We start from the raw sequence: 57,671 nt of genomic DNA, 5'->3' as shown, positions 1-57,671 counted from the left end.
TGAATCAGAAGTAGCTTTTTTCAATCTGCTTTTATGCCTCCCACTCCGGCAAATTTTAACTTATGACTTCAAAATATATTCTTAAAAGTGTAAAATTTTTGCTAAATTGACAGATGGAATGTATATATAATACTTGTAAGTTTTTGATTACGCACTATTACACACTTTATGATAAAAATCTTTCTCTCAAAACTTGTTATACTTCTATGTTTAAATTGCTCCATTAATGTTTATGCACAGCATATACTATCTGGTGTTCGATATCAATTAGGCACAAGTGCCTATCTCTCTGAAAAAATACCGTTCTGGATGAGAGCTGGCCAATATGGGCTTGTGCCGCTTAAAGGCTCTTTTGTATCCATACTGGTTAATGCATCTAAAGAATATGATTCTACAAAAGTAGAATTTCAAAAAATAAGGAAATTTGGATTTGGATATGGAACCCAGGTTGGAATAAATGCTGGTAAGCATAGCCAGATATTATTACCCGAAGCTTATGTAAAACTTCGCTATGGAGTATTCGAATTTTATGCAGGCAGAAGAAAAGAAATAGTTGGTCTTGTAGACACTACATTGAGTGCCGGATCTTACATATGGTCAGGTAATGCATTGCCCCTACCTAAAATCCAAATATCAATCCCTAATTATGCTTCTATAATCGGGAATGGGTTAATTTCAATTAAAGGTATGTTTGCTCATGGTTGGTTTGGTAAGCAAGCTTACACAGAAGGATATTACCTGCATCAAAAGTGGTTGTATAGTAGAATAGGTCGTGAATCATGGAAAGTTAATTTATTTGCGGGTATTAATCATCAGGTCCAATGGGGTGGGTATTCTGAAGTTTTAAAAAATAATAATATCAGTACAAATGATGGTTATTTTTCGGCTGATCCTTTTGTTTATCTGAATGTAATTTTGCCAATACCATGGAAGATACCTAAAGATGTTACTTATACAGCCTATGAAACATTAAATCGCTTTGGAAACCATCTTGGCAGTATTGATTTGGGAATAAGTTTCAAAACACCAGTAACTGATATTTATTTTTATCGTCAAACCCCGTATGAAGATGGTCAAATGCCCGAAGTTATTTTGTCGATGGATGGGAACTATTCAATAATTTTCGATTTAAAGGATAAAAGACAATTCAGCAAAATTAGTTTTGGATATTTAGATACAAGAAGACAAGGGGGACAAATAACAAACTTTGCTAAATGGCTAGGAAAAAAAGAGACCCATTATGGAGAGGTGCAGAATTACTTTAATCATGGACAATACTTAGAGGGTTGGAGCTACAGAGATAATGGGATTGGTACACCTTTGATTATTTCTAGTAATAATTTATTAATTACATCGCCTTATGAATTATATTCTATTGATAACCGTATTCAGTCTTATTTCTTTGCCGCTACCGGAAAAATAATGAAATATGAATACATTCTTAAATCATCTTTTATCAAAAGTTTAGGCATATTTGGTTTAAAAAGAGAGAAAAGCCTAAACCAGTTTTCAAGTTCAATTTCTGTTAGTAGACCTCTATCAAAACTTAATCTTGATTCAAGGTTCAACATAGGCTTTGATTCTGGCAAATTATACGGTAATAATATAGGTATTAATTTTTCTATTCTTAAAAAATGGTAGTAATTTGCAAAAAAAGCCTAGCTATGCCTTTGATGAGTAAAGTTATTCTATTATTTCTAATAACGTCTTCTTGCGTCTTAGGACAAAGTTTTTTAAAAAACACATATTATCAGACTGAGATTGGCGCATATCTTTCTACGTCAGGCAAAACGCCGTTTCTGGCACGTACTAATCAATATGGAATAGTTCCTTTAGAATCTTCAGTTTTAACTGTTCGTGGTGGAATTTATAAAGAATATGATTCTACGTTTAATTCGCGCAATCAATTGAATAGATTCAATATCGGTTTTGGGATAAATGCAGTTGCTAACGTTGGAAAAGTGAATCAAATTTTACTACCAGAAGCCTTTGTGAAGGTTCGTTCAGGTGCCTTTGAGCTTTATATAGGGCGCATGAGAGAAATAGTAGGCCTAGTAGATACAGCCCTTACATCAGGCTCATATATTTGGTCAGGAAACGCAATGCCTTTGCCTAAAATACAAATTTGTATTCCAAACTATATCTCTATACTTGGGCAAAACTTATTATCTATCAAAGGAGCATATAGCCACGGCTGGTTTGATAATGGCTTAGTTCAGAATTTTTATCTTCATCAGAAATATCTTTATACCCGAATTGGAAAGCCTAACTGGAAAGTCAAACTATATTCCGGTTTTAACCATCAGGTGCAGTGGGGAGGAAAACCAGCTGTTCCTTATATAGATAAAACTACTGGTATTTTAATTGAAAAGTTCCCTTCAGGTCTAAGCACTTATTTCAAGGTGGTGTCAGGAGTAAGTATTAATGAAGGAGATAATAGTTTAAGCACTCAAATTCCCCTTAATGAAGCATGGAATAGGGCTGGTAATCATTTAGGAAGTTTAGATATTGCAACAGAAGTCAATTTTAAAACTTTTGATTTATTTTTATATAGACAAAATATCTTTGAAGATGGATCTCTGTTTTATCTAAATAATATAAATGATGGATTAATTGGTATTTCAATTAATAGAAAACATATAAAAATTGGTATTAATAAAATTACCTTAGAGTATTTGGATTCAAGGAATCAAGGTGGAGGTACAGGAGCTGACAATACAATACCACAATTACGAGGTCGTGACAATTATTTTAATAATAGCGTTTATTCTGATAGTTGGACTTATGGAGGTAAGACGATTGGTTCCCCCCTATTAACCCCTATTAATTCTGTTGATAGTAAACTGTTAGCAAATAAGCAACTTGAGGGTTATTCTTCAAACTATATTTTTAACAGAATCAGTGCTTTTTCTCTGTCATTAAGAGGGGGAGGTAAAAAAATTGAGTATTACGCAAAATTGCTGATTAGTCATAATTTAGGCAGTTATAGTATGCCTATCAACGCAAAGCAGTTTTCTTTCTTATATAAGTTCAGGTATAATTTACCAAAATTCGCATTAATTTCTAACATAGTTTTTGATGAAGGAAATTTATTTCCTTCATCATTAGGAGGCTATATAGGGATTCAGAGAACCTTCTTCTAATTCATCTAAATTCTGGTAAATAGAGTTATTACTTATATACTCTGGAATCAGTTTCTTTAATTCCGATACAATCTTATAATTATCCATTTTAGTTAGTGCAGAGTGCATGTTTTTTATGGTTATATTCAATACATCATAGTCTTCTGCTACTACTTTGGCAATCATGATTTTATTATGATAAGTAGGTTGTGTATTTTCATTACTATTTAATAACTCTTCGTATAGTTTTTCGCCGGGTCTTAAACCTGTAAATTCAATCTTTATATCTTTTTCTAGTTCCAGTCCAGATAGTTGTATCATCTTCTTAGCCAGATCTATAATTTTTACAGGTTTACCCATATCAAAAACGTAGATTTCACCACCTTTCCCCATAGTTCCTGCCTCCAAAACTAACTGGCAAGCTTCTGGGATCGTCATAAAATATCTTATAATATCTTTATGAGTTACAGTAATAGGGCCACCATTTTCAATTTGTTTTTTAAACAATGGAATCACTGAGCCATTAGATCCGAGCACATTTCCAAAACGGGTTATGATAAACCTTGTATTATTGTTATGATGACCATCTAAACTCTGTACATACATTTCGGCCAGACGCTTTGATGCGCCCATTACATTTGTTGGATTCACAGCTTTATCAGTTGAAATCATAACGAATTTCTCTGTGCCATATTTAGAAGCGAGATCTGCAACAATTTTTGTTCCCATCACATTGACCCTAACAGCCTGATAGGGGTTTTTTTCCATTAATGGAACATGCTTATATGCTGCTGCATGGAAGATTATCTGAGGAAGTTCTTCATTAAATAAACTATCCATTAATTTTTCATTCGTAACATCATAAACCTCCACTCTAATATTGGGACGTTCTTTGTTTTCTGCAGAAGAAGTACGTAAAAGGTCACTTTCCAAATCATATAAAGCAGATTCTGCCTGATCTATTAATATAATTTTTTTAGGCGAAAATTTCAATAATTGTCTAACTAATTCACTGCCAATAGAGCCAGCTGCACCAGTTACCATGATTTTCTTATTAGTAAGAAATCTTTCTACAAATTTATTATTAATAGCTATTGGGTCTCTTTCAAGTAAATCGTCAATTTCTATTCTTTGTATTTGCTTAGTAGTTAATTCTCCTTTTATCCATTTATTAATAGGAGGGATAGATTTTAAAATTATGCCCCTGGTAAGAAAATCCTCTGCAATTTTTGCCTTAGCAAGGGGGCTGATATTTTGTATTGCAAAAATTACTTCAATAGCTTCTTCTTTAGTATTAGGATTTTTGATATATTTTTCAATAGCCCTTTCTTTAGAAAGAACTCTAATTCCTTCAACAGTTTTATTGATTTTTTGAGGATTATCGTCTATAAAACACAGAACCTTATAGCTTTTTACTTTATCATTCAGCAGGCTGTTTTTGGTAATTAAGCCCATATAACCAGTACCATAAATAATAACCGAACTTGTTAATTTAATTTTCCTAAAGAAAGAATCGTACAGTCCTTTTACTAAAAAGCGACTAAAAATAAGAGCAAAGAGAGTAATAAAATAACTGATAATAGTTATTCTTGGAGGAATACATAAATATAGGATATTATGATAACACCCAAAATTAGATAGTAGAAAAATGAAGATGCTACTTATAGTCACTACTTTAAGCAATAAAGTTGCATCTTCCATGCTGGTATGTCTGATTATACCTTCATAGGATTTAAAAAAAACAAAAAAAACAGCCCTGATAGCTAAAACAAAAAATAAATGGTACTTATAGATATATGGCTCTACATAGGTTAGTTCAAAGTTAAAATGAACAAATACAGCAATTGTAAATGTCACAAAACAAATGAATAAATCAACTAAAAGAATTAACCACTTGGAAGCAAACTTTTCAGGGTATTTAAGTAAAAAGTTGTTCATTATAAAGACTTTTATTTGAGAGAGTGGAATTTTAAAACTATGACAAATATACAAGTTAATACTATAGAAGCAATTAAAGAGTGGTAAACTAAGAAGAAAATTTATTAATTGGTTCGTATCTACGATTTCTTCATAATTAAATCGAACGTAACGAAGATTATTAATAAATTAACCTAAGTTCGGGATTATCTTTTTACAAAAACAGTTGATTTTCAACAATAAAGGCATTAAGAAGCAAATGCTCGAAAATATTTACTATTTCATTAATTAGATTACGATGACGAGTATGCTCAAAATCAAAGACGGTTATAGAATATCATTAACTGAATCGATCATCCCTCCTTTCCTTAGGTTGATTTTATCATTAGTTTCAATAAGCAGTCCGCCGCCGCGGTTAATTTTTCGTGTTTTTCTCTGATTTTAGTAACTAAATGCAAGTCTTGCTGATAGAAAAAAGCAAAGACTTTAGATAGATAAGCCCACCTTGTAGATTCACTTATTCAAGATTTTATATCAGCAAGGAACTCAGATTTCCGAGTGTTTGCTATTACAAAATCTTAATTTAGGAATTTCCAAGGAAAGCCTAATTACTTCTGATGACTTATACGTTTGTGAACTAATCTTTCACTTCTAGTTGTTCCTTTAACACTTTCCCGGCATAATCTAATTCAATCCAATATAAACCTTTCGGTAATTTACTGGTAGGTAATAATTTAATTTGTGTACCCAGATTTTCAAAGTAGCTATCAATAATAGTCACTATTGTATTTTCGCTCTTATCTTTCAGTGTGAGTTTTACATAACCCGGTTTATTAATCCTAAAAACAATCTGCTTCAGTTTATTAGTTTCAGTACTATCTGTTGAAAACTCAGTCACCGAATTATCATCAGTAGCATTAGTTAATTTCTCATTTTTGGCAAAAGCCTGTTGTACGCAATTGGTAATATCCGCTTTAAATACTGCATTGTTCTTTACCTCAAAACCAGGAAGTAAAACAATACTATTACCTGCAGTAAATGATATATCCTTAGTAGTTGGTACAAGGCTTTGCGCAGCAATAGCTTTAATTGCTTTATAATCGCCATCGCTCAAAGGCGAACGATCTAATTTAATAGTATCGCTGGCACAATTAATATTAACACCTCTACAGTTACAACTATTATCAAATTTATCATTGATGGTAAGTGGGTCTCCGTCATCACAAGTTGTGCCTTCAGTATCGCAGAGTGAAGCATTGAACGTTATTTTACTAAACCCTGAACAAGTAGCGTCTCCCCAGTTATTAATGGCAGAAATAAGAATATGTTTAGCTCGGACATCATTAAAATTTGGCCCGATAAAACCAGCATACTCTGCATTACCGGGTGCTTGAGGCCAGATATAAGTTCCTCCTAACTGCTGCCAGGTTGTTCCATCTATTGAATAATCTACATAAACACTTTTAAATCCTTTATTTGTTCCTCCTGTAATATTATAATTCCATACCCTGGTATCCTGAAATTTATAAGTATTATTAAAATCATACCTGATCCAGTTTTTGTTGGCAGACCTTGCCGGATTAGGATTTGGCTTAAGTGTACCACAAGAAACCCAGGCAACCTCTGATAAAGTAGTCAGGTTGTCCGTCGGACTACAAGAATCATAAACCTTATATCTCGCTGATTCATCATCACAATCAGGCCCGGAACAAGGTGTACCAACACACTCACAATTAACTATTTTATCATCATTAGTAAAAGGATTCCCATCATTACAAGCTGTCCCTGCGGGAATACACTGCACGTCACACTTATAATCATATAAATAAAACGCCGGCACTCTTTTCCAAGTCTTATCTTCATAAAAAGGTGTTTTCCAATATAAATTAAAGTGGTCTCTCCAGGTACTTTCTTTATGTCTGATCTCGAAATAATAGTATTTATTTTTCTCCAGAGTAAAAGGTGCTATTGTTTGCGATGCAGCATTAGTATGGTCTGTTTCATCTACATTATACGCACTTGCTGTATGCGCCTGTTTATTTGCAATATTATCATCGCTGCTTAAGTAAAATAGCGCATTTGCATCACCAGTTATATTAAACTCATAAGTCCCGGAGATTGGAACTGTTAAATATCCTTGTACGAGAGTTCCATAGTTTTCATTAGCATAAAGTGGCGTAGCCGGTAAAGGACCATAAGCTCCCAGAAGTTTTTCTTTTCTATCAGGAGATAATGGAAATTTTGGCGCATTATTCAAATCATTTACCACATAAGTACCAATAAGATTATCATAGTAATACGCTTCAGTAAGTCCCTTTTCACCTATACAGTTATTAGCTGTGGCAGGAACGCCCAAGCAATTACAAAAACCGTCTTGCTGGTCGTTGGTAGTTGTTGAAACACCGTCATTACAAGGTGTTCCTCTTTCAGGGCATATTTGACCGCAAGAATATTCATAAATATAATTATAATCTACAATTACCCAGGGTGCTGCGGGAGTAGAGGCTTTTTTCCATGACAAAGTCATGTGGTCCTCACGTACCAATTCAAAATTATACATTTCAAAGTAATAGTACTGGCCACCCACCAGTTGTATACTTACTGAAGTTTGTGCGGGGTCTTTATTATATTCATTCAAGCCGGTGGGTGTTACTACTTCAGCTCTCTTTACTTTATTGGCAGGTAACTGATTAGTGCTCAGATAAAAAATTGCTGCCTCGTCGCCTGTAAGGTTAAATATGTAGTTGTCAGTCTGAGATACTTTAATAAAACCACGTATAAAACCCGCAAAATATTCTGTATAGTTGACAGGTGATCTTAAAGACCCAAGAATTTGAGAGCCATCGGGTTTGTTCGGGAAATTTTCCAATACTGATAAGTCGGTTATATCTGGCGCATAGCGCTTAAAACCTCCCCAGTATTGCCACTTTACCTGTCCCGCCGGACCAATGCAGTTCTGCGCTTTTAAGGAGGCTGCAGAGGCAAACCAAATAAAAAATAGTATTTTAAAAATTTTTCTCATCTGATATAAATACTCAATATATTAAGCATGATTGAGGTCTGTCGACATTAGAAATAGTTGTTCCATTAAAATTCATGAAACCCACAGGATAATTACCCGGAGTATAACTGTAAAAATTACCTATATTCGGCAACACATAACATAAATCAGAAGGGCTTACGCCATACCACAATGCTATTTCTGCGTATAATTCATCCGTCGAGACAGCCGGAATGAAATTCCCTCTGACAGACACGTTTTGGGTATTAGAATTCAGATTCATTTTTGGATAAGCACCATAAATTTTGCCGCCCTTCACACTTCCTCCTATTACCATTGAATTACCTCCCCAGGCATGGTCTGAACCCAAACCATTGGAAGTAATAGTACGGCCAAAATCAGAAATTGTGAAAGTTGTTACCTTATCTGCAATGCCCAACTCTACGGTTGAGTCGTAAAAGGCTTTTATTGCACTATCAACCACTGGTAATTTCTGATTCATACCTCCGGCAAGGTTGTCATGCATGTCCCATCCGCCATAGGTTACAAAAAATATCTGTCTTTTAGCCCCCAGATTACTCCTTACACTAATTACTTTAGCAATAGCTGCCAGGTCATTTCCTAAACTCGTAGTTGGGAAAACCGTAGCAATGTTTGGTACTTTTTTAAGCGCTTCTTTAAAGATATCAAAAGTTGCAATAGCTCCTTTAGCAGTACCTGCATAGGTTTGTTGAAGTAAATTAGCATAAGTTTGCCCAACCAGACTATCAATTGCTGAATTCCTGAGTTCAGTCATTAAGCCCGAACTAAACCACCCGCTGGGTAACATATCAAAACCGATATTACCGGGACTTACGTTATTACTGATAGAGTATTCCGCAATACTTTCGCCGGTCTGAAAAACATTCTTTCCACTTAAAGATATATTCATTGAAACTTGCTGATTCAGATTACCGGGATTCAGAAGATCGGCTAATCTTCCTCCTACGCCTAGTGCAGTTCGGCTTTGCGGAACAGAAGTCTGCCATTGCATAATCTGGTCAGAGTGAGAGTAGACACCTTCAGGAATCTTTTTTGCTTTAGTCCTGTATTCAGATTCATTCAGAATCGGCTCAATTAAAGTACCGACATTTGCCATGAAAGCCAATTTGCCGCTATTAAATAAATCCCTCATACCCGGTAAAGAAGGATGAAGCCCGTAAGCCCCATAATTGCATGGAAAGCTCCTGAATCCTGTACACTGAGGGTTGTTCAATGCCAGAAGCGATGCATTAGCTATAGAAAGGTCGGCCCTTGTTGCTGCATACTCATTATAACCATTATCTCCACCTCCATTTGTTCCGGTAGGTATTAATACATTATAGGAGTCAACACCACCTGCCAGCAATATGCATACAAGTGCTTTATAATCTTCAGCAACAGCACCGTTTACAGGAAACTTTTTATGCCCCATAGCTCCATTTACTGCACCAAGACTGGTCAGCGTACTAAGTAAAGTAGTAGCTCCCATAGCTGCACAGCCTGAATGTTTTAAGAAATCACGTCTATTCATTTCTTTGTTACTTGTTAATAATATAATCGGGTGACGACATAATTAAATAAATGGCTATCCGTACTATTCTATTAGCCTCGCTATCATTAACAACTCCATTTGTAACCGTAAGCGGCATACCAGATAGAGCATTTCTGATAGTATTAAGGCTTTGCTGAGAAATTCTGCCATGTGCAAGAATCAGATTATATTTATCTAACAATTGTGTTAATCTGTCATTTCGGGTTAGTTGATAATCAGCCGAAAGGTCAAACTTAGCATCCTGATTCGGTTTAAAAGTCTCTCCGGGGAAGTAAGTAAGATACTCTACAGGGTCGTCATTAATAAGCCAGGAATTAAGGGCGTTCATGTAGCCTGACAATGACTGTGAGTTTAATGTCTGAAATTCAGGCCCGAATTTACCGGTACCTTTCAATGCCCCATCAGGCAAATAATCAGGTGAGAAGAAATTGAATACACTAGGCGAATACATTGGCAATTGCCCCATCTTATCATAGACTCTCTGCATTGTGTTTCGGAATACACCACCCGTGGCTGTAAGATTCAGACCTTTTACCAGATTTGTATATCTTATAAACGGTTCCTTTAAGGCTCCTGCAAACTCTGTATTGCCATTGTTGCAGCAATCTCTGGCTTCCTGATCCAACAATATTGCCCTTATTACAGCCTTCATATCTCCTCTTACATTATTCCCATTATTGTTAAAAACAGTCGCAATACGCTGAATATATGCTGGACTTGGATTTGAAGTAACCAAACGCTGAATCAACCTTCTTGAAATAAAAGGGCCTACATTCGGATGATTGAATATAATATCGAGGGCGTCTTTAATATCCAGCTCACCCTGTTCAACAGAGCGGGCAGGAATGGTGCTTCCTAAAAAAGTTTTGGCTCCGACCTCATGCCCGTTAGTAATTCTTTTGTTTGAAGCATTAGGTCTTAAATAATAGTCACTTGAGTCTATGGCATAGAATTTGAGTTTTTTTGTATAGCTCCAATTATCTTTGAGTTTATCGCCCAGATACCTGCTGTCACCCCATGACAAACCTGTAAAAACTTTTGCCAGACCACCAATATCATTATTATTATAAGTAGGAATAGATTTACCGTTAGCATCTTTTTTTTCTGTACCATCTAAATTCAACTGAAATAAACCTATTGAAAACAACTGCATCAGTTCTCTTGCATAGTTTTCATCAGGGAAAGTCTGCTTGCCATTGTAGGAATCAGTTGCGTGGTTATTCATAAACGTCAAATAAACTGCCATTGACGGATGGTAGGTAACTTTTTCAATAATATTGCGATAATTAGTGAAACTATTCTCCAGCAGCATATCATAATAGCTCGAAGAAGCATAAGGATAACCCTCATTAGCCGAAATACGTGAAGTAACAAAAATCTCACTTAAACCCAGCGCTACTCTCCACCTTAATAAGTCAGTAGCAGTCATGTATCCCTGAAACCACGAAATATCAAAATACCTGTCCGCCAAAAAAGTGTTACCTATATTCTTTGTTGGGTCAGTTCGTTTCATTGAGTCAGCAAGCCCCTGATGAAGATTTTGCATATACGGTGTAATAACGAAAGAATTTGGCATTGCCAATTGTTGATCAACCCATTTTTCAATGCCATTTGTGGCTACGTTTTCAATATCTGCGTAGGTTGTGCCTAAAGTAGCTTGGGAGAGTAATCTGGCAGCTGCATTCTTATTAGGTAAATAACCTGAACTCATAAGCGTTTGAATGCCTGTCTGATTACTGGCATTGGAAGACGAAGAAACTGTAACATTGGTAATTTTCCCCTTACCAAATGCCACATTTTGCTGTGCATTGGTAAGCATACTCAAGCCACAGAGACCTATCAATAAAATAGAAGGTATTCTCTGACGAATTCTAAAAAGCCCCTGAAACACAAACAAAGGAAAGCTCATTTTAATTAGTTATAGAAATTAAGTTAATAATTAAATTATAATAAAAAACGATTTAGCATGTAGTAGTTTATGCCAACATACAAAAAATCAAATGACTATAAGAATGATATAAAAAGGCCATAAATATCCCGATTATATTATTCTTTGCAATTTTGGTGATTTTTAAATTAGAGATTGTATTTATTATAAAAATTAGTAGTGCTTTTCGATTTTATAAATTTAATATTTAATCTGTAAATAATTAAACAGACTTGGGACGATTTGCAAGTATCAATAGGTAGTAGTATTTGTTATAAACACAAATATATTTAAAATGTTATGTTTTATTAGATAATTTTTTTTTGAATTTTATTGAATGAAAATATTGCTCTCATTTTGTAGCAAAACTTAAGGACGAAACTCTTCTGCATTGAAACACATTCGTTTAAAAGTAATGACTCCTTTAAGAATATAATAATACATTTGTCTCAGTTTTTACATATTATAGAGAAGAATAAATACCTGCTTATTAAATCTATTAGTAGATTGCTAAACTATCATTCAAAGATTTTGAAAATTTACTTGCTCCGACTCCGTTAAAATGATCTTCGTCTTTCCAGTTTTCAGGACCACTTAAACCTTTAAGATTCTTTATATTACTCATGTCTATTACTCTTACAGAATTTGATTCTTTATAAATAAAAACCTTAAGCTTATTATTATAAAAATCTTTATCATTAATGGATTCTATAAATTCCGGAGGAAAAACTATATATAGTTTTATATTATTTTCTTTACAGGTATTGATAACATTCTTCAAAGCCTTTAATTTAAGATCGTAAAAATCTTCAGGATTTATTTGGTTATTAACAGGTTTTACAAGTTTTAAAGTGTCCAGATTTCCTTCTAATGGTATAAATCCGTTATTATCTTTAATGCGATTACGTTTGAAATAATTGACTATCGAAATATAAGCTTTACTATTATATCTATAAATATCCGAGTTGCTTAAAACTTTCTCTCTCCAACCACTATGCTCTACGTATTGTCTTAAAAATAAGCTCTGTGAAAGAAATGGGTAAAGCGCATTAATTTCCTTCATTGGTTTATTTTCATTTGATTTCAGAAAGTGTTTTGAATCAAGTTGAAGTATCAGAACTTTTGGTTTACTACCAGCTTTCAATACAATTTCCATCATTACACTGGCATATATAACTCCACCTACGCCATTTATACCGGCATTATATCCTTGACCATTAAGATTAGAGATAAGCTCCGGGTCTATTTGATGTTTTGCTCGAGAAGAACCAAAGATGATAAAATCTACATTTTTTTTCTTTTCTATAAGATAATGCAAACTGCCCCCACTAAGCTCACCGGATAAAGTCTTTTTAAAAACATAATTGTAGAAAAAAAAGCCAAAAAGCTTATCAATTAAAAGTAAGATTAATATAATTGACGCTATTTTTATTAATATTAATCTCATGATTTAAAATTGAAAATAAATAAATTGTGCTCCATTAAAATTGCCATTTAAAAGAACATATATAATAAAAAATATTGTAAGGATATTTAGATATTTCTTACCGTGTTTCATTAAGTATATTTTATCAAAACTATGTTTTCGGAATAAGAAAAATTCAAATAATAATAACAACAATAAGCTAATTGTTATTGATAAAAGAATTGAGGTACTCAAAGAATTAAATTTTGCAGGGCTTAAGTCAGTAATAATCTTGTAGGCAATGTATTTGGCCTGAGACAATGTTGACGCCCGAAAAAATATCCAGGTAAAAGATATTGCCACAAATACATAACCTATTCTCAATAGTTTGACAATAATGTTTTTAGGGTTATCCATTGATATGTTCAATAGCTTTTCAAAGGATAAATAGATACCATTTAGGCCTCCCCAAATAACAAAATTCCAAGAAGCTCCATGCCACAATCCCCCGATTAACATGGTAAGCAAAAGATTTCTATAGGTTATAAGCGTTCCTTTTCTATTTCCTCCAAACGAAATATAAATATAGTCTTTTAGCCAGCTGGATAATGATATATGCCATCTTCGCCAAAATTCGGTTACGCTTTTAGAGAAATAAGGAATGGAAAAATTCTCTTTAAATTTAAACCCTAGCATTCTTGCTACTCCTATAGCCATATCGGAATAACCTGAAAAATCACAATATATCTGAATAGCGAATAAGAAAGTAGCTAATAAAAGAGTACTACCTGAATGATGAAGATAATTATTATAAACAGCGTCAACATATTGGCTGACGACATCGGCCACTGCAACTTTCTTAAATAGTCCCCAAAAAAAACGGCCGAATCCTATTGAAAAATCCGTATATGATACCTTGTTTTGATTATCTCTTAGCTGGGGCAACATATTATCTGCTCTCTCAATTGGACCAGCTACCAATTGCGGAAACATCATTACAAAGTTAGAATAGATGAGGAGGTTTCGTTCTGCTCTTATATTCCCTCTATAGACTTCAATTACATAACTTAAACTCTGGAAGACGTGAAAAGAGAGTCCTATCGGCAATATTATATCCCAATGTTTAATACTTGTAAAGCCGAGATAATTTAGGTTATCGACAAAAAAATTATAATATTTGAAGAAGAACAAAACTATACAAGTATTTACTATCCCTATGATAAGGTGTTTCTTTTTCCCTATTTTGCTCTCGCTTTCTTCAATATGAATTGCTGCATAATAATCTATAAAAATTGTTATAAACAGTATAATTACATAAGAAGGTATAAACCACATATAAAAGATGCAACTGGATATAAATAGGATTAGACCTCTGGTAATACCAAATGAAAAGTAAAAAAACAGGAATATAATAATAAAAAAAACTAAAAAATCAAGAGAGTTAAAAATCATAAAATAATTACATTTTAAGATGGTGCTTGGGCTTAGGATAATAATTAAAAAAACTTAATTATCAATTCATTGGTGCATATTTCAGCTATAATGCTTAATCATTTAGAAAATTGCAATTTTAATGATAGTGGATTTAAACAATATGTACTGCCTAATATAATTTTTATCACAAATAAAAATAAAAAAAATAGTCTTTCAAATTCTCAAAAGATTTTCTTCATGCTTAGAAACTATTTGAGTTAATTGTATAAAAAAGGTAGAGCGAAAGAAGTTGTAAATTTGATTTGTGAAGAAAAAATATACAACCGCGATTTCTATGATTCAAACAAGGGAAAAGTTATAATTTTCGTTATATTTTTGGGTTATGTTTTCAAAAGTATGATGCTTTATGATTTCTATAATGCATTGTTAATTTTATTGCTTGCCAATGATTAAAGACTTTCTTTGAGAAACTTCGGGGCCGCCCGTGCGGTAGTTCTTCGGTTTAATCTTTTACAACTGTTTCGTAATGAAGTATTTACACCCTCAATTGTTTTAGTGAATTGTTTTCCAATTAAATGTCTTTCATAAGGTAGCACCTCTTTGAATGCTTTCCAATTATCAGTACAAAACCAATCTATAGTGAGATCATTAAGACGTTTAAAAAGGTCTTTTACCTGCTTTTTACTGCGCTTACCTGCAGTAACTGCTATTATTTCATCGGTTTCAGCATCATAAGCATAAATTATCGCGCGGCGAACCGTCCATACCTTTTTTTCTTTCTTACCAACAAAGCTATGTAATTCATCTATTTGTACTTTATGATAATATTTCTTACTTGATTTAAGGTTTACTTGTGTACCAGTTTTTACGAGAGTTCTTATTACACAACCTTTGCTAACACTTAAAACTTTAGCAATGTCTGTGACTCCACTACCGTGTACTAGCATCTTGATAATCTGCCGTTTAATATTAATATCAGCACCCCAGTATAAGTATTCATGCTGGAATTGCTTTTTACAATCTGTACACTTGTAATTCTGAGCCTTGTTCTTTTTTATCCCATTCTTTTCCCACAATGGAATTGTACTTTTGCAGAGAAACAATGGGGGCAATCTAACTTTACTATTATTTGAGACATAATCGCAAAGTTCGCTCCCTTGTTTTATTTCTTCAACTCATCATACATTTGAATCTACAACCTATTTTTGATTTTTGTTTACGCAAGCAAAAACTCTTAAGATTAGCTTGTTTCTAACATTATTAATAACGAGCATTTTGTTCTTACCCTCATTGACTTTACGGTCATAGTATTCTTTAAGTTCTTTACAATATTTAATAGCCGACATGGCAGCCATGTGTAATAAAGATTCAAGCTTTTTGTTGGCAAAAGGACTGACTCTAGGCCTTCCTTTTCTTTTGCCAGAGGAACGCTCAAATGGGACGCAACCAGCATAAGAACCAAACTTTTTAGGGTCATCAATGTCTTTGAACTCATTGGTAGTGATAATGATTTCAGTAGCTGTTACTTTACTAATACCTTTTATAGAAGTAATGATTTCAAAGAGGTGTTTTAATTCAGGGTCACTTTTAATGAGCTCTTCTATTTGCATTTCAATACCCTTGATGTCTTTTTTGAGTGCATTAATAGAATCCTGAAAATCATTTCTGGTGTTTTTATGTGCCTTTTTGCCAATCAAATTCTTGGAATCTTTTAAAGGAGTCTCCAATATCTTTACAGCATTCTTGAGCCTTGAGCGAACGGCGGTCAATCGGTCAAGTTTTTGGATAATCTCTCGTTTAGGTTGCCATAGACAAGGATTTTCACGGTTCTTATAAGCATATTGAGCTATCAAAATGGAATCCAACTTATCAGTTTTACCTCTGATAGTTCCCATACTATCTTTTATCTGACGGGCATTCTCTACGGCAGCGGCCGACCGTCCATATAGAGGCTTTATGAGCTGTCAGATAATTCAACAGAATGTTGTTATAGATGCCTGTAAACCCCATACAAAACAAACAGTTCTTAAAATTACAGTCAGTTTGCTTTTTGAGTGCTTTGATAAAACTATCTATACCTGTTTTATCATTAGTAACTTCCTGATGAAAAAGAACTTTATTAGAAGTTACAATAGCAAAGTCTAATTCATTTTTTGAAACGTCAAGGCCGATGAAATAAGTTTTGGCAATGATATACTTCGCTGTACCAGCTACCGTTTAACTTTGGTAACCTTGTCAACTACGTTTTTAAGTACGGCATCGAAATCTATTTTACTTTGACCGTACTTTTTTATTAATTCTTCGTCTGACAATCCTTTCTTTTGTTTTACTGTTTTCATATCCATAGTAAATAATACTACGAAATTAACGATAATTTTTGTACGTTAGTTTGAATACGGTTATATTAGTCGTGATTTTTCACATTTTAAACAACGGATATATAAGGACGGAATAAATATTTACTATTAATATCTTCTTGTTAGGCGGATTCTTGTAACAGAAAACTTCGGAAATTTTCAATCAACACAGGAATAGCAGTAACGTAGCCCATACGGGTATGCGTAGCTATTTTGTGTTGTGGGTATCCGAAGTACCTCTGTTACGGATAGTTATGCTACCCGTTTTTTTACGTCCATAAACATTTACGTTTATGTTCTTTTATGTAATTGGTGTTATTGTAGTCGTAATATTTATCTTGCCAAATCTCATTAGTTTTTGTTTAGCTTTCGGTATGTATTTCTCATCTTTAGAGACCAAGAAAAAATGGAGAGTAATAATAATTGGTTTGATATTGTTTGGTCCTATTTGCGCTATTGTAGATCCCTGTACTTATACTCCGGAATTCCCTTACAAGTAAATATTTTAGTAATATTAAACTATTTTTACATTAAAATTTTATTTTACGTTATGACTAATTACGGATTAATAAAGCAAGCTATTCAACAAAAAAGAAGTATTGACTTTGTCTATCACGGACAAAGTAGAAAGATGAGTCCTCATGTTTTAGGAATTGGACATGATGGCCACTATTATGCTTTACTCTATTAATATTATGGCAGAATTTCACGAGATAAAACAAAAAACTGGAGATGTATTCCTATTAGTGGAATTACTAATTTGATATTAAATGATGATGGCTTTCGTGGTATGTATGACCATTCAATACCTCAAAGTTGTATCGTTTCCTCTGATGTTGTTGTTTGGTATTGACGAGCATTGTTGTAGTGTTGAAGTTGTTGTAAGACTATTTTTGATTCTAAGGTGTCTCCCCATGACATTACTATTGCCATAAGTCCAATATCAGCGCCTAATTTTGAAAATGCCGTACCTAATTCATCTACTATTTGATGATGTATTTCTGAAAATTTCTCTTCCATTGCTTTACAAATAAAAAGCCACTAATCAAGCGGCTCTGGTGAAACATTTTTCTTTATTAAGTCTTTATACATTAACCGTTTATTTTCGGTATTCTTTAACGAGAAGTCAAACCGTTCATTGCTGTCAATCTTACGTGAATTAAACCTGTATGCGAATTCATCGCAATAACGGTGCAAATGCTTAGGGCTTACCTGATGGTAAATTCCATAAATACCACGTTTTAATAACCCCCAGAAGTTTTCTATACTATTGGTATGGAAGTTATCCTTTACGTATTCACTTCTGCCATGATTGACAACGATATGCGCATACTCACTAGCTAACCCTTTATACGCAGTCCATTCATCGGTAACCAATATCGAACCACTTTTAACTAAGTCGGTAATTATCGGTTTAATGGTGCGTGCTTTAGTATCTAGAATTACCTGCGTTTTAACTTTCCCGCTTGTTTCCATAATACCCAAAATAGGAACTTTATCTTTCGTACTTCTGCCTTGTGAATCTAATACTTTCTTATTAGCGTGTCTATTCTTATTCTCGCCGCCAATGTACGTTTCATCTGCCTGTACAACGCCCTCAAATTGTACACCCGAATAAATGCCGAAAACGTATCGCATACGACTTAACATGAACCATGCGGACTTTTGCGTAATACCTAAGTCGTTAGCAAGTTGATGGGAAGATATGCCTTTCTTATGTGATGAAAAGATGTACAAGGCGATGAACCATTTACGTAATGGAATATGTGAACCTTCAAACATGGTGCCGATTGTTACCATAAATCTTTCACGGCATGAACGGCATTTATACAAACCTTTAAACTCACCCTTAACTTTTAATTGGTATGAGTTTTCGTCAATAACGGCGCAATGAGGACAAGTTGGCTTACTATTCCATCGTATTAATTCAAGGTATTTACGGCATGATTCATCGTCAGGTAATTGCGTCAACATTTCCGCAAATGACGTAAAGGAAGCGGGTATATCGTTATTGTTCATTGTCGTATTAAGTTTACTTTCAATATATAACGAATAATAATTACATATACAAGGGGATTTTACGTATTTTTGGTACAGCGAAGTATATCATTGCCTAAATTTATACAGTTTACATAATAGCAAAAATATAAAGTCACCTAAAAGGTGACTCATATTCAATTACTAACTACTTAGTTGATTTAACCAAGTTCGCTGTAAATATAGAAATAAATGCTAAAATTAAAATGTGAGATAACAGTTGTAAATTAACCGGTTGTTTTCACAGAGATTTATTCATAATAATACTTGCCACGCTTCAACGTAGCATAGGACACACGGGAAGGTTTTCCCTTTTATTAAAATTCCTGAATTTAACATTTAATCAATTAGGATAGAATTTACTATTATTTAATTAGAATTGTAAATGATTTAGGATTTTGACAGTATTACTCTCATACCACCTCTTAAGAGATTTTGGTTTTCTTCAAAATATAAAATATCCTTGGCATCCTGGCTTAAGTTTTCAGATATTCAACCTTCATGTTTTGAACATATACAAGATTTTCATTACGGACTATCTCCCCGATAATAATTATTTCAATATTTTCTTACTGGCTGATGCAGGTTAGGAATCCAGCTAGATTACTTATGTGACTGTTTATAAGTAAATTGGCTTCTCTATTAAATGTTATTATATCATTGCTTCCCGTTAAAAGTAGGGGTTTGACATTGTTTATCAGGGTTATCACCTCATTTTCGTTTATGATTAAATAATGCTTAATTTATTTTTATTCGGCAAAAATAGAAAAAGCCACTCAAAGAATGGCTCTTTACTTAAATCATTGTCTTTTTGCAAAATCGAATATAGGGAATCTGGAAGTACTTGTCAAGTAATTTTATTTGGTGGTTATAAAATAACGTGAGGTCGGGAAAATATTAAAAAGTCAAAAGGGCGAAAAAATGAGATATTTGTGGTATTCGACTCCATAAATCTCAATTTCAAGCCCCATGACAGAGCTAAACTACAAAAAAAGTTAATTGAAATATTTATTTCATGCGATGATTTTGATAAAATGCATGAAAAATGGTCTTAAAGTCATAGAATTGTTAACCAAACCTTAACTAGGAAACCAGAACTAAGTGATAGTGAAATCCTGACAATCTTGATTCTCTATCATTGGTCAGGGTTAAAAAAGTTTCACCGCGGCGGCAAACCGCTATCATAATCAGTACCTAGTACAAAAGGAATTTATAATCTATTTTCCAAAATTACCTAATTATCATTAGTTTGTAGAACTCATAGGACGTCAAACTATATATGTTTGTCAAAGTTCTGACTTTACTAAGTAAACAAACAGGTAGTTACTTTATTGATTGCAAAAAACTGCCCGTTTGCGATAATCGGAGGATTCATTCTAATAAAGTATTTACTGGGTTTGCCAGAAAAGGAAAATCCTCAACAGGATGGTTTTATGGGTTGAAAATCCATCGCTCCGGTGATCAGGCTAGTTATCAATGAATTAGGCAAACTTATGAACTTTATGCTACCTCCGGCCAATGTGATGGATAACAGTGAAGAGGTTCTTAAAAAGATGCTTCAGGGGTTAAAAGGCAAATGTTATAGTGATAAAGCCTATCTTTCTAAACTCTTTTCCTATTTCTATCAACAAGGATTACATCTGGTTAATAAAATTAGAGAAAATATGAAAAATCAACTTAATCCGCTTAAGGATAAGATTATTTAAAAAAGAGAGCATTGATTGAATCCGTTAATGATATTCTTATGACAGTACTTGACATTGACCATACCAGACATCGTAGTCCAATCAATGCTATTACTCATATTTTGGAGCTTTAGCTGCTTATTGCTTTTATTAAAAGATAATCCCGAACTCACGTTAACCTATGCCCCTATTGGCGTAAAAAATGAGGATAAGTTGGCATTAACAACCCTGACTAAAACTTGGCATACCTCCTAATTTTTTAGCAATAAATTCTACTGCTTGAAAATATTTCAGTTTGTAATCTTCTGTTTCGTTGTGGTTAATTTTTGTTTCAGCTATTAGCTGCCATAAAGGTATATTTATAAAATCGGCTATCTGGTCTAAAGTATCTAAACTTACAGACTTTTGTTTCCACATTTTTGAATATCCTTGCCTTGTCATTCCAATCTCTTGAGCAAGCTTACTTTCTGTTATGTCCATTATTGCCAAATGAGATTTAATTTTTGCTCTTAGTTTTTCGTAATTCATGTAAAATTTTGTTAAAAAATAAACAAAAGTTTGTTTTTTGTAAACTTATGTTTACCTTTGTTAAGAAGTTTATCTTTAGGTAAAGTGAAATAACATAAAAAGTTTATTAACTCAATCAAAATGATACTTTTTTTCACTATTAATACTGTCTAACAAATCTATGGAATATGTTGCACCAATTCTTAAAAACCCAATTGATCTAGAGAATGAAGTTTCTTCCGGTTATCAGACTGTTGACATGAAAAGTCTAAGTATTACTTTTAGACTTCCAGTTAAGCAAATGCATAATGACGAAGAAATACTTAACAAAGTTTTTATACCTGCAATTAATGCTATTCTGTTAATTCATAGTGTTAGTATTACTTCCTTCAAATATACAATTCATCAAGAAAAGGAAAACTTAATTTGCAAAGCGATTTTTTTTGGTGCAGTAGATATAGCAGCAGTTGAAAAAGAATGGAATAATAAATTATATATGCATGGATACACAAAGGCTGCAATTGAACTTGACTTTTACTTATCAAGAATTGGTTTATCAAGATTGTCTTTTTATCCTGCTTCTACTTTCATCGCTGAATATTAACTATATCACTTACGATAAATGATATATTTTAAAATTAACAAAAAAGGATTATTTCAAGGTGAGTAATAAAAGAAATAACCATGCGTCAATTAGAAGTCTATTCAATTTTAAAGATAAGTTCAAAGACTTGGATTTTAACGATTTTTTAATTGAGGCTGTTTAAACTTTTATTTTTTTATTGATTTTTCTTAGGAAAATAACCAGGAATGCCATGAAATGGAGTGACATCCAGTTTTTAACCGCGAACTCAAACCTAACTAATAAAGCTTTAAAACCATCCATCCAAGAATTAGCATGTTCAATCACACACCTATCTTTAACTAGGCGTCCCCATATAATTCCTCATCAAAAATATGCGTTCCTGTTTTATAAGATTGAGTTTCCTTAGAAGATTCATTTCTTGGGTTCAGCTTTACGTTGGGTATAATGTTCTCTTTTTCACAAGACTGCCGAAAACCCTCAGAATCGAATCCAAGGTCAGCATTGAGAAAAAGCCCATTTAAAGAAATATTTGCTTTTTTTAGCATCACACATATTTCATCAAATAAAACTTGAATCTGAAATAAGTCATGATGGTCACCCTTTTGAGGAGTGGACATCCCAAGCATAATTCCCTGATTATCACATAGGAACAATGCATTAGTAGTCTTGCAAGCTTTGCGCCCTTGGTATCCAACAGCATCTCCACCATTCTTGGTGGGTGTATGCGAACCATCAAATTCAACACTTGACAAATCCAGATATTTCAGGTTTGATTTTAACAAACTAATCCATATTTTTTGCCAAAAACCACCTTTTGACCACTTATTAAAATAATAATACACCGCTTGCCAGCTTAATATCTTACCTGTAAAAAATTCTTTCGTTGGTAATTCCCGCCATTGACATCCTGTCTTTAAACGATGAAAAATGCCTTCTACTATTTCTGCTAAAGGAGCTGTGGTTTCAAAACCTCGTTCTTCTATTGGCAGATGTGGTAAAACCCACTTTTCTATTGTACTTTTGTTAAGTATTCCCATTAGGTGTTTTATCTTGTGATTCGCACCTCAAAATTAAACCCTATTTGGGAATACTCTTGTTTAGTTTAAACAGCCTCATTATATCAATTTTTTAAGACAAGACAAAAATAGAGAATAAATAGATATCAAAATAGAAAAGCAATGAACAAATTACCAAAATCATGGGCTGTTTTATATGATGGTTCACAAGAATTTGAAACAAGCGTCTTACCATATCTGAATAGCATGAGAAAAGTTCCAGTAAAAGATTTGAACGTGGGCTTTTATTACGGAATAGATCAACGCAATGTTTCAAGGAGTGTTAAGAGCAAGAAAAATTTTGACCAAATCCTATCTATTAACGAGTTTATTGAACTCAGTAGGGAGGAGGAGGTAGATATGACTCTGTTTACATTAATTGAATTTTTCCAAAAATTCGATTCAATAAATGTTACAAAATTTGCAGCATTCGCGAGTCTAAATAAAACTCTTATGAGTCAATATTCAAATGGCATAATTATTCCATCTTATAAGCAACGCAAAAAGATAGAAGACGCTATAAGAAGATTTGGTAAAGAATTAGCAAAAGTAAAATTAGTTAATGAAACTACTATCCTATAAATACAAGAACTAAACAATTATGGATTAAGACTCTATGAAGTATGAGTACATACAAAATTTTGTCGAATTTCCAGAGATATCTGCTATTTACAATAAGGCCGCTACTGTGCAGGGCCGTCCTGATAGATATAGAGTTTGTCTAACATTATGATAGGTAATTAAATAAGATGCCCATCGAGCAGTATTTTTGTTTTGCTAACCAAAATATCTGCTAACCGATGAGCATCTTGAACAAAATTAAGATTAAAAAATATACTTTGCCCTATTTGAGTGAAGCTAAAAGTGGAACTCGTCTTTCAGAAGATAAAAGAACTGAAATTGTTATGGCAATCTTTCATAGGTTAAAGACCGGATGTCAATGGAGAGAAATTCCCATTGAACGCTATTTTAAGGAAAATTATAGTTACAAGTCTGTGTTTTATCATTTTAGCAAGTGGTGTAAAGATGGTTCTTGGGGAACAATGTGGACAGAGTTGTTACGAACATATAGACATTGCTTAGAATTATCAAATATCCAAATAGATGGGCCACATATCAGAGCAAATAGAGGTAGAGAGCGGGTTGGATTTCAATTAAGAAAAGTAGATGAGAGTACCAATTTTTTGTATTTATGTGACAACCAAGGAATTTTACTAGCTATATCAGAGTCAATTGTGGTCAACATAATGATTTATCTCAAATGCAACAGCATTTTGGAGAATTGATACGCTGGCTAAAAAAGCAGATATTGCTATTGAAGACTTGTTTTTAAATACTGATGCTGGATTTGACAGTAAAAAATTTAGAGAAATATGTCATAGCTATCAGATTTAGCCCAATATCGCTTTTAATACAAGAAATGCAGCTAATATTGATAGGCGTGAATACTTCGATGATCTCTTATATCAAAATCGATTTGTAATTGAGCGCGCTTTTGCTTGGTTGGATGCTCTGAAGGCATTATTAATCAGATATGAAATGCAGCGTCGAACCGCCTAAAGCTTTAAATTGGCTTTGTTTAAATATCATTGGCATGGCTGTTTGTTTCGTCAGAAAAATATATCGCGAATTAAAATGTTAGACAATTCAATATCTATACTCTCATGTAAGAAAGAAAATATACAGTTCCAATTGTTGACCCAAACTAGAGCCGTGACAATAATTTGGCAATGGGTAACCCGTCCAATGCAAAAACAGAAGAAAATAATTATCTAATAAACAAATCTCAGTACTCCCTTTCATATAATCGTTTAAAGGGTACTGCAAACTGGATAAGCTGGCATTTATAAATGCCATGGAAAGGAACTGCTGAAAGAAAATATAACTTTCGTCCTAATGAAAATTTGCCTATTGGTTGGTATCAAGTAAAAACGAGTGATTATACAAATTCAGGTTTTGAGAGGGGGCGCCTTTGCCCAAGCAATGACCGTAATAGCTCATAAGAAGACAATGATGCTATATTCTTTATGACAAATATTATACCGCACAGCCCTAATAATAATCGTGGTATTTGGGCAGAACTTGAAGAATATTGTAGAAAAATTGCCAATGCTGGCAATGAATTATATATAGGTGTAGGTGTGCTTGGCTCTGGTGGTTAAGGGAGTAATGGAGGAACAACTAAAACACAGGATAATAAAGTGACAATTCTAGAATCTCTGTGGAAAGTGATTGTAATTTCGCCAATTAGTATTGATAATGTAAACCTAATTAATTCAACAACTCAAACCATTCCAAACAAGCAGTCAATTACAAACCGATGGGAAGATTATCGTTTAAGTATTGACGAACTTGAAGATATGACAGGGAACAATTTTCTATCAAGCGTTCCACAGCAAATTCAGAATATTATCGAGAAATAGAGAGAGGCATGACGATTATTTCAACTTATATCTACATCCAATCGCAACTTTAGCAAGTTTATTTTGTTTATTCAAATGGATGGATAAGTGGATCAGAAAACGGATTGGAGTGTATAAAGAGGAATATATTGTTACTGCGCTTGTACCGCATGCTATGGGTCTGTTTAGTGCTGTTGAAATATCGAAAAAACTTCAAAATAAAATTATTATATGCGATCATTTCTGTTTTTAATAACGCTAGTTATATTCAGTATAGCAGGCTTTGCTCAGCAACTGTATTATGACTTCAATTCGGCAGTACCCGCTAATTTTTCAACAACTGGCGTTCCGCTCAGTTTAAGTAATGAACATGTCAAGGATGGAGATAATGGTTTGAAATGGACAGCAAAGGCGGGTACTGTTTTAACGGCGAACAATCTCGGAATATCGAAAGCTGAGATTGGTAACCGGAAGGCAAGTTCTGCACGTCTTTTTATTTATAGTAAGCGTGTCACAGGTGATACATTAATTTTTCGATTTTATGACAAAGCCGGGGTTAAGCAGCGGGAAGGGCATATGCTGGTAAACTACAAGGGCTGGCGCGACTATCACCGTAGTTATTTCTTCGATTATAATAACCCAACTTGGTTACCCCTGTTTGAGTTGGATAGAATGGAAATTGTTTACAAACCGGTTAATCCCGCCAGTACTACGACATTATATCTTGACGCATTCAGAATTATAGGAGATGCAGAACAACGTGTGTTGGGCTTACATATGAAGCTAGATAAGAACCAATTTGACAGGAACGCAACGGGGATATTGGATGATTATTTAAATACTCCTGATATAGGCATTACCGCTGCATCTGAAACCGAGCTGCGGGATGCACTGAAGGTAAGAGCGTTCTATCCTTTTAATATTCCATCAGTAAGTTCTTCAGATCTGGCGAATGCCAAGAAATATGTAAATGCATGTAATATCCGACGCAATGCAGACAAATCCATCACCGGAAGAGGTTTGTTTAGTTTAAATAATGAAGACACCTTGGTTCAGGTATCTAACTATTGTGCGTACCTGGCACAGGCCGCAATTAAGTCTTCCGATACGGATGCCAAAAACAAACTAATAGCTTTTACTGAATATTTAGTAGACCAAGGTTTGGCAGAAGGCGCTCCCTTTTTACTAGAATTGGGGCATTATCGCAACATTATCAGTTTTACCACAGGTTTTTTAATGGGTATGTCGCTTTATCCAGAGGATCTCAAGAGTGAAGTAATTAAGATGCTGAAATGGCATGTTGGCTACAATATTATATATAAAACACATGGCATCGACTCCGATACGGATTTCATGCATTTGAGGTCAGGTTTTCTGTTCCAGCTGGCAGCATTGTCTCCTTCGCCAGATATCTATGTGAGAGATCTGAAAGCTCTTTCACGTTACTTGAGAAAATTTGCGAATTTTACAGAAGGCTCTGCAGATGGGTTTAAGTTAGACGGCTGTGCTTTTCATCACGGGGTTCACTATTTGGGTTATATGTATATGACAAAGGCATATATTGACAGAATCTACTCTCTAAAAGGAACAGTTTATAAATTAAATTTAGATGCGTATAAGAATCTTGTCAGGTTTATTAAGGCATCTTTCTTGCAATCATCTGAGGGCATGGTATTGTCTAATGCTGAGTCAGGAAGGAACCCCTTTCAAAGATTGACGATTTCGGCCGAGGACCTTGAAAAACTGATAGAGATCGGCGGTGATATTAAAAAGCAAACGTATGATCCTGAGCTGGCGGAGCTTTACAATTATATTTTTAATGTTAAAAAATATCCGGTTGCAAAAGCACCATTGGATGGTTACTATCAATTCAACTACGGGCAATTGGGGGTGCACCGCAAGGATAACTGGGTTGCGGTGATGCATGGTTTTACAAATAGGTTATTCGGAGCAGAGATTTACCCTACCCAGAACAGATATGGCCGTTACCAGAGTTATGGATCATTGGATGTGTTATATCGCGGTGATACTACTGCGTGTGGTTATCCCAAATTTTTTGGAAGCTGGGATTGGAACATGCCGTCCGGAACCACTACAGTTCATCTTCCCTTTACCGAACTGCAAGCTAAGCAAGCAAGGGCTGACGAGTACAATAAATCCAGCTTTGCAGGGGCGCTGGCACTTGGTAAAAATGGCATTTTTGCCATTGACTTTATCGAAAATGCAGGAAATAAATATACTCCGAATCATGTTAAATTCCATAAGTCGGTATTTTCGTTTGATGGTATGCTGGTGTGTTTAGGTAGCGGTATTAGTTCCTCGAATAAAACCTCCACTACAGCCACCAATATATTTCAGGCTGTTTCTGCCTCCGACAATTCAGCCATTTATGTAAACTCACAAAGCGCTATTTCCGATGCCGATTATAGTCAAAGAATTTCTACTGCAAATGGGTATGCATGGTTAGTTAACGGTCAAACCACAGGTTATTTTGTTCCGAAAGGTCAAGGCGACATAGTGGTTGAAAGAGGGACGCAGAAAATCCCCTTACATTCAAGCTTGGATGGGTTGCAGACAACTACTACTAAGTTTAGTAAGGCATATATTGATCATGGAAAATCTCCTGTTAATGCTCATTACCAATTCATAATAGTACCGGCCACCACAGCCAAAAAAATTAAGGCGCTTGCCGCGGGCATTGCAAGCGGAAAAGTTTTTAAAATATTAAGCCAAACCGATACGCTGCATGCAGTAAGGAGCTTGCCGGAGAAAATTACATCCTATGTATTTTTTCATGAAAAGAAAAATGTGAACATAGGTTATATAAAAAGTATATCGGGCGAAGCGCTGGTGGGGATTAAAGAAAGCGGTGACAGAATTGTTGTGACGATTAATAACCCTGACCTGAACACAATTGATAATAAAACTTCAAAATGGCTTTCGGCACCGTATAAGATAGACCTCCAATTGGCCGGTAATTGGGCTATAGTTGGCAAGGCTGGTAATGTAACGATTAACAAAAAGAACCATACTTTGATTGCCAGTTTTATTTTAAAAGATGGGTTGTCAGAAACAATTACATTGGTAAAAGAAAAACATTAGAAGTGAAGAACATCCTTCTGAGATATTCCCAATTGTTGATGATGGTATTTCTTTTCATGGATTGTTTCGACCAATCACCTGAACGGGACCTTGCATATTCAAACTATCAGCGGTATTTCAGGCCGGTTCAGGGTACTGTTGATAAAAAGAAGGAAAAGGCCCTTCTAAGTACAGAGAGTATTACGTAAAAAATATCTATCGCAGTTATGACCTGGCCCGATACAAATTAGACGGCAACATATACCTGCAAATGCTAAGTGACGACGGCAGTTTTATGGATCTGGCTGAGCAGAAAAAAAGGACCCGGCTATTATTGGGGAAGCCTATTGCCGTTTTGGAAAGATAGCGGAGGCTTACCATGGTAAGATCGAGGAACAGTAGACCCCAGTTTGGGAAATACTATTCTTTATTATGGAAACAGGGAGATTGCCAGGGCAATTGATACCCGGAGATTTCTTATTTCCTGTTTTACTGCGCCTGACGCCGCCTTAAATCTTTATTTCAGCATGTTGAGATGGGATGCCGAGGAGGGAAAAATGCAAGGCATATTGCTTTCTGATGCGTGTGGTATGCTGAAGATAGTGGCACTGCAAGGCTGGACAAGCCGTTTCGCAATGATTCCACAGATAACAATGTGGTGCATGTAGCGCGTTTTCGCAAATACGTTTGGTGGGTAAGTGGCAATTAAGGGACAATTAAAAGTCTTGCTTCTGGAAATATAACCGTTCTCTCTCTATTTGGAAGGCGATTCTAATACTACCTCAGGAAATAATGACATAAGTAGAGTCAATAAATCAACCCGAATAATCGCCGTACTTTGTCATTTAGCATATCAGCTGATACTAAAGCATTCTTACGGTCGTAGAGTTTGGCGAAAGCTACCTTTGTATAAGTATCAATAAAGGTTTGCTGATAAATGTGGCCTACGCTTTTGGTATTACCTACATAATAAGTGTCTTGGGCGCCTAAATAACCTGGATGATGTGTTTCTATTTCTCCTTGTGCTTGCTTCTCAGCTTTAGCTCTTTCTAAGGCAGTTATTTGCTCATCAGTAAGTATTATGCCTTACTGATTAACCTTAGCTTCTAGAGCTTTCAACTGCTTCTTAAAAGTGGCTAAATCATGTCTCAACCAGATTGAGCGTACACCTCCAGGTGAAACAACAATTCCTTGTTTCTTTAATTCATTTGATACTCTTAGTTGCCCATAAGCTTGTAAATCTATAGCCATCTTTACAACAGCTTCTTCTATTAAAGTATCTACCCGATTTTTCTCTATGGGCTTTCTACGACTAATTTCTTGAAGTGCTAATTCACCACCCTGTTCATATAGTTCTTTAAAACGATAGAAGCTATCACGACTATAGCCCATTACTTTACAAGCTTTTGAAACATTGCCTAAGACATTGGCAAGTTCTAAAACTCCTAACTTGTTCTTAATGATTTTTGCCTGTGTTGTCATTGATTTAATCTTTAATTTAAATTACTAATAAATTCGTAACTGTCAGATTAAATCGTGACTATTTCAAATTTTTAAACATAGTCTAATGGATTTTTTTTTGCAAATAAAAATACAAAAAATAGTCGTTCAAATTCTTAATAGATCTTCTTCATGCTTAACCATTGATATCATATTCTAAACAATAGGACTGGAATCTAAACTTAGTATTTTTTAACTGTCTTTTCCCAATGCATTCACATCTAATGGAGTGGTTCTCTAAATCTCTGCTATCAGTATTACGCCTTGCACTAAAAATGCGTATCTTTGCACTCTAATTTGGGTAAGGCCCCATTTTCGCTTATATTATGCAGCACTATAAAGAGTATAAATCAGTCAACTACGCAGCAATTGCGGACGAGATTCTTGAATTCTGGAAAGAGAACAAAATATTCGAGCAATCTATCGAGGTAAGAGAGGGCGCACCTGCTTTTACCTTTTTCGAAGGACCGCCCTCAGCGAATGGCACTCCTGGTATTCACCATGTGATGGCTCGTACGATTAAAGATATTTTTTGTCGTTATAAAACACTTAAAGGCTTTCAGGTAAAACGCAAAGGCGGTTGGGATACACACGGCTTGCCTGTAGAGTTACAAGTGGAAAAAGAACTAGGCATTACAAAAGAAGATATAGGTGTAAAGATTTCGGTTGAAGAATATAACAAAAAGTGTCGTGAAACGGTGATGCGTTTTACAGACCAATGGAATGATCTGACCGAAAAAATGGGATACTGGGTTGACTTAGATGACCCGTATATCACCTATAAAAACGAATACATAGAGAGTATCTGGTATTTGCTGAAAGAGTTTTATAACAAAGGTTTACTCTATAAAGGCTATACCATTCAGCCTTATTCTCCTGCGGCCGGAACGGGGCTTTCGTCGCATGAGTTGAATATGCCGGGTACTTACAAAGAAGTAAAAGATACTTCTTTGACAGCCCAGTTTAAAGTGAAGAAATCGGAAAAATCTGACTTTTTATTTGATGCAGGTGGACGAAACCTTTTTATTCTGGCATGGACAACTACTCCGTGGACACTTCCTGCCAATTCTGCGCTTACAGTAGGTAAAAATATTGATTATGTATTGGTACGCACCTTTAATCCATATACTTATCTGCCTGTTGATGTAGTTTTAGCTAAAGTATTAGTGAGTAAGTATTTTTCGGATAAAGGACGTGATGGCGATTTTGAAGGATTTGAGGCATCGGATAAAAAATTGATTCCGTGGACTATCCTTACTGAATTTAAAGGCTCGCAGCTAGAAGGTATCGAATACGAACAATTATTGCCTTATGTACAACCTGAAGCAGCAGCTTTCAGGGTAATCATAGGTGATTTTGTAACAACTGAAGATGGTACAGGGGTTGTGCATACCTCTCCTACTTTCGGTGCTGATGACTTCCGGGTTGCGCAACAAAATGGTATCCCGCCAATCATGGTTAAAGATGAAACAGGTAAGGATGTACCGATTGTTGACAAACGTGGTCGTTTCGTAAAAGAGATCACAGATTTTGCTTTGGAGTACGTAAAAGAGCAATATCTGACAGATGAAGAGAAAGAAACAGAACGTCAGAAACAAGGACGTGATAAATATTTATCGGTTGATGAACGTATCGGTATCAAACTAAAAATTGAAAACAAGGCTTTCAATGTTCAGAAGTTTGACCACCCTTACCCGCATTGCTGGCGTACTGATAAACCTGTCTTATATTATCCTTTGGATAGTTGGTTTATCCGCACCACGGCCATGAAAGACCGTCTGGTAGAGTTAAATAGAAAAATCAACTGGCAGCCGGAGAGCACCGGTACGGGTCGTTTCGGTAACTGGCTGGAAAACGCTGTTGACTGGAACTTATCCCGTAGCCGCTATTGGGGAACACCCCTACCTATCTGGAGAAGTGAAGATGGTGAAGAAGTTTGTATCGGTTCATTGGAAGAATTGAAAAACGGTATTCTTCACGCACAGAAAGATGATGCCTTATCAGCAGAGCAAAAGCAAAAGAATGCGTATTTCCTTGAATTGCTGGCCAAAAATGAAGAAGATTTACACCGTCCGTTTGTGGATGAGGTATATCTGGTTTCGCCAAGTGGCAAGGTTATGCAACGTGAGTCTGATTTGATAGATGTCTGGTTTGATTCAGGTGCGATGCCTTTTGCACAATGGCATTATCCATTTGAAAACAAAGAAATATTTGATAATAGCTATCCGGCTGATTTCATTTCTGAAGGTGTTGACCAGACCCGTGGTTGGTTCTTTACCTTGCATGCCATTTCGGGTATGTTATATGACTCTATTGCCTTTAAAAATGTCGTATCAACAGGATTGGTGTTGGATAAGAACGGCAATAAAATGTCGAAGCGTTTGGGTAATGCCGTGAATCCTTTTGAAACGCTTAAGAATTTCGGTGCTGACCCGACTCGTTGGTATATGATTACTAATGCCGAACCTTGGGATAACCTGAAATTTAATATTGAGGGTATTACTGAAGTGCAACGTAAGTTCTTTGGTACACTAACCAATACGTACAATTTCTTCGCACTATATGCCAATCTGGATAATTATAAAATGACAGAGTCTGACCGTGTGCCATATGAGCGTTTGCCTGAAATGGACCGTTGGGTTCTCTCAAAATTAAATACGTTGGTAAAAGAAGTGGGCGAGCAATATGAAACCTATAATCCTACAAAAGCAGGGCGTTTGGTACAGGATTTTGTTTGCGACCAACTCTCTAACTGGTATGTACGTTTGTGCCGTCGTCGTTTCTGGCAAGGCGAAATGACCGAGAATAAACAGGCTGCTTATGAAACACTTCAACATTGCTTGGTAGTGGTTTCGCAGTTGATGTCTCCTATTGCTCCTTTCTATGGCGATTGGTTGTATAGAAATATGACTGATTGTATCCGTGAGGAAGCAAAAGCCAAAAGAACGCATTTCCTGCATGAGTCAGTGCACTTTACGCAATGGACTGAATATGACCAAAACATGGTTGATGTGGATTTGGAAGAATCGATGGACTTGGCTCAAAGGATATCTTCTTTGGTACACTCGTTACGTAAAGGCCATAAAATTAAAGTTCGTCAACCTTTGCAAAGAGTATTGATTCCGGTATTGTCTGAAAGCACGCGTGAGGAAATCCGCCATGTAGAAGAAATCATTAAATCGGAGGTAAATATCAAGGCTGTTGAATATCTGGATGATGATTCGGGTATATTGAAAAAGAAAGTGAAACCTAATTTCAAAGTATTAGGCCCTAAGTATGGCAAGGATATGAAAGAAGTAGGTAACTTCATCAACTCCATGACAGCCGAGCAACTGAAAGAATTAGAAAAAAGCGGAGAGCTTTTCACGAACTCTGCTTTAGCTACTTTCTCTTACCTGAAACTGGAAGATGTGGAGATATTGACAGAAGATGTACCGGGCTGGTTAGTAGCCAGTGAGGGAGGCATTACGGTAGCTTTGGATATGATTATCTCAGAGGAATTACGTAATGAAGGTATCGCCCGTGATTTTGTGAATCGTATCCAGAACTATAGAAAAGACAATGGTTTTGAAGTAACTGATAAAATCAATATCACGCTTCAAAATAATAACGAAGCACTGGTAAAGGCTATAGCAGCCAATAAGGAGTATATCTGTCAGGAAGTGCAGGCACTTTCTTTAAATATCGTACAAGACGATATTCAGGATGCGAGCCAGATTGAGATGGATGAATTTTTATTGGTGGTGAAAGTTGAAGTAGCTAAGTAACTACTATAATCCAAAGTCCCGTTAGGGACGATATATTGGTAGAAAAATGTAGGATTAGAAGTTCAAAGTCCCGTAGGGACGGTATATTGAATCAATATATCGTCCCTACGGGACTTGAAATTTACTTTTATCATATTTTACTACCAATATACTATCCCTACGGGATATTCTCAGTAAGTAAGCCTTATCTTATGTCTTAGCTACATGCTTAATACCATCCAATAGCCTATCCAAATCATTCAAAGTAGTATAGACGTGTGGTGTTACTCGTACCCCATCTAATTTCTCCCATTTCACAGGTGAGGTGTGGATTTTAAATTTGCCCAATAGTTCTCCCTCAATTTTCCCTCCTTCTAAACCCTCAATACCAAAGTGCGCTAATGCCCCTGAAAACTCCTGTTTGAGTGAGGTATTCAATTTAAATTTAGGAATATTGCTTACAGCTTCTTTAGCCCAGTAGTTTTTCAGGTAGCGTAACCGTGCTTCTTTACGGGCATTGCCTATAGCTAACTGAAAATTAAGTGCCTGGCCAATGGCCTGCTCAATCATGAATGGCCTGGTACCCAGGTTCTCGAATTTTCTGATATTATCTGAATTGGGTTTATCGTTAGGAATTAATGGAAATACTTTACTAATCTTCTCTTTCTTCATCCACAACATTCCAGTGCCTATCGGTGCAGAAAGCCATTTGTGCAAGCTTGTGCCGTAGTAATCACCTCCCAAATCCGGGATTTTATATTCTAAATGCGCAAATGAATGGGCGCCATCAATCACCACTTCAATTCCCCTTTTATGCGCTTCGTCGGCGATGCGTTTAGCTGGTAGAATTTGTCCGTTCCAGTTGATGATATGCGTGATGTGCACTACCTTGGTTTTAGGCGTCATTTGCTCTACAAACTTTTTCACTATCAAATTATTGTCCTCGGCAGGTAAGTCTAACTCCACATAATTGATTTTCAGACCCTCTCTCAATTCTCTTTGTCTATAGGCATGCAGCATATTCGGATAGTCGTAACGTGTCATCACAATTTCGTCACCTCTTTGTAAGGGCAAGCCTAATATGATGGTATCTAATGCCTCGGTAGCATTGCGGTTAATAGCGATTTCTTCCGGTGATACACCTGCGTATTTTGCCAGGTTTTCTCTAAGGGGTTCTCTGCCCTGGTCTAAGATACGCCACATAAAATAGCTGGGTGCTTCATTGGCAAATTTGCCATAGCGCTCAACCGCATTTTGCACTACCAATGGCGCAGGACTTACCCCCCCATTATTCAGGTTAATGATTTGTGGCGAAACCGTGTAAGCTTGTTGAATCTGATACCAGTAGTCTTCATCAGTAGCTAATTCTTGGGGTGTTTTGTTTGAACTTAGCTGACTGATAGTTAAAAGGTTATCAGCCGAAAGTGCTTTTAAAGAAGGTAGAAGAGATGCGCCCGTAAAAGCTGATAGTTTTTGAATGAAGTGTCTGCGTGATTTCATTGGTTGGAGTTTAGGTATGAGTGTATGCGAATATAATAAAATTGAAAGTGGATGCAAATGGAGGAATTGCATTTATTATTTACTTACCATAGAATGTATAAATGTTACTATTTGGGCACAAAAAAATCCCAACCCTAAGGCTGGGATTCTTATTTGCACTACTCTGCGCCACTATTCCAAACTCAAACCATAACAAGTCGTACGTGATGCACTTTGGTAAGTGCCACAAATCATTACGCCTTCATCTCCATTTTCTTTCGCTTCTTTAATAGCTGCTTTGAAGTCGTTTACTGAGCTAACTTTGCGCTCACCAACTTTCAATACGACAAATCCTTCGCGCATTTGGGTATAGTCTGCAATATCACCATCATAAATTCTTTTCACTACTACGCCACCCGACACACCGAATTTTTGTTTTTCTGCTGATGAAAGCTCGGCTAAATCAACGCCTAGTTTCTCAAAAGTACTATTGCTCGCTACTACTTCTTTTTTCAGGAAATCTTTGCCACCATCACGATTACGTAAGGTTACATCGAAGTCTCTCAATTTACCATCACGAGATACAGTAACTACCGCTGACTCACCTGGACGTTTACGACCAATCATTTCCTGTAATCTTGGGCCGCTCTTGGTATCTACACCATCTACTTTCACAATCACGTCGCCTTTCTGGATACCGGCAGCTTTCGCAGCACCGTTATCAATTACATCAGCAACATAGATACCTTCTGATACTTTCGAGCCTACCTCTTCTGCACGTTTGCTATCTAATTCTACCAGGTTGATACCTAAGTAACCACGTTGAACATTACCAAATTTCACAATATCTGCTGTTACTTTCTTCACTATGCTTGATGGAACCGCAAACGCATAACCTGCATAAGCACCATTCGGGCTGGCAATCGCTGTATTGATACCGATTAACTCACCTTTCAGGTTTACAAGGGCACCACCACTATTACCAGGGTTTACAGCTGCATCAGTCTGAATAAATGATTCGATAGCATCTGATGTTCTTTGTTGACGGTCATCACCATTACGTCTGTACATCTGTTGTTGTTTCTGTGCAAGGATACCGATATTACGACCTTTTGCACTTACAATACCTGCTGTAACCGTTGATTCTAAGTTAAAAGGGTTACCTACCGCTAATACCCACTCACCTACTTTCACGTTATCAGAGTTAGCAAATGTCATGGCAGGGAAGTTTGAACCTTCTATTTTGATAACTGCAATGTCAGTCGATGGGTCTGTACCTAATACTTTCGCTTTATATGAACGGTGATCAGAAGTTACTACTTCTAATTCATCCGCCCCTTCTACTACGTGGTTGTTAGTGGCAATATAACCATCGTTTGAAATGATTACACCTGAACCCGAAGACTCCTGTTGCTGGTTACCACCACCACGTGGCATACCAAATGGAGAATCATCGCCGAAGAAATCATCGAAGATAGAGCGTTGTTGACGCACCATGCGAGATGATTTAGCTTTAATGTGTACTACAGATGGAGTTGATAGTTCTGCCGCATAAGTGAAATCACCCGGTGCAGCGCCACCTCCTGGAAAGTTGGCTAGACGATTAATAGACGTTGGTGTTGAGGCTTCGTTAAAAATTACATCCTTTCCTTCAAAACCCAGCATACGATAACCACCTATGGTAACGATACTACTGGCCAAAGCAATACCGATTGTTTTTAATGTGTTGTTCATAGTTCTTTACTGCTGATTTAAAACTGAATTATTCTGATTACACTGATTGGGTTACAATCATTAGTAAATTATTTTCAAATCTGATTCTCTGTTTTAATAGGGTAACAAAAATACTCTTTTTTTGTTTTCTACAAATTTAACGCAAAAGCATTTATGATAATTCGTAGTGTTGTGGATTTTTAACAAATTTTAACTAAAGGGTTTTTATTTACTAATAAAGGGCAAGAAACCCATTGGAATCTTGCCCTTTTATACGCTATTTAGTTTGCTTACGCAATTTCAATTAAACGTGGTTCTTTTGGTTTTGCTTCTTCTTTTTTAGGTAATGATAAACCTAAAACACCTTCGTTATAAGACGCCACAATTTTATCACCATCAACCGTTTTTGGTAAAGTAAACGAACGTTTGAATGAAGAATAGTTAAATTCTTTACGGGTATACTTACCGTTGTCTTTGTTTTCTTCGCTTTCAGTTTTTTGCTCAGCTGAAATAGTCAATACATTCTCATGAACGTTAATTTTGAAATCTTCTTTTTTCAAGCCCGGAGCTGCTAATTCAATTTTAAATTCATTCTCACTTTCCAATACATTCACTGCCGGAAATGAATTTTGATGAGTCGGCGCTACACGCTCGAAATCATTAAAAAAGTTTTGTAATACTGATGGAAAAGTAGGTGCGAAACTTCTTACTAATGTTGCCATGGTTTTATAAATTTTATCTTGTTTAACATTTTTATTTGCCACAACCTCGTGGCGACGTTTTATTATTATCAATTTGTATACCACCACAAAACTCAAGACAAAATGACACATTTTCTTTAATTTGACAGAAAATTTAATGACAAATTGTCACTTATCCTATTTTCAGTATTGCTAAATTGTCAGAAAAAAGAAGAGGGAGTTGGCATAGAACCAACTCCCTCTTGCTTCATGAGGAGTTATCTTATCAATTCAGTTTTTTTAATAATTCTTTGGCATAGACATTACCCGGGTTCACGGCTAGTGATTTTTCGCAATATTGAAGTGCCGTTTTCTTCTCCCCTTTTTTCTGGTAGGCTTCTGCCAGACGGTAAAAACCATTATCGCTTTGAGGATTGGTTGCTACTGCCTTTTGGTAATAACTAATGGCTCTGTCATAATTTTCTTTATCCAGATACAAGCCTCCCAGATTGAAATTTGCCTCATAATGTTTGGGATTCAGACGTACGACTGTTTCTAAATCTGCTATTGCCCCATTTACATTGCCCAATGTTGTCTTGCAATTTCCTCTTTTATAATGACTCGTTTCTGGATTTATACCCAAATTGATACAACGGTCAAAAGCCACCAAGGCTTTTTCGGTTTCATTCTTATTATAAAAATCTAATGCTTTCTTAAATAGTTGTTGTTGTGGAATTTTGTTTATCTCTTCAGATACATCAACATCATCTGAAATATCATTATTCCCGGCCATTTTCAATTCAAAGCCATCAAACACATCTACATTATTACTGGTAGCTAAAGCTTTAAGCTCTTTTCCTTTTTCAATGGCTGATCCGGCAGTATGCGCCTCTTTTTTACTAACTTCTAACTGATACTTGCCTGCCATCTTGGCAATGCCTACATATTTATAATCCTGTTTTACCAATACCTCTTTTAGGTGAGCTATATCTTTTGGATCACTATCAATAAAATAATAGTGATAGTCAACAGGCTCCTCCTCGTTGAAGCCATTGTTTTTTAACTGCGTAAAAAGCGCCTGTACTTCATTGGCATGATTACATTTCTGGGCAAAGCTAGCTGTTGAAATAAAAGAAGCGGCAAAAAAGCCAATAGCCATACCGCTCTTGTGCAGAGATAGATTTTTAGTTGTCATAATAATCATACAATTAAAAAAGACTTGTTTGCGTAAACTCTGAATAGGTGTAGGGTTTCAGCACATCAGGTGTATTTGAGTCTTTCTCCGAAATCTTTCGGCTTATAGTATAAGCCTCCATTTTGTTTTCGTCGAAAGGTTTGGCAAAAGAGTCTATTGTAGTTTCATCAAACCCTTTTTGAAGCCAATCCAGTTCATTTTCCTTAGATAATATAACGGGCATTCTTTTCTTCGAATTGTGTATTCTGGCCATTAAAGGATTTGCATCCGTGGTGATAATTGAGAAAGTCTCTTTCATTTCTCCATTCTGCTTATCTGTCCATACCTCCCAGATTCCGGCCAGGCTAAAAATATCCTGGTCTTTTACATGTATGTAATACGGATACTTCTTGTTTTCCAGGGTTTGCCACTCAAAAAAACCTGTAGCAGGCACCAGGCAATGTCTTTTATAAGCAGATTCTCTGAAAGAGGGTTTTTCAAATATAGTTTCTATGCGGGCATTGGGTGTATTTTTTCGTAGATCCATGGCTTTGGCATGATTTGCGGCCCACGAGGGTATTAATCCCCATTGCATCAATTGAATAGTATCAGGTTCAGCCGCAGTAATCACTGGCCAGGGCAAAAAACTAAAGGCATTGGCATGATAGACGGGTTTTAACTTTTCCAGATTTTTCAGCTGTTTGGCTCTGTAGCGCTCTTTCAACCGCTCGGCATCAGCTTCGAGTGATAGATGATAACACATTGTAATAAGTCGTTTTGTGGAAGTAAGTATATAAACTTAATACTAATTTAAGAGCTTCTTGTTTATAAAACAATACTTTTCCGTTCAATTCAGTTCCTTACTGCCTTTTGAATGCTATAAAAAAGCAAAGACACCCCTAGAGGTGTCTTTACAATCCCAATTCCTGACAAATTTTCCAAACTATTCTGGGATTCCGAAAGCGCGGGCAACATCATCAAAATTAGTATAGTCTAAATTTGCTCTTGCCTGTACGCCTCCGGGTATAATAACGTAACGGAACTGTAAATTATTGGCTGGTTTTCCTGATGGCTCTAATAATTCAAGGAAATTAAAAATTACTTTATCCATGCTCATGCCTACATTATAATTACTGATGCTCGAAGGAGTAGTCATCGTAAGCGGTAGCAAATAGCTGGCGCTGTTAGCATTCTGGCGACTGTAGGCCAATACTACTCCTCTATCCACAATCTCCTGAGTAATTCTTCCTTCTGAAATAGAATAAGTATAATTAATCTCCGACAATTTTTGCCAATCACTGGTACTTGGTGTAAACCACCCTGAATAAATTACATTAGCAGTGCCGGGGTCTCCTTTATCACCTTTAGCTCCATCATTGCCGTTTGTCCCATTTGTTCCCGGGTCTCCTTTTTCGCCTGTCGCTCCAGTGGCACCTGTGGCTCCGGTAGATCCGTTAGCTCCCGTACCCGCTGGCCCTGTTGGTCCTGTACTGCCTGTTGCACCTGTTGGACCGGTCGCTCCTATAGGACCGGCTGCTCCGTCAGGGCCTTGCGGGCCCTCGCAGGCAGCTATCGTTAAACAACTAATCAGTGCCAAATGGAGTAATTTTGTTTTCATATTCATAACATTAAGTATATGTAAGATAGATTTGGATTTACACTATTATTGATTGGAATTTCTAAAAATATCAAAATTAGTCCATAAAAAACCCTCTAAGTTTTATTTTTCTTAGAGGGCTGATTTAATAAAATCAAATCGATTTAGGCTGCTGAGAAAACTTTACCTCAAGACCTCTATCCAATTTATTCTTTACCACTTTAATACTAACTTGTCCTGTGGGTTTAACTTTCCATACAAGTATCGGGTTTTCCGATACAGGCTTTCCATAGCGTACAGTAAACAAATTACTCAGTTCATTTTTCAGACCTTCATTTGTTTCGTCGGTGTTCATATAAATGTCTAATTCAATGCCTGAAACGCGATTCTGACTATTTTTTTCGTACAGAATATCAACAGTTTCCAGATTGTCGGTGTCAAAAGAATAGCCTACATGCGAATCCTCTTCTTCAAAAAGTTCGACCGTTTCTTTCTTTTTCACCTCTTCAATTGAATCGCCAAATTTGACACCGCGTAAGAGACCTTCGCCGGTACCCAAAATGGTACGGGCCAGGTTTTGCACATTGCTTGAGGCCGCAGGTGCTGTTGGTGGGGGAGGGACATCTACTTCCACTGTCTGGGTTTCTTTTGGGTTACTACAAGCTAGAATAAACAAAATTAAAACAAAAATGTAGATTTTCATGAGTTTGAACTTATTGTATCGGTATTTAATCTATTTCAGATTATGTTTAAAATAATCTTTACTTAAAAATCTCTGGTAACTGCAAAAAAAACTCGTCTCTCCCCTAAGCCATTCAATGAATAATTAATCCTCCCGACCACGTTATAAAATGTCACTACATCAAGCCCCAGCCCCGCTCCGGCAATCACTTTATTAACCAGGCGACTATTGTTTAATGCCGAAAACTCATTCTTAACGTACCCAACGTCAATAAACGAATTTAAGTATGCTGTGAGCGGAAAAGTATTGAATTGTTTTATTTTAAGATACTTCTTCAAATCAAATGTGCGATTAAAAAGCTGGTATTTCAGATTGGTTTTTACAAGCCCATAACTCTGCCCATCTATTACATACAATTCATATCCTCTTACCAGATCGTTACGATACCCCAAACCCAAGGTTTGCAAAAAAGGTTGTTTCTTCGGAAACGACATCCTGCCTCTTACACTATAATTGGCATAAAACTTCTTGCCTAATGAAAAATATTGGGTATACCCTGCCGACAGGCTGAATAATTTGATATTATCGCTCGGCAATAGCCCATATTTCGTCACTCCAAAGCTTACAGTATACCCATCTAAAGCATATTGTCTGTTATCTCTTTTATCATATATATAAGCATAACTCGCCAGGAAGTAATTCTGTTTTTGTTGGCCATCTAAAAGATAGTTTGGGTTCAGCACGGCAATCGTATCTCCTATGTGTACCTGCGTATAACTTAACTCTAATTGCTGGCTTTGGTAAAAGCCTTTTCGTTGGCTAAATACTGAATAAATATAGAGGCGTTCCCGCTGCTTTGCCTCACTTTGGAAGAATTGTAATTTATCCTGCGAGGTTCGGTAAGCCATCGTTTTATTCATCACATATAGCACTCCTACTGAAACCCTTTTGGTTAAATCTTTATCCAGATAAGGTGTTGAATAAGCTATCTCGAAGTTTGGTACAAAACCAAACTCTGCTCTGAGTTTTAGCTGGTCGTTATTCCCAGTCAGGTTTGAATGCTTGCTATAGACCCCATAAATGGTTCTTCTTAAATCCCGCTTGCGTTCATACCACCACTCATTAAAATTACGGTCGGCCAGATAAAAAACCGGAAAAGCCACAAAATAGAGCCGCTCTTTTACCTCAATTTCAATATCTATTACTGATTCGCTGATATGTATAGTGGCTACATTTACCGTGACAAACAGGTTAGTATTAACAATTTTTCTACGGTCAATTTCCAGTACTTCATTAATGGTAGTTTTTCTCAAACTATCTCCTGCCCTCACGCCTACTTCACGCAAAATGATTTTGTCTTTAGTCCGGATATTCCCTTTTATGATTACCTGACGAACAAATACTGAATCAGCAGCGTAGCTTTGACAATAGCAGAATTGTAAAAAACAAAGCAGGAAAAAGAAGCTGAATTTATTCATTCAAAAGGGGTAGATAGGAAATTTCGTTTGCGCTCAAATAGGTAAAAGAGCATATAAGGTTTGAAAATCCAAAATTAAACTATTTCCATGAAAAAATTGAGGAAAGTGTTGGAGTTAAATTTTATAAATCAATACATGAAAGCTAAATTATTACCATATTTACAGATTCAACCTTAAAAACCTGGATTATGGAGCGTTTGTTTATTACTGAGAAAATCAGCACGCTATTACCCCGAATCAAAGAATTTGTAGTCAATGAGTTATATCCTTTAGAAACTACCGAAAACCTTACGCATAATTTCTCCTATATAGAGCCTGTTCTACAACAAAAAAGAGCCTTAGTCAAAAAAGCCGGATTGTGGGGATTGCATCTACCTGAAGAAGATGGAGGGTTAGACCTAAGCCTTTGTGAGTTCGGACAAGTCAGCGAAATTCTGGCCATGACGCCTTTCGGGCATTTTGTGTTTAATACACAAGCACCTGATATTGGCAATACCGAGCTGATGCATAAGTATGCACCTAAACATCTGAAAGACCAATACTTAAAGCCTTTAATGGACGGAGCTATCAGAAGTTGCTTCTCTATGACCGAACCTGAATTTGCAGGTTCGAACCCGACGCGCATGGGTACAACAGCGGTAAAAGATGGAGACGATTATGTAATTAACGGACATAAATGGTTTACATCTTCTGCTGATGGAGCGGCTTTTGCCATTGTGATGGCAGTGACTAATCCTGATGCTGCACCACATAAAAGAGCTAGCCAGATATTAGTACCTACCGATACATCAGGTTTTACATTAGTAAGAAATATCCCGATTATGGGACATGCAGGTGATAGCTGGGCAAGCCATGCCGAAGTTACTTATGAAAATGTGCGAGTACCCCAAGCCAACCTGATTGGCGCAGAAGGAATGGGATTTTTATTGGCACAGGAACGCTTAGGGCCAGGTAGAATTCACCACTGCATGCGCTTTATTGGTATTGCTGAGCGTAGCTTTGAACTGATGTGTCAGTATGCAGTATCCAGAGAAATGGAAGAGGGAGTTGTATTAGGTGAAAAACAATTCATTCAGGGCTTCATAGCTGAAAGCAGAGCAGAGATTGATGCCGCACGTTTATTAGTACTAAGAACAGCCAAAAATATAGATGAACAAGGAGCAGCAGCCGTGCGTGACGAAATATCAATGATTAAATTCTTCACAGCTAATATGATGCTTCGGGTGATTGACAGAGCGATACAAACACATGGAGCATTAGGAATGACCAATGATATTTTATTATCACACTGGTATTCGCACGAAAGAGCTGCTCGTATCTATGATGGTGCCGATGAGGTACATAAAGCCGCTCTGGCCAGAGGTATTTTGAAAGGTTATGGCTTGGATGTTAGAAAAAATAAACCTTAACTATCCTATGAAAACCCTATTATTCATCTTTCTTTGCCCATTATTAATTTTCGCTCAAAGCGAAAGAGAACCACTATTTACCTCATTTGATGGCACTAAAATTCATTATGAAGTAACCGGAGAAGGCACGCCGGTAGTGTTGTTGCATGGATTTATGAGCAGTAGCAAATCGTGGAAAAGAGGTGTATTGATTCAGACATTGGCAGATAATGGCTTTAAAGTGATTAATGTTGATTTGAGGGGCAATGGGGTATCTGATAAACCTCATTCATTAGAAGCTTATCAGGATAATGCTGAATTACGCGATGTGATGGAGTTAATGACACATTTAGGCTTTAAGAAATACCATGTAGTAGGGTATTCAAGAGGAGCGATTCTCGTAGCCAAACAACTGACCTTAGATAAGCATATCATGAAAGCCGTGATTGGTGGAGCAGGTGTTGATTTTACAAACCCGAATTGGGAAAGGAGAAAAATGTTTGCCGAAGCATTTTCGGGCAAAGCCCATTTGTATCCTGAAACCAAAGGCGCGATTGAAAGTGCCAAAAGAAATGGCGTGGATACCTTGGTAATGGGTTATCTGCAAAAAGTACAACCTACTACCCTGCCCTCTGAATTAGCCAAAGTTAAAAAGCCGGTTCTTGTTATTTCAGGCAATCAGGATAGTGATAATGGTGATGTACCTGCTTTGGCAAAAATGATTCCCCATTCTACATTAAAAACAGTTCCGGGCAATCATGGCAATACTTCTATATCAGAAGCATTCGCTAAGGAGATTGCGGCTTTTTTGAAAGAGAAGTGAAACACACTCAAACCACATCCAGTATTATTCTAAAAGTGGTTCCTTTATCAATCTGGGTTTCTTTTACATAGAGCCTGCCATCATGATAGTTTTCAATGATACGCTTGGCTAATGTCAATCCAAGCCCCCAACCTCTTTTCTTGGTACTAAAACCCGGTTTGAATATTTTTCGGAGATTAGACTGAGAAATCCCTTTGCCCGTATCAGTTACATCAATGGCTATTCTATTTTTATTCAGAGGTGATAAGGATACAAATAATTCACCTTTCCCAACCATGGCATCCACCGCATTCTTACAAAGGTTTTCTATCACCCATTCAAATAAATGGCGGTTTACCTCTACTGTAGTATCAGCAGGTATATGGCTCGCAAAATGTACTTTTACTTTGGTCGAAATTCTTCTTTCTAAATATTTCAAGGTCTGTTCAACCATGTCAGATACTTTTTCTTGACTCATTTGAGGAATAGACCCGATATTCGAGAAACGGGTAGTAATGGTTTCCAAGCGCTTTACATCCTTTTCCATTTCGTCGCCGATACTCGCATCAAAATCAGGATTAGCTCTTAATACTTCTACCCATGCCATCAAAGCTGATATAGGAGTACCTAATTGGTGAGCCGTTTCTTTGGCAAGACCTACCCATACGCGATTTTGCTCAGCTTTGCGTGATGAACTATACGCGATATAGGCTAGAGAGCCGAAAATAAGGAAAGTCCCCAGAAGAATATAAGGAAAATACCGTAATTGCTTTACCACATCTGAGTTGCTGTAATAAACTCTATACTTGTCTTTGAACAGCACAAACTCGATGGGCTCGTGCTCCTGATCCATTTCAGCTACTTTATTGTATTTAAAATCCAATAGCTCCTGATCTGTCCATTTTCTGGTTTTATCCTCAAGCTCAGGTATATTCTGAGAGGTATTTGTTGGTACCCCATTCATTACCAATAGCATCGGAACAGTTTCATTTGCCAGCAATATTTCGCTCACATACGTATAATCACACGTGCTATTCAATTGTTGTTCAATCGTAAATTTGATACTTTCAGCATAGAGCCTGGCGTATTTCTTTTCACGCTCATCAAGTGTTTCACCCAGTTGATTGAAATAGTATAAAATACCCGTACCTATCAGCAGTAAAATAATAATGGCCGCAAATCGCCACCCAGTAATTTGCTCGTAGATATTAACAAACACCTCTCGTCGTGCCATGAAGAATTAGATTTTAATATAGTTATTTAGGGTAAAAGTGTATCTTTTTCCGAATATCCTTTATGTGTACACAGATATTCCAACGAAAAATCATTCAATTAATTTTGCGTTTTTCTGATTACTCAAAGATAGATAAACTTCTCTTAAGACAGGAATATTTTCATTTTTCACTATTTTTGCAATTATTATTGATATTTAATTGCTTCATATGTCTGCCTACCATGTGCCCGTTATGCTCAAAGAATGCCTCGATGGCCTTAATATCAAGCCCGATGGCGTTTATGTAGACGTAACATTTGGTGGAGGTGGGCACTCAAGAGCCATTCTCGAACACCTTACTATCGGTAAACTCTATGGTTTCGACCAGGATGCTGATGCCAAAGCGGAGTCTAAATTGATAGAGAATAAAAATTTCAGCTTTATTGATGCCAATTTTCGCAATATCAAGCAATATCTTCGTTTATTTGGCGTAAAAAAAGTAGATGGTATTTTAGCCGATTTAGGTATTTCGTCTCACCAGATTGATACGCCTGAGCGTGGTTTCTCAACCAGATTTGATGCCGAGCTGGATATGCGGATGAATCAGAAGGCTGATATTACTGCTAAAAATATCGTAAACGAGTATTCGGTAGAACAACTGCACAAAATTTTAGGCATGTATGGCGAAATACAAAATGCCCGCACAGCCGCCCAAGCCATTTATACAGCCCGATTGAACAAAAGTATAGATACTATCAATGATTTGAAGGGTGTCTTACAGAAGTTTACGCCTCGTGGTAAAGAAAATAAATATTTTGCGCAGGTGTTTCAGGCTTTACGCATTGAAGTAAATCAGGAAATGGCAGTATTGGAAGAGTTTTTGCAGCAAACGCCTGATGTGCTGGAAGAGGGAGGACGATTGGTAGTGATGTCGTACCACTCATTAGAAGACCGTCTGGTGAAGAATTTTATCAGAAGCGGGAAATTTAGTGGAGAGGTAGAAAAAGATTTTTTTGGAAATGATTTAAAACCCCTGGAAGCCGTTAATAGAAAAGCAATTGAAGCCACAGAAGAAGAAAGACAACTGAACCCGAGAGCCAGGAGTGCGAAATTGCGAATAGCGGAGCGTATAAAATAAGTGAATGAGATGGTAAAAGTAAGTGTAATGGTTCTGACGTACAAGCACGAAAAATTCATTCGTAAAACGCTGGATTCCATTCTTAGTCAGAAGGTAAACTTCAAATTTGAAGTATTGGTAGGTGATGATGCCTCTCCTGATAATACCCAGGCCATTATTAAGGAATATCATCAGAAATACCCCGATATTATTGTTCCCCTGCTTCATCAGGAAAATCTCGGTGGCTTCGGGAAAAACAATACTTTAGTTGCCCTGGAAGTAGCCAAAGGCCAGTACATTGCCCCGATGGATGGTGATGATTACTGGACGGACGATAATAAGCTCCAAAAAATGGCTGATTTTCTGGATAGTCACCCGGATTATGTAGCCTGTTTCCATAACGCCGAAATCATCTTCGACGACGATTCTCACCCCAATCAATTCGTAAACCCACCTGACCAGAAAGAGATAGTAACCGTAGAAGACTTTATTGGTGAAGATGAAGTATGGTTTATTGCAACTTCGGCTATTTTGTTTCGTCATGGCGTGATTAATCATTACCCACAATGGTTTCATGAATCAAAAAGTGGCGATATTCCTAGATACATTTTATTGGGTAAAGGTGGGGGTAAGTTTAAGTATATGAATGAGGTAATGTCTGTCTACCGCAAAAACCGCAACAGCGGTATGAGTTTCACCGATGGCTATGCTGATGCTGAGTTTCTCAAAAATCGTATCGGCATGTATAGAGGCATTGACCAGGAGTTAGATTACAAATTCCATCAGACTCTCAACAAAAACATTGCCCGTTATTATAGGATGATGTTGGATAGCAAACAATATGTAGATAAATACTTCAAACAGGTATCTGCTGCTATTCAATATCTTCGTTTAGGAAAACCTGATTCAGCGATTACCAAAGAAATTATCAGAGAGTATATTTTCCCTAAATGGCTGAGTAAGACTTATAGTTTCTTTGCATTATTGCCTCACCGTATTAAAAACAACAACTAAAATTGCCACATATGCCATCTACTCCTAAAGTCAGTATTTGTATTCCGACTTACAACCATGAGCAATTCATCCGGCAGACCTTAGATGGTGCGCTCATGCAAAAAACTGATTTTGAGATTGAAATTGTGATTGGCGATGATGCCTCTACTGATAGTGCTCCCGCTATTATTCAGGAATATGTAAACAAATACCCGCATCTCTTCAATGCTTTTCTGCACAAAGAAAATCAAGGTCCAAAAGAACCTAAGGAATTTGCCGGGCGTAATAATGTATTGATGCTATTAAAAGCTTGCAAAGGCGATTATGTGGCCCTATGTGAAGGTGATGATTATTGGACAGACCCACTAAAATTGCAAAAGCAATTCGATTTTATGGAGGCCAATAAAGACTATATGATTTGTCACCATAATATGCAAGTGATTTATGAAGACAAGTCTCCTGAACATGATTTCAATGAGTCTGCCCAGAAGATACATTCAACTATACAGGATATTCTGGAAGACCGCTGGTTTATTGCCACTGCCAGTACTTTCTATCGCAATTATTTCCGTGACCATGATTTTGTAGAATGGCATAGTAGAGCTGCCGCAGGTGATTGGGCGTTGGTGATACAGTTGGCGGCGCGTGGAGATATTCATTATATACCAGAAACAATGGGGGTATATAGAAAACACCGTGGCGGATTAAGTAATGTACAATCTGTTACTAATATTGGCTTCCTGAAAAATCGTAAACAGATGTTTATAGATGTGAATAAATGGCTTGATTATACCTACGACACAACCGTTAAGGAAACTTTAAGCCGATACGATGAACAAATTCAAGCATTCGAGCTTAATTTTTCCTAATTTTGTGCACAACCAATTAGTTAAGTAGATGTCCTCTGTAGCTATAAGAGGTTTATTGTATGAAAATTACCATTGTTACTCCACTTTTTAATGACTGGGATTGTTTGTATCAGCTTATCGAACAGATTCGATTAGTATTGACACCTACGAAATACAATGACTACAGCATATTAGTGGTTGATGACTGCTCAAGCCTGGAAGTAGAGAAAGATAAACTCAAAGGGCACCCCATCGAAGTTTTACACCTGAATAAAAACCTGGGTCACCAGAAAGCCATCGCCATTGGCTTGTCTTACCTGAATGCCCACTCGAACGATGATTTTTTTGTAGTAATGGATAGTGACGGAGAAGATAAACCCGAACATCTGCCCATTCTGCTAGATGAAGCATCAAAAAATGGTGGCAAAGAGATTCTTTTTGCCCGCAGAACCAAACGCAAAGAAAGCTTCCTTTTCAAGATTTTCTACAAGATTTATAAATATGCCTTCATTTTCCTGACAGGAAAAGTGATCAACTTTGGCAATTTTTCGGTGATTCCTAAGAAGCTCTTAGATAAAGTTACTCACGTTTCTGACATCTGGAATCATTATCCGGGGGGTATTATCCGTTCAAGGCTTTTATACAAATCAGTAGGACTAGAACGCGGTGAAAGGTATACAGGTAAATCAAAGATGAACTATACTTCTTTAGTTATACATGGACTAAGTGCCATAGCCGTCTATATTGATACTGTTTCAGTCCGTTTATTGATTGCTATTTCATCACTTATTCTGGTAGCTATTGCCGGTATTATTACGGTTTTTATCTATAGTAGCTATTTACCAAGTTGGGCTGTGTTGATATTTTTCGGAATTCTGATGCAGGCCTTTTTAAGTGCTTTAATCTTGGTTTTTACAGTACTCTCCTATCGGGTAAATTTTAATTTTCTTCCGGCAGCACATTTTCAGGATTATGTCGAATCTGTTGAACAATTTTGACCACAATCCCTTAGTGATTGCAAAACACATTGACTTTTTAAATGAAAAATAAAACAGGTATATATTTTCTGATTTTAGCTCCAATCATTGCATTTTATTTATTTGTATATAAAAATGCTTTTAATATTGGTTGGAATGATGACTGGCACGGGATAGAAGGATTTTTAGCCAGTTGGATGCAACAAACCACTTTTGGGGAAAAAATAGGATTACTGTTTTCTCAAATGTGTGAGCATCGCATCATTTATGTAAGATTAAGCACCCTGCTTTGTTATAACCTCTTCGGTGAAGTCAATTACAAGATATTGATGCTAATGGGTGTGTCGTATCTATTGATTCTTCCTTTTGTTTTTTATCGTTTATTGAAAGAGATTAATGTAGGCTTGGCTTATCTGGTGCCTATCGTTTTCATTATTTTCAATACACAGCCAATCGAGAATATCTTCTGGGCTATTACTTCTTTGCAGCCAAATACAGTTATTATTTTTGGTCTTTGGGGATTTGGTTTGCTACTGTTCAATAAAAATATCTGGGCTTTTTACTTAGCCAATATCCTGTTTTTCTTAGCCATGTTTACCAATGGCAATGGTATGTTCTCATTTCTGGCCGCTATTCCTTTGGTTTTATATGCGCGCACCAAAAGCGAGAAAATACAATACCTGGTAATTGTACTTTTTAGTTTCTGGCTTTACTTCCACGATTTTAAGAAGCCGGGTATCAGACCTGATGTGATGGTGAATATCACCCAATACCCTCATATTATTCTCGGTGATTTCTTTGCTTTTTTTGGCTCACCGATTGATAGTACTGTGCAGGTATATGATATTACTGTGAAGCATGTAGTAGCTATTGTAGTCGGCTTAGCCATGCTTGGCTGGTTGGCTGTAATGTTATTTACTTTCTTATATTATCGCTTCTGGCCGAAAGCCAAAAAAGATATGCACAATTGGTTTTATAGATTGTATGAGAAGCTTTTGCAGTATCCAAAGTTCAATCTTTATTTACTAGCGGCTTTTCTTTTTGTGGGTTTAAGTGGGGCGGCCTTTTCGGTATCAAGAGCCAGTCAGGGCTTAGAGCAAGCATTTGCGAGTCGTTATAAGACAGTATCGATTATACTATTTATTGTGCTTTATCTGAGCTCGTTTAATATTCTGCCTGTTAGCAAGTGGAAGAAATATCTGCAGATTTCAATTGTGGTAACTTTACTATTCAATCTCTTTTCTTATTACGAAAGTTGGGATGATGTGGAGAACCGTCGCCGTTTCTTTGGAACCACCATTCTGAACTGGAAGAATAATGGACGATATTACTATTATGCCTTTGAAAACTCCCGTAACCCTGACGACCATGCACCTATTACCCAATATAAAAAATTACCTATTCCTCCCTACAACTATGCAGGCTTCGTACCGGGTGTGATGAAGTATGTAAATGATATACTCTGGATTAGCCGTGTACATTTCAAAAACTATACCCCTCCGGCTGAAATTGATGTCATAAATAAAGCCTTATACGAAAATCAGGTCGCTAATACAGGCGGTGAAACAGTCAAGGTAACTGATGGCTCTAATACTTTTCATATTGAGCTTGAAAACGTTTTTGTTCCATTTGGGACTCGTTATGATGGTTATTATGCCATTTTTACCAATGATAAAAATCGTCTGGCATTTCCTTTGGAAACACAGGCTAATAAGTTTACAAACTTCCTGAAAACACAAAGGTTTTATAATAATAGAATTGATGCAATAGTTGCCAAGCCTGATTTACCAAGCGGACAATTCAGTATGAAAATTGGTAAATTGGAAAACAATCAGTTCAAAGTCATTAAAGAACAAACAATTAGCATTCAATAGATAAACTAAATATTAGTCTTCGATATGAAATTAAACATAATCGGTGGTGGAATGACCGGATTAGCAGCGGCCTATATAGCAGCTAAACAAGGTATGAAAGTAACTGTGGTTGAGGGGAGTGATAAGTTTGGCGGTTTGCTAAATACTTTTGAAATTGGTGGCAACCAATTAGAGCATTACTATCATCACTTTTTTACACAAGATGCCGAGCTACGTTGGTTGTTGAAAGACTTAGGCATTTCAGATAAAGCCTTCTATAAAAAAACTACTATGGGAGTTTTCAGGAATGGTAAAATATATAACTTTAATTCACCTATTGATTTATTGAAGTTTAAACCGGTGGGCATTATCGGAAAAGTCCGTTTTGGTTTAACAAGTATTTTCTTAGGGAAATTTGCCAAATGGCGCGAAAATGAAGAAATATCTACCTTAGATTGGTTTTATAAATGGGCGGGCAAAGATATTACCGATGCACTTTGGAAACCCATGCTCAATATCAAGTTTGGCCCTTATTCTAATCAGGTACCTCTATCTTGGATGATTGGCCGCATGGCACAACGTCTGGGTTCTCGTAAAGATGGTGATGAAAGCTTGGGTTATATTCAGGGAAGCTGGAAAACCCTGATGGATGCCCTTGTGAAGCGATTGGAAGAAATGGGCGTAGAACTTATTAAGAACGAACCTGTTGAAGCGTTCAAAATTGAAAAAAATGAAATAAAAGGTATTAAGACCAAAAACTTAGAAATTGGAAGCGATGGCGATCAATTTCTGTTAACTATTCCATCTATCTATTTTGATAAGATTAAAAACTCTCCGCTTGATGCTAATGGTATTGAATATTTTGGTGCTGTTTGTACGATTCTGGAATTGAAGAAATCATTAAGTCATATTTATTGGATGAACGTAGCCGACCAGGGATTCCCATTTGGTGGAGTGATTGAGCACACCAATTTCATTCCGAAAGAACAGTATAATGGTTCGCACATTGTATATCTGTCACGCTACTTTGCCATGAGCGAAGATCTGGCAAAAATGAGCAATGAGGATATCAAAAAGGTCATGATTCCGCCATTGAAGCGTATCAATCCTGAATTTTCGGAAGATTGGATTAAAAATGTCTATATCTTCAAAACCAATACGGCTGCTACTGTTTGTGATTTGAATTTCTCTGAGAAAGTACCTGCCTGCGAAACTTCAACCAAAAATCTATATATAGCCAATATGGCGCATATCTACCCAGATGAGCGTAGTACCAATAACTCTATCAGAGTAGCAGCAGAAGCCTGTAAAGTAATGGGTATGAATGGTGATTTTGTTCCTTATGGTGCGTCTCTTTCAGGAAAGATTGGATTTGGAAACAATTCTGAAAAATAATACAACTATTTTTCAAGCACGAAACTTTCAGGTGTTGATAAGCGTTTTTACATCATACGCGTTTTCAAAGAAAAGTCTTGCTTCAGTAAAAAAAGCAAGACTTTTTTATTTCATATTCTCGCTCTTTGTCCTTTTCTGTTCCAAATACCCTATCTTTGCGTCTCTAAACATTCGCACTAAGCCCTTGTTATAATGATTTCTATTGTAATTCCCATTTTTAACGAAGAAGAAAATCTCCAAAATCTTTATACCCGATTAACTGCTGCTGCTCCTTCCTGGGGAGAAGATTACGAAATTGTTTTAGTAGATGATGGCTCTCGTGATAGTTCTTTGACTATGATGAGAGTAATGGCCGAAAAAGATGCCCGTGTAAGAATAGTAAAACTTTCCAGAAACTTCGGACATCAACCTGCGATTTCAGCTGGAATAAAAACAGCTAAAGGTGATGCCATTGTCATTATGGATGGTGACTTACAAGATCCACCAGAAGAATTACATAGATTTCTGGATAAATGGCGCGAGGGGTACGAAGTAGTATACGCCGTCAGAACCAAACGCAAAGAGGGCTTCTTCAAGAAAATGGCTTATTCAACTTTTTATAGAATACTGGCCTGGATTTCTGACATTGAAATTCCTCTGGATTCTGGTGATTTTTGTGTAATGGATAGAAAAGTGGTGAATGTACTGGTACATGAGATGCCTGAACAATTGAGATTTGTACGCGGTATGCGTGCCTTTGCCGGATTTAAACAGATTGGTGTTACTTACGAAAGAGCCGAAAGAGCAGCAGGAGAAGTAAAATATACTTTTAAGAAATTGGTTCAGTTAGCATTAGACGGTTTATTTGGCTTTTCAAGTTTCCCGCTTCGTCTGGCTACTTATATGGGCTTTATTATCTCTATTCCCTCGTTTTTCTTAGGTATTTTCTTTGTTTTGCACCGACTGATAGGCTTTAAAGTTTTTGGTCATGCCCCCGAAGAAACTCCGGGAACGGCTTCTCTGGCAGTAGGCATGTATTTCTTAGGTGGTGTTATTCTGATTATCTTAGGTATTTTAGGCGAATACATCGGCAGAATTTACATTGAAGTAAAAAAACGCCCTTTCTTTGTGATTGATGAAGTGATTGAGAAGAAATAAGGGTAAATGATATATCCTTTTAAAATGCCATTTCGACACGAAGTGGCATTTTTTATTGGATGAGCGATTCAAGAAATAGTGACATATCAGATAATTTACTTACAAAATCTTCCATCCGTTCGATTATTTCCTACCTTTGTGTCTTGATTTAAATGACCAATAATGCTTACTCATTCTCTTAAACTCCGAAAACCCCTTGCCGTAATTGACCTCGAAACTACCGGAGTAAATATTACCAAAGACAGAATTGTAGAATTGTGTATTGCCAAAGCCAAACTTGACGGAACGGTTGAAGTAAAGACAAAATTGATTAATCCGGGCGTACCGATTCCACCGGAGACGAGTATGATTCATGGTATTTATGATGAAGATGTAAAAGATGCGCCCAGTTTCAAGCAAATAGGCAGGTCTCTAGCGCAGTTTTTAGAGGGTTGCGATTTAGCAGGCTTTAACAGCAATCGTTTTGATGTACCGATGCTGGTAGAGGAGTTCTTAAGAATTGATGTGGATTTTGACACCAAAAATCGTAAACTGATTGATGCCCAACGGATTTTCCATCTGATGGAGCCTCGTACGCTCTCAGCGGCTTACCGTTTGTATTGTAACAGAGAATTAGATGGTGCCCATAGTGCCGAAGTTGATACCCTGGCTACCTTAGAAGTACTTTGTGCGCAGGTAGAAAAATACGAAGGTGTGAAACTGAAAAATGACAAAGGTGAAGAATACGAACCTGTAAAAAATGACATGGACGTATTACACCAGTTGACCTCGGCTAATATTGTTGATTTTGCCCAAAGAATGACCCGGAATCCTAAAGGAGAGATTATGTTCAATTTCGGCAAACACAATGGTAAGGCCGTCAAAGCGGTATTAAAACAAGAGCCGCAATATTATGATTGGATTATTAATGGAGATTTTCCATTAGATACGAAGAGAAAGCTTACAGAAATCAAATTAAAAATGTTACTTGATAAGTAATTTTTTGGCAATTAAGAGGCAATTTTCTAGTACAAAAAGTAGCATTTCTCTAAGAATTAGGAGAAAGTTAAAATTAGGATTGATAATTGTTTATTGATAATTGTTGATTATTTTTGCGAAATCTTTTCGGAAAAACAACCATAAATCTGCAAATGCAAAGTAAAATACCAGACATTATCCAGACCGTTCCTTTGCTAAATTATGTCTTATTGGCAAGTATTTTATTCATCATTGGGGTCGTGGGTGTATTGATACGCCGTAATGCTATCATCATTTTCATGTCAATCGAGTTAATGCTCAATGCTGTTAACCTTTTATTGATAGCGTTTTCTTCTTATCGTGCCGATGCATCGGGGCAGGTTTTTGTATTTTTTATTATGGCAGTCGCCGCGGCAGAAGTAGCCGTTGGTCTGGCTATTATCGTGATGATTTATAGAAATATCCGTTCTATCGATGTCGGTTTGTTAGACAAATTGAAGTGGTAAGTCTCTTCATTAATATAGATATACTAGTTTTTAAACCTTATTTACCATGCCTTTGAGGCTGAGGTTATTAATATATGTCAATCATTACTCTAATACCTTTATTTCCACTCATTGGTTTTTTAATCAACGGTCTGGGGTTTCGTAAAATTCCTACCAGCTTAGCCGGACCTATTGGTGTCGGGGCTTCTTTACTATCATTCATTGGTACTGTAATAGCCTATACCCAACTCACTGAAACTAACCAACCTATTCTGATTAATGTTTTCGACTGGATTACTGTCGGCTCATTGCAAATCAATTTCTCATTTCAGATAGATCAGCTATCAATCATTATGCTCTTTGTGATTACAGGTGTAGGTACGCTTATACACATGTACTCAATGGGCTATATGCACGATGATGAAGGATACGGCAAGTTTATGGCATTCCTTAATTTGTTCTTATTCTCCATGCTATTATTGGTAATGGGTTCAAATTATATCGTGATGTTTATCGGTTGGGAAGGTGTTGGTTTGTGTTCTTACTTACTTATCGGCTTCTGGAATAAAAATACAGAATATGGTAATGCCGCCAGAAAAGCCTTCATCATGAACCGTATTGGTGACCTGGGCTTTTTGATTGGTATTTTCCTGATAATATTAAATTTCGGCTCGGTTGAATACACAGAAGTATTCGAAAAAGCGAAAGGTTTAACCGTAGGCGATAGCACTATCATTGCTATTACAGGCTTCCTATTTATTGGTGCGATGGGTAAATCGGCTCAGATACCTTTATATACCTGGTTACCGGATGCAATGGCCGGCCCTACTCCGGTTTCAGCCCTAATCCACGCCGCTACCATGGTTACCTCGGGTATATATATGATTATTCGCTCGAATATTCTATACACACTTGCCCCTGAAACATTGGAATTTGTAGCCTGGATTGGTGTGGCAACGGCCGTTTTCGCTGCAACAATTGGTATTTTCCAGAATGATATTAAGAAAGTATTGGCTTACTCTACTGTCAGTCAGTTGGGATATATGTTTATGGGCTTAGGTGTATCTGCTTATACATCGGGTTTCTTCCATGTAATTACGCATGCTTTCTTCAAAGCCTTATTATTCTTAGCGGCAGGTAGTGTCATTCATGCCATGAGTGGTGAACAGGATATTCGCAGAATGGGTGGTTTATGGAGCAAAATCAAAATTACTGCTATTACATTTTTAATAGGTACTATAGCTATTTCAGGAGTATTCCCACTAGCCGGTTTCTTCTCAAAAGATGAAATCTTAGCACATGTATACGAGCATAATAAATTGATGTGGGTTTTGGCATTAATTGGCTCTATGATGACGGCATTTTATATGTTCCGTTTGTTCTTCCTTACTTTTACAGGTTCTTTCAGAGGTACTCACGAGCAAGAACACCATTTGCATGAATCTCCGGCAAGCATGACTATTCCTTTGATGGTCTTAGCGGTTTTCTCATTTGTTGGAGGTTTTATAGGTATGCCTGAAGTTTTTCATGCTCCTCATTTATTAGCAGACTTTTTGAATCCTATTTATGAAGGATCAAAAGCTGTTAATCCTGAGTTCGGAGCACATCCGGTTGAACATTCAACAGAGTGGATGCTTATGGGAATTTCGTTGGGCGCTGCGTTAATTGCTATTTTTATAGCTTATACAAGATTTGGTGGCAGCAAAAACGTACCTGTCGAAGACAGCGAAATTACAGGTGTACAGAAAGTGATTTACAACAAATATTATATTGATGAGGTATACTGGGCAATTTTCGTAAATCCGGTGAAAAGCTTATCAAATTTCTTTGTGAATGTATTTGAACCTAAAGGTTTTGATGCAATTGTACGCGGCGTTGGTAATATGGTGAATTCATTCAGCAATCTTACCCGCAGATTACAAGCCGGTGGAACAGGCTTCTATTTATTTGCTATGGTAATTGGTATTACGATAATACTAGGAATCAACCTGGGTTATCAGGTTCTGGAAACAATTAAAGCATTTGTTGGAATAAAATAATCCAACTAAACATTACGACTTAAAAATTTAAAAATAATTCCGGATGTTAGCACTAATCCTTATACTAATTCCCCTTATTGGCAGTCTTTTACTGTTTTTATTAAGAGGTAGTAATGCTGGAGTATCAAAAAATATAGCTTTATTGACTTCATTGATAGAGTTTGCCGTAGCTGCATACGCCTTTATTACTTTTGATTCTCAAACGCTTATTGAAATCAAATATGCCTGGATGAAAGATTTGAAAATCAATTTCCATTTAGGAATTGATGGTATAAGTCTTCTAATGATTGCTCTGACAGGTTTCTTAGTACCGTTGATTGTTCTTTCTA

At 36.4% G+C, this 57,671-nt stretch carries 44 protein-coding genes and 3 pseudogenes (1 of these 47 only partly in view); 24 read left to right on the top strand and 23 right to left on the bottom strand.

All coding sequences use genetic code 11. The features are described 5' to 3' along the window. Positions 1-168 precede the first annotated feature (168 nt). Complete coding sequence (locus D0T08_RS05435) at positions 169-1,641, top strand: capsule assembly Wzi family protein (protein ID WP_116981591.1); 1,473 nt, start codon at positions 169-171, stop codon at positions 1,639-1,641. Continuing rightward, on the top strand, positions 1,635-3,143 hold the full coding sequence (locus D0T08_RS05430) for a capsule assembly Wzi family protein (RefSeq protein ID WP_116981590.1): 1,509 nt from the start codon (positions 1,635-1,637) through the stop codon (positions 3,141-3,143). The genes D0T08_RS05435 and D0T08_RS05430 overlap by 7 nt, the downstream gene beginning before the upstream one ends. Here D0T08_RS05430 and D0T08_RS05425 read toward each other — a convergent pair. The 11 genes from D0T08_RS05425 to D0T08_RS05375 all read right to left on the bottom strand — a co-directional run bounded on the left by D0T08_RS05425 (position 3,105) and on the right by D0T08_RS05375 (position 18,710). Then, the gene (locus tag D0T08_RS05425) at positions 3,105-5,060 is read right to left on the bottom strand and encodes a nucleoside-diphosphate sugar epimerase/dehydratase (RefSeq protein WP_229238906.1); all 1,956 of its coding nucleotides are present in this window, start codon (positions 5,058-5,060) and stop codon (positions 3,105-3,107) included. The genes D0T08_RS05430 and D0T08_RS05425 overlap by 39 nt on opposite strands. 616 nt (positions 5,061-5,676) lie before the next feature. Further along, positions 5,677-8,061 (bottom strand): PA14 domain-containing protein, encoded by a 2,385-nt coding sequence (locus D0T08_RS05420; protein WP_116981589.1) that lies wholly within the window; start codon positions 8,059-8,061, stop codon positions 5,677-5,679. Positions 8,062-8,074: 13 nt separating this feature from the next. Then, the gene (locus D0T08_RS05415) at positions 8,075-9,592 is read right to left on the bottom strand and encodes a DUF1501 domain-containing protein (protein ID WP_116981588.1); all 1,518 of its coding nucleotides are present in this window, start codon (positions 9,590-9,592) and stop codon (positions 8,075-8,077) included. A 7-nt stretch (positions 9,593-9,599) separates the two neighbouring features. Further along, positions 9,600-11,522, bottom strand: a complete 1,923-nt coding sequence (locus D0T08_RS05410) for a DUF1800 family protein (RefSeq protein ID WP_116981587.1) — start codon at positions 11,520-11,522, stop codon at positions 9,600-9,602. Between the two features lie 517 nt (positions 11,523-12,039). Continuing rightward, a complete protein-coding gene (locus D0T08_RS05405) occupies positions 12,040-12,987 on the bottom strand; it encodes a hypothetical protein (protein ID WP_116981586.1) in 948 nt (315 codons plus the stop codon). A 3-nt stretch (positions 12,988-12,990) separates the two neighbouring features. Next, the gene (locus D0T08_RS05400; RefSeq protein ID WP_158561202.1) at positions 12,991-14,280 is read right to left on the bottom strand and encodes an MBOAT family protein; all 1,290 of its coding nucleotides are present in this window, start codon (positions 14,278-14,280) and stop codon (positions 12,991-12,993) included. Positions 14,281-14,828: 548 nt separating this feature from the next. Then, entirely contained in the window at positions 14,829-15,455 is a 627-nt protein-coding gene (locus D0T08_RS05390) for an IS1 family transposase (protein ID WP_158561201.1), read from the bottom strand. A gap of 123 nt (positions 15,456-15,578) precedes the next feature. Beyond that, positions 15,579-16,274 carry a transposase gene (locus D0T08_RS05385; protein WP_229238905.1) on the bottom strand — a complete coding sequence of 232 codons (696 nt, stop codon included), beginning with the start codon at positions 16,272-16,274 and terminating at the stop codon, positions 15,579-15,581. A gap of 1 nt (position 16,275) precedes the next feature. Further along, positions 16,276-16,512 carry a hypothetical protein gene (locus tag D0T08_RS27905; protein ID WP_229238919.1) on the bottom strand — a complete coding sequence of 79 codons (237 nt, stop codon included), beginning with the start codon at positions 16,510-16,512 and terminating at the stop codon, positions 16,276-16,278. A gap of 1,034 nt (positions 16,513-17,546) precedes the next feature. Next, positions 17,547-17,756 carry a hypothetical protein gene (locus D0T08_RS05380; RefSeq protein ID WP_116981582.1) on the bottom strand — a complete coding sequence of 70 codons (210 nt, stop codon included), beginning with the start codon at positions 17,754-17,756 and terminating at the stop codon, positions 17,547-17,549. Between the two features lie 21 nt (positions 17,757-17,777). Continuing rightward, on the bottom strand, positions 17,778-18,710 hold the full coding sequence (locus D0T08_RS05375) for an IS1595 family transposase (protein ID WP_116982013.1): 933 nt from the start codon (positions 18,708-18,710) through the stop codon (positions 17,778-17,780). A gap of 1,342 nt (positions 18,711-20,052) precedes the next feature. Between D0T08_RS05375 and D0T08_RS28205 the strand changes: the two genes are divergently transcribed. Further along, positions 20,053-20,253, top strand: a complete 201-nt coding sequence (locus tag D0T08_RS28205; protein WP_116981581.1) for a transposase — start codon at positions 20,053-20,055, stop codon at positions 20,251-20,253. Between the two features lie 13 nt (positions 20,254-20,266). Further along, a pseudogene (locus D0T08_RS27900) lies at positions 20,267-20,592 on the top strand (transposase). A gap of 85 nt (positions 20,593-20,677) precedes the next feature. On the opposite strand, the gene D0T08_RS05355 reads toward D0T08_RS27900, so the two are convergent. Continuing rightward, positions 20,678-20,986 carry a helix-turn-helix transcriptional regulator gene (locus tag D0T08_RS05355; protein ID WP_116981578.1) on the bottom strand — a complete coding sequence of 103 codons (309 nt, stop codon included), beginning with the start codon at positions 20,984-20,986 and terminating at the stop codon, positions 20,678-20,680. A 160-nt stretch (positions 20,987-21,146) separates the two neighbouring features. Here D0T08_RS05355 and D0T08_RS05350 point away from each other — a divergent pair, with 160 nt between their 5' ends. Beyond that, on the top strand, positions 21,147-21,569 hold the full coding sequence (locus D0T08_RS05350; RefSeq protein WP_116981577.1) for a hypothetical protein: 423 nt from the start codon (positions 21,147-21,149) through the stop codon (positions 21,567-21,569). A 320-nt stretch (positions 21,570-21,889) separates the two neighbouring features. Here D0T08_RS05350 and D0T08_RS05345 read toward each other — a convergent pair whose 3' ends face one another. Beyond that, a complete protein-coding gene (locus D0T08_RS05345; RefSeq protein ID WP_229238904.1) occupies positions 21,890-22,588 on the bottom strand; it encodes a transposase in 699 nt (232 codons plus the stop codon). A 141-nt stretch (positions 22,589-22,729) separates the two neighbouring features. On the opposite strand from D0T08_RS05345, the gene D0T08_RS05340 reads away from it, so the two are divergent. The 5 genes and pseudogenes from D0T08_RS05340 (at position 22,730) to D0T08_RS27425 (ending at position 28,757) form a co-directional block, all read left to right on the top strand. After that, a complete protein-coding gene (locus tag D0T08_RS05340) occupies positions 22,730-23,188 on the top strand; it encodes a hypothetical protein (RefSeq protein ID WP_147322713.1) in 459 nt (152 codons plus the stop codon). A gap of 227 nt (positions 23,189-23,415) precedes the next feature. Further along, positions 23,416-23,892: a transposase gene (locus D0T08_RS05335; protein WP_158561199.1), complete on the top strand. Its 477-nt coding sequence runs from the start codon at positions 23,416-23,418 to the stop codon at positions 23,890-23,892. Positions 23,893-24,456: 564 nt separating this feature from the next. Next, positions 24,457-25,029: pseudogene (locus D0T08_RS28200) on the top strand (DNA/RNA non-specific endonuclease). Between the two features lie 210 nt (positions 25,030-25,239). After that, entirely contained in the window at positions 25,240-28,110 is a 2,871-nt protein-coding gene (locus tag D0T08_RS05315) for a polysaccharide lyase family 8 super-sandwich domain-containing protein (protein WP_116981571.1), read from the top strand. A gap of 389 nt (positions 28,111-28,499) precedes the next feature. Beyond that, complete coding sequence (locus tag D0T08_RS27425) at positions 28,500-28,757, top strand: hypothetical protein (protein WP_147322712.1); 258 nt, start codon at positions 28,500-28,502, stop codon at positions 28,755-28,757. 154 nt (positions 28,758-28,911) lie between these two features. On the opposite strand, the pseudogene D0T08_RS05310 reads toward D0T08_RS27425, so the two are convergent. Beyond that, a pseudogene (locus D0T08_RS05310) lies at positions 28,912-29,571 on the bottom strand (helix-turn-helix domain-containing protein); the annotation flags it as partial. A gap of 344 nt (positions 29,572-29,915) precedes the next feature. Between D0T08_RS05310 and ileS the strand changes: the two are divergent. Further along, positions 29,916-33,356, top strand: a complete 3,441-nt coding sequence (ileS, locus tag D0T08_RS05305) for an isoleucine--tRNA ligase (RefSeq protein ID WP_116981570.1) — start codon at positions 29,916-29,918, stop codon at positions 33,354-33,356. 189 nt (positions 33,357-33,545) lie between these two features. Here the strand turns inward: ileS and D0T08_RS05300 are convergent, their stop codons facing one another. From D0T08_RS05300 to D0T08_RS05265, 8 genes are all read right to left on the bottom strand, one after another. Continuing rightward, positions 33,546-34,835 carry an aminotransferase class V-fold PLP-dependent enzyme gene (locus D0T08_RS05300; protein WP_116981569.1) on the bottom strand — a complete coding sequence of 430 codons (1,290 nt, stop codon included), beginning with the start codon at positions 34,833-34,835 and terminating at the stop codon, positions 33,546-33,548. Between the two features lie 171 nt (positions 34,836-35,006). Next, positions 35,007-36,548, bottom strand: coding sequence for a Do family serine endopeptidase (locus tag D0T08_RS05295; RefSeq protein WP_116981568.1), 1,542 nt, complete (start codon positions 36,546-36,548; stop codon positions 35,007-35,009). A 269-nt stretch (positions 36,549-36,817) separates the two neighbouring features. Next, complete coding sequence (locus tag D0T08_RS05290; RefSeq protein ID WP_116982012.1) at positions 36,818-37,249, bottom strand: Hsp20/alpha crystallin family protein; 432 nt, start codon at positions 37,247-37,249, stop codon at positions 36,818-36,820. A 244-nt stretch (positions 37,250-37,493) separates the two neighbouring features. Beyond that, complete coding sequence (locus D0T08_RS05285; RefSeq protein WP_158561198.1) at positions 37,494-38,402, bottom strand: tetratricopeptide repeat protein; 909 nt, start codon at positions 38,400-38,402, stop codon at positions 37,494-37,496. Between the two features lie 13 nt (positions 38,403-38,415). After that, positions 38,416-39,144 carry an SOS response-associated peptidase gene (locus D0T08_RS05280; protein WP_116981566.1) on the bottom strand — a complete coding sequence of 243 codons (729 nt, stop codon included), beginning with the start codon at positions 39,142-39,144 and terminating at the stop codon, positions 38,416-38,418. Positions 39,145-39,324: 180 nt separating this feature from the next. After that, positions 39,325-39,999: a collagen-like protein gene (locus D0T08_RS27745; RefSeq protein WP_199538124.1), complete on the bottom strand. Its 675-nt coding sequence runs from the start codon at positions 39,997-39,999 to the stop codon at positions 39,325-39,327. Between the two features lie 133 nt (positions 40,000-40,132). Beyond that, positions 40,133-40,681, bottom strand: coding sequence for a hypothetical protein (locus tag D0T08_RS05270; protein WP_116981565.1), 549 nt, complete (start codon positions 40,679-40,681; stop codon positions 40,133-40,135). A gap of 62 nt (positions 40,682-40,743) precedes the next feature. Next, positions 40,744-42,138: a BamA/TamA family outer membrane protein gene (locus D0T08_RS05265; protein WP_116981564.1), complete on the bottom strand. Its 1,395-nt coding sequence runs from the start codon at positions 42,136-42,138 to the stop codon at positions 40,744-40,746. A gap of 188 nt (positions 42,139-42,326) precedes the next feature. Between D0T08_RS05265 and D0T08_RS05260 the strand changes: the two genes are divergently transcribed. Beyond that, positions 42,327-43,547, top strand: a complete 1,221-nt coding sequence (locus D0T08_RS05260; protein ID WP_116981563.1) for an acyl-CoA dehydrogenase family protein — start codon at positions 42,327-42,329, stop codon at positions 43,545-43,547. A 7-nt stretch (positions 43,548-43,554) separates the two neighbouring features. Beyond that, on the top strand, positions 43,555-44,349 hold the full coding sequence (locus tag D0T08_RS05255) for an alpha/beta fold hydrolase (RefSeq protein WP_116982011.1): 795 nt from the start codon (positions 43,555-43,557) through the stop codon (positions 44,347-44,349). Positions 44,350-44,356: 7 nt separating this feature from the next. Here D0T08_RS05255 and D0T08_RS05250 read toward each other — a convergent pair whose 3' ends face one another. Continuing rightward, on the bottom strand, positions 44,357-45,562 hold the full coding sequence (locus D0T08_RS05250) for a PAS domain-containing sensor histidine kinase (protein ID WP_116981562.1): 1,206 nt from the start codon (positions 45,560-45,562) through the stop codon (positions 44,357-44,359). Between the two features lie 208 nt (positions 45,563-45,770). Between D0T08_RS05250 and rsmH the strand changes: the two genes are divergently transcribed. The 11 genes from rsmH to D0T08_RS05195 form a co-directional block, all read left to right on the top strand. Further along, the gene (rsmH, locus tag D0T08_RS05245) at positions 45,771-46,679 is read left to right on the top strand and encodes a 16S rRNA (cytosine(1402)-N(4))-methyltransferase RsmH (protein ID WP_116981561.1); all 909 of its coding nucleotides are present in this window, start codon (positions 45,771-45,773) and stop codon (positions 46,677-46,679) included. Between the two features lie 9 nt (positions 46,680-46,688). Beyond that, a complete protein-coding gene (locus D0T08_RS05240; RefSeq protein ID WP_116982010.1) occupies positions 46,689-47,672 on the top strand; it encodes a glycosyltransferase family 2 protein in 984 nt (327 codons plus the stop codon). An 11-nt stretch (positions 47,673-47,683) separates the two neighbouring features. Then, the gene (locus tag D0T08_RS05235) at positions 47,684-48,520 is read left to right on the top strand and encodes a glycosyltransferase (protein WP_116981560.1); all 837 of its coding nucleotides are present in this window, start codon (positions 47,684-47,686) and stop codon (positions 48,518-48,520) included. Positions 48,521-48,579: 59 nt separating this feature from the next. Beyond that, the gene (locus D0T08_RS05230) at positions 48,580-49,497 is read left to right on the top strand and encodes a glycosyltransferase (protein ID WP_116981559.1); all 918 of its coding nucleotides are present in this window, start codon (positions 48,580-48,582) and stop codon (positions 49,495-49,497) included. A 41-nt stretch (positions 49,498-49,538) separates the two neighbouring features. Continuing rightward, entirely contained in the window at positions 49,539-51,350 is a 1,812-nt protein-coding gene (locus tag D0T08_RS05225) for a hypothetical protein (protein WP_116981558.1), read from the top strand. A 24-nt stretch (positions 51,351-51,374) separates the two neighbouring features. Then, positions 51,375-52,724: an NAD(P)/FAD-dependent oxidoreductase gene (locus D0T08_RS05220; protein WP_116981557.1), complete on the top strand. Its 1,350-nt coding sequence runs from the start codon at positions 51,375-51,377 to the stop codon at positions 52,722-52,724. 192 nt (positions 52,725-52,916) lie between these two features. Further along, the gene (locus tag D0T08_RS05215; RefSeq protein ID WP_116981556.1) at positions 52,917-53,861 is read left to right on the top strand and encodes a glycosyltransferase family 2 protein; all 945 of its coding nucleotides are present in this window, start codon (positions 52,917-52,919) and stop codon (positions 53,859-53,861) included. A gap of 162 nt (positions 53,862-54,023) precedes the next feature. Further along, a complete protein-coding gene (locus tag D0T08_RS05210) occupies positions 54,024-54,839 on the top strand; it encodes a 3'-5' exonuclease (RefSeq protein ID WP_116981555.1) in 816 nt (271 codons plus the stop codon). A gap of 152 nt (positions 54,840-54,991) precedes the next feature. After that, positions 54,992-55,324: an NADH-quinone oxidoreductase subunit NuoK gene (gene nuoK / locus D0T08_RS05205; protein WP_116981554.1), complete on the top strand. Its 333-nt coding sequence runs from the start codon at positions 54,992-54,994 to the stop codon at positions 55,322-55,324. A gap of 74 nt (positions 55,325-55,398) precedes the next feature. Next, positions 55,399-57,342, top strand: a complete 1,944-nt coding sequence (gene nuoL / locus D0T08_RS05200; RefSeq protein WP_116981553.1) for an NADH-quinone oxidoreductase subunit L — start codon at positions 55,399-55,401, stop codon at positions 57,340-57,342. A 43-nt stretch (positions 57,343-57,385) separates the two neighbouring features. Then, positions 57,386-57,671, top strand: the start of a protein-coding gene (locus D0T08_RS05195; protein WP_116981552.1) for a NuoM family protein. 1,163 nt of this gene lie beyond the right edge of the window; the window shows 286 of its 1,449 coding nt (coding positions 1-286); the start codon lies at positions 57,386-57,388; the stop codon falls past the right edge of the window.

The sequence above is a fragment of the Emticicia sp. C21 genome (assembly GCF_003418935.1).
Classification (GTDB): Bacteria; Bacteroidota; Bacteroidia; order Cytophagales; family Spirosomataceae; genus Emticicia.
The sequence above is the reverse complement of the archived record's forward strand: the minus strand, read 5'-3'. Positions and strand labels throughout refer to the sequence as shown.

Excerpts from the sequence above, each read along its gene's own strand:
- D0T08_RS05435 (WP_116981591.1), top strand. The coding sequence starts at position 169 with ATGATAAAAATCTTTCTCTCAAAACTTGTTATACTTCTATGTTTAAAT.
- D0T08_RS05430 (WP_116981590.1), top strand. The coding sequence starts at position 1,635 with ATGGTAGTAATTTGCAAAAAAAGCCTAGCTATGCCTTTGATGAGTAAA.
- D0T08_RS05425 (WP_229238906.1), bottom strand. The coding sequence starts at position 5,060 with ATGAACAACTTTTTACTTAAATACCCTGAAAAGTTTGCTTCCAAGTGG.
- D0T08_RS05420 (WP_116981589.1), bottom strand. The coding sequence starts at position 8,061 with ATGAGAAAAATTTTTAAAATACTATTTTTTATTTGGTTTGCCTCTGCA.
- D0T08_RS05415 (WP_116981588.1), bottom strand. The coding sequence starts at position 9,592 with ATGAATAGACGTGATTTCTTAAAACATTCAGGCTGTGCAGCTATGGGA.
- D0T08_RS05410 (WP_116981587.1), bottom strand. The coding sequence starts at position 11,522 with ATGAGCTTTCCTTTGTTTGTGTTTCAGGGGCTTTTTAGAATTCGTCAG.
- D0T08_RS05405 (WP_116981586.1), bottom strand. The coding sequence starts at position 12,987 with ATGAGATTAATATTAATAAAAATAGCGTCAATTATATTAATCTTACTT.
- D0T08_RS05400 (WP_158561202.1), bottom strand. The coding sequence starts at position 14,280 with ATGTGGTTTATACCTTCTTATGTAATTATACTGTTTATAACAATTTTT.
- D0T08_RS05385 (WP_229238905.1), bottom strand. The coding sequence starts at position 16,274 with ATGGGAACTATCAGAGGTAAAACTGATAAGTTGGATTCCATTTTGATA.
- D0T08_RS05380 (WP_116981582.1), bottom strand. The coding sequence starts at position 17,756 with ATGGAAGAGAAATTTTCAGAAATACATCATCAAATAGTAGATGAATTA.
- D0T08_RS05375 (WP_116982013.1), bottom strand. The coding sequence starts at position 18,710 with ATGTTGACGCAATTACCTGACGATGAATCATGCCGTAAATACCTTGAA.
- D0T08_RS28205 (WP_116981581.1), top strand. The coding sequence starts at position 20,053 with ATGTTTGTCAAAGTTCTGACTTTACTAAGTAAACAAACAGGTAGTTAC.
- D0T08_RS05355 (WP_116981578.1), bottom strand. The coding sequence starts at position 20,986 with ATGAATTACGAAAAACTAAGAGCAAAAATTAAATCTCATTTGGCAATA.
- D0T08_RS05350 (WP_116981577.1), top strand. The coding sequence starts at position 21,147 with ATGGAATATGTTGCACCAATTCTTAAAAACCCAATTGATCTAGAGAAT.
- D0T08_RS05345 (WP_229238904.1), bottom strand. The coding sequence starts at position 22,588 with ATGGGAATACTTAACAAAAGTACAATAGAAAAGTGGGTTTTACCACAT.
- D0T08_RS05340 (WP_147322713.1), top strand. The coding sequence starts at position 22,730 with ATGAACAAATTACCAAAATCATGGGCTGTTTTATATGATGGTTCACAA.
- D0T08_RS05315 (WP_116981571.1), top strand. The coding sequence starts at position 25,240 with ATGCGATCATTTCTGTTTTTAATAACGCTAGTTATATTCAGTATAGCA.
- ileS (WP_116981570.1), top strand. The coding sequence starts at position 29,916 with ATGCAGCACTATAAAGAGTATAAATCAGTCAACTACGCAGCAATTGCG.
- D0T08_RS05300 (WP_116981569.1), bottom strand. The coding sequence starts at position 34,835 with ATGAAATCACGCAGACACTTCATTCAAAAACTATCAGCTTTTACGGGC.
- D0T08_RS05295 (WP_116981568.1), bottom strand. The coding sequence starts at position 36,548 with ATGAACAACACATTAAAAACAATCGGTATTGCTTTGGCCAGTAGTATC.
- D0T08_RS05290 (WP_116982012.1), bottom strand. The coding sequence starts at position 37,249 with ATGGCAACATTAGTAAGAAGTTTCGCACCTACTTTTCCATCAGTATTA.
- D0T08_RS05285 (WP_158561198.1), bottom strand. The coding sequence starts at position 38,402 with ATGACAACTAAAAATCTATCTCTGCACAAGAGCGGTATGGCTATTGGC.
- D0T08_RS05280 (WP_116981566.1), bottom strand. The coding sequence starts at position 39,144 with ATGTGTTATCATCTATCACTCGAAGCTGATGCCGAGCGGTTGAAAGAG.
- D0T08_RS27745 (WP_199538124.1), bottom strand. The coding sequence starts at position 39,999 with ATGAAAACAAAATTACTCCATTTGGCACTGATTAGTTGTTTAACGATA.
- D0T08_RS05270 (WP_116981565.1), bottom strand. The coding sequence starts at position 40,681 with ATGAAAATCTACATTTTTGTTTTAATTTTGTTTATTCTAGCTTGTAGT.
- D0T08_RS05265 (WP_116981564.1), bottom strand. The coding sequence starts at position 42,138 with ATGAATAAATTCAGCTTCTTTTTCCTGCTTTGTTTTTTACAATTCTGC.
- D0T08_RS05260 (WP_116981563.1), top strand. The coding sequence starts at position 42,327 with ATGGAGCGTTTGTTTATTACTGAGAAAATCAGCACGCTATTACCCCGA.
- D0T08_RS05255 (WP_116982011.1), top strand. The coding sequence starts at position 43,555 with ATGAAAACCCTATTATTCATCTTTCTTTGCCCATTATTAATTTTCGCT.
- D0T08_RS05250 (WP_116981562.1), bottom strand. The coding sequence starts at position 45,562 with ATGGCACGACGAGAGGTGTTTGTTAATATCTACGAGCAAATTACTGGG.
- rsmH (WP_116981561.1), top strand. The coding sequence starts at position 45,771 with ATGTCTGCCTACCATGTGCCCGTTATGCTCAAAGAATGCCTCGATGGC.
- D0T08_RS05240 (WP_116982010.1), top strand. The coding sequence starts at position 46,689 with ATGGTAAAAGTAAGTGTAATGGTTCTGACGTACAAGCACGAAAAATTC.
- D0T08_RS05235 (WP_116981560.1), top strand. The coding sequence starts at position 47,684 with ATGCCATCTACTCCTAAAGTCAGTATTTGTATTCCGACTTACAACCAT.
- D0T08_RS05230 (WP_116981559.1), top strand. The coding sequence starts at position 48,580 with ATGAAAATTACCATTGTTACTCCACTTTTTAATGACTGGGATTGTTTG.
- D0T08_RS05225 (WP_116981558.1), top strand. The coding sequence starts at position 49,539 with ATGAAAAATAAAACAGGTATATATTTTCTGATTTTAGCTCCAATCATT.
- D0T08_RS05220 (WP_116981557.1), top strand. The coding sequence starts at position 51,375 with ATGAAATTAAACATAATCGGTGGTGGAATGACCGGATTAGCAGCGGCC.
- D0T08_RS05215 (WP_116981556.1), top strand. The coding sequence starts at position 52,917 with ATGATTTCTATTGTAATTCCCATTTTTAACGAAGAAGAAAATCTCCAA.
- D0T08_RS05210 (WP_116981555.1), top strand. The coding sequence starts at position 54,024 with ATGCTTACTCATTCTCTTAAACTCCGAAAACCCCTTGCCGTAATTGAC.
- nuoK (WP_116981554.1), top strand. The coding sequence starts at position 54,992 with ATGCAAAGTAAAATACCAGACATTATCCAGACCGTTCCTTTGCTAAAT.
- nuoL (WP_116981553.1), top strand. The coding sequence starts at position 55,399 with ATGTCAATCATTACTCTAATACCTTTATTTCCACTCATTGGTTTTTTA.